The sequence below is a fragment of the Klebsiella sp. K-Nf6 genome (genome assembly GCF_002806655.1).
GTDB lineage: Bacteria > Pseudomonadota > Gammaproteobacteria > Enterobacterales > Enterobacteriaceae > Klebsiella > Klebsiella variicola.
The window spans coordinates 507823-563790 of the sequence record NZ_PIBN01000001.1 but is presented as its reverse complement, the minus strand read 5'-3'; the positions used below and the strand labels follow the sequence as shown (position 1 = coordinate 563790).

The following is a 55968-nucleotide window of genomic DNA, read 5'->3' as shown; positions in this document are numbered from 1 at the left end:
GCAGCTGCTGCATGTTCCCGGGGTGAAAAAAGTGAATATCCTCGGCGAACAGGCGGAGCGCATTTATCTCTCGTTTTCTCATGATCGTCTCGCCACCCTGGGCCTTTCGCCAGAGGCGATTTTTGCCGCGCTGAACAGCCAGAATGTGTTGACCGCCGCCGGGGCTATCGAGACCCGGGGCGGGCAGATCTTTATCCGCCTCGACGGGGCGTTCGACCGCCTGCAGCAGATCCGCGACACGCCGATTATTGCCGGGGGCAAAACGCTGAAACTGGCCGATGTCGCCACGGTTGAGCGGGGATATGAAGATCCCGCGACCTTCCTGATCCGCAATCAGGGCGAACCGTCGCTGCTGTTGGGGGTGGTGATGCGCGAGGGCTGGAATGGTCTGGCGCTGGGGAAAGCGCTGGACACCGAAACGGCCAGCATCAATCAGAGCCTGCCGCTCGGCATGTCGTTGACCAAAGTGACCGATCAGTCGGTGAATATCAGCGCCGCGGTCGATGAGTTCATGATCAAATTCTTTGTCGCCCTGCTGGTGGTGATGGCGGTGTGCTTTGTCAGCATGGGGTGGCGCGTGGGCGTGGTGGTCGCGGCAGCGGTGCCTTTAACCCTGGCCGTGGTGTTTGTGGTGATGGAGGCGACCGGCAAAAACTTCGACCGCATCACTCTCGGTTCGCTGATCCTCGCCCTGGGTCTGCTGGTGGATGATGCCATCATTGCCATCGAAATGATGGTGGTCAAAATGGAGGAGGGGTACGACCGCCTCAAAGCCTCCGCCTATGCCTGGAGCCATACCGCGGCGCCCATGCTGGCCGGTACCCTGGTGACGGCTGTGGGCTTTATGCCCAATGGATTTGCGCAGTCCACCGCCGGGGAGTACGCCAGCAACGTGTTCTGGATCGTCGGTATCGCGCTGATTGCCTCCTGGATTGTGGCGGTGATTTTTACCCCCTGGCTGGGGGTGCACCTGTTGCCGGACAGAAAGCCCGCGGCGGCCGGCCACGCCGCGCTGTATGACACCCCGCGCTATCAGCGCTTCCGTCGGCTGCTGACCCGGGTTATCGCCCGCAAATGGCGCGTGGCCGCCAGCGTGGTGGTGCTGTTTATCGTGGCGATACTGGGAATGAGCGCGGTGAAAAAGCAGTTTTTCCCCACCTCCGATCGCCCGGAAGTGCTGGTTGAAGTGCAGATGCCTTACGGGTCGTCGATTATCCAGACCAGCGCCGCGACGGCGAAAATTGAGCACTGGCTGCAGCAGCAGCCGGAGGCGAAGATGGTCACCAGCTATATCGGCCAGGGCGCGCCGCGCTTTTACCTGGCGATGGCCCCGGAGTTGCCCGACCCCTCCTTTGCCAAGCTGGTGGTATTGACCGACGGTCAGGACGCCCGCGAGGCGCTCAAGCTGCGGCTGCGGGAGGCGGTGGCCAATGGCCTGGCGCCGGAAGCGCGGGTGCGCGTCACTCAGCTGGTCTTTGGCCCTTATTCGCCCTATCCGGTTGCCTGGCGGGTGATGGGGCCCGATCCGTACACCTTGCTCGACATCGCCGAACGGGTTAAATCGGTGCTGCAGGCCAGTCCGCTGATGCGCACCGTCAATACCGACTGGGGTTCGCGGGTGCCGGTGATGCATTTCAGCCTCAATCAGGACCGGCTGCAGGCGAGCGGACTCAGCTCCCAGTCCGTCGCCCAGCAGCTGCAGTTTCTGCTGTCAGGGATCCCCATCACCACCGTTCGGGAAGATATCCGCGCCGTGCAGGTCATCGGCCGCGCGGCGGGCGATATCCGTCTGGATCCGGCGAAAATCGCCGACTTCACCCTGGTGGGCAGCGGCGGGCAGCGGGTTCCCTTATCACAGATTGGCGACGTGTCGATCAGAATGGAGGACCCGCTGCTTCGCCGTCGCGATCGCACGCCGACCATCACCGTTCGCGGAGATGTCGCGGATAACCTGCAGCCGCCGGATGTCTCCAGCGCGCTGATGAAACCGCTGCAACCCATTATCGACTCGCTGCCGCCGGGGTATCGCATCGAGACGGCGGGGTCGATCGAGGAGTCAGGCAAAGCCACCCGGGCGATGATGCCGTTATTTCCGATCATGATCGCCCTCACGCTGCTGATCATTATCCTGCAGGTGCGTTCGCTGTCGGCAATGGTCATGGTTTTCCTGACCGCGCCGCTGGGGTTGATTGGGGTGGTGCCGACGCTGCTGCTGTTCAATCAGCCGTTTGGCATCAATGCCCTTGTGGGCCTGATCGCCCTGTCGGGGATCCTGATGCGGAATACGCTGATCCTGATTGGTCAAATCCATCATAACGAGCAGGCAGGGCTCGATCCGTTCCATGCGGTGGTGGAGGCGACGGTGCAGCGAGCCCGCCCGGTTCTGCTGACGGCACTGGCGGCGATCCTGGCGTTTATTCCGCTCACCCATTCGGTCTTCTGGGGAACGCTTGCCTATACGCTGATTGGCGGGACGCTGGGGGGAACCATCATGACCCTTATCTTCCTGCCGGCCATGTACGCGATCTGGTTCCGCATCCGACCTCAGCACCCGGCTGACGCAGTGCAACAGCCGGCGCTGCACCCGCAGGGGTAATTCCCCCTTGCCGGACCTGGCCGATAAACGCGGTCAGGCCCGGCCCCGGGCAACGTCAGGCGGGTAAGGATACCGGCACCGCATGGGGGCGGTGTTGATCCTGTTCGAGGCGGTCAAGGCAATCGAGGCTGATGGCCGATGGCGAGGTCGCGCCGGTGAGGGTCATGGTGACCTTCATATCCTCGGCAAATAAGCGCAGCAGATGCGCCACGCCCGCTTCGCCCGCCGCGGCCAGGGCATAAATATAAGCCCGACCGAGCAGCACACCCTTCGCGCCGAGGGCGAGCAGGCGAATGACGTCCACGCCGGAGCGCACCCCGGAATCAGCAAGCACCGTCAGATCGTCGCCGACCGCATCCACCACCCTTGGTAGCGCCCGGGCAGTGGGGATGGCGCCATCGAGCTGTCTGCCGCCATGGTTCGACACCACAATGCCATCGGCGCCGAGGCGCACGGCATTGCGCGCATCGTCGGCATCGAGGATCCCTTTGATGATTAATTTCCCTTGCCAGCTGTCGCGGATCCACTCCAGATCGTGCCAGGCGATGGACGGGTCGAAATTGTTGCTGATGAACCCCATATAGTCGTCCATGGTCATTTTGTGTCCGGTGTAGGCTTCGATATTACCAAACGACAGGGGCCTGCCCGCCAGACCGACGTCCATCGCCCAGCGCGGATGGGTGCAGGCCTGGAGGTATTGTCGCAGGGTGGCGTGCGGCCCGGACATGCCTGAGCGATTATCCCGATACCGCGAGCCGGGGATTGGCATATCGACGGTGAATACCAGCGTTTTCATGCCGGCGGCCCACGCGCGCTCCAGCGCGTTACGCATGTAGCCACGATCTTTCAGCACGTACAACTGGGACCAGAGCGCGCCGCTGGCCTGGCTCGCCACCTCTTCAATCGAGCAGACCGACACCGTGGACAGGGTGTACGGGATCCCGGCGCGAGAGGCGGCACGGGCCGCCTGAACTTCGCCGCGGCGGGCGTACATCCCGGTGGCGCCGACGGGCCCCAGCGCCACGGGCATCGCCCATGAGGCATCAAGGATCGTCGTGGCCAGCGTCGGTTCGCCCGCCCCGCACAGCACGCGCTGGCGAAGGGCTACCGAGGCAAGTTCGGTGGCGTTGGCGTTCATGGTATTTTCCGCCACCGCGCCACCGTCAATATAATCGAAAAGGAAGCGGGGCAGACGGCGACGAGCGGCTTCGCGATAATCGCTGGGGGCTGAAACAATCATTATTATGTCCTTATGTCTTTTAACCTAAGTGAATGTTCTGCAGGCAAAAAAACTATAGGCTTCTAAAAACAGGTGGGGAAATGAAATATTAGCATCCCAGCCATTCCCTGATGGAATAATCTGGATTTATCGCTGAGGTTGTTATTTCTTTTTTTACTCTTCGGCGCTCGCGTTATTTTTATTTATTTCCGCGCAATGTGAAGTTGGCAAAATAAAGACCCGGTATGAGGCGACAGCGCTTTGCGCCATCGCCACCAGGGGGAAGGAGAGGTCAGCACGGCGTCTGCGTTTTCCGGGAGGCGTAAAGAAGGTGAATTTGAAATTGAGCTGGTGGTATTTTTTGCTAGCCTTTCTCTGGAGGACAGACGGAGCGATAGCATGAAAGATAAAGATGAACAAACGGCATTGATTGGCATGGCCATCGGCGCGGCGGTCATTAGCTTAGTGGCTACACAGAAGCAGATTAATCAGGGGAGTATCGTGGATGAACTGGTGAGGCTGGGCAGACAGAAGGGGGACGGGGTGGAAGATGAGGTATTTGTTCAGGCCGCCCGCCTGGTCAGAAAAGGCAGCTAGCCCGCCGCTACCCTGACTGGCAATCCCTTTACCCGTTTCATCACGGTTTTCATTCCCCTGATCGCGGCCTGGCGAGCGGCGATTGTCCCTTTCCGAAAGCGTCACGGGCTGGCGCTTTCTCATCCTGAACCAGCGGACCTGCGCCTTCTCCGGCCTTGCTGTCCAGATGAGTGACAATGTCACTTATTCCTCCCGGCTCACGCGATAAACAGGAACCGGGTCATCTGCTATTGCATAAATCGGTATTTTCGATACATCTTTACCATTGCGTGCGGATATAGAACGATTTCAGAATAACATATTATAAATCAAAAGATTAACTTCACCTTGTGCACCCTGATATTCCCCGGGCGAGGGTCTATGCTTATAAAAAGCGCTAAATGGGGCAATACCCCTGCTGCAGATGGGTTGAAGTGATAATCATTATCACTAACATGGCGGTATGCCTTGATGGCGCCAACCAGGAGGTCTATCGATGGAAGTACAAGCAGGAACCTTTAATCCCGCCGATTTTAGCTGGCAGGGACTGACCATGACGCCGGCCGCTGCCGCGCATATTCGCGATCTGATGCGCAAGCAGCCGGACAAAAAAGGGCTGCGGCTGGGGATCAAAACCAGCGGCTGCGCCGGTTTTGGCTATGTGCTCGAAATGATTGCCGAGCCGGCCGCCGACGATCTGCTCTTTGAACATGACGGGGCGAAACTGTGGGCGCCGCTGCAGGCGATGCCGTTCATTGACGGCACGGAGCTCGATTACGTCCGTGAAGGTTTAAATGAAATCTTTAAATTTCATAACCCGAAAGCGCAGCACGAGTGCGGCTGTGGTGAAAGTTTTGGGGTGCAGGCGGAGTAACTATGTCGCGTAATACTGTAGCAACTGACGATGTCAAAACCTGGACCGGCGGCCCGCTCAACTATAAAGAGGGCTTTTTCACCCGGCTGCAGACCGATGAGCTGGCCAAAGGGATTAATGAAGAGGTGGTCCGGGCCATTTCCGCCCGTCGCAATGAGCCGCAGTGGATGCTGGAGTTTCGGCTCAATGCCTTCCGGGCATGGCTGGAGATGGAGGAGCCGCACTGGCTGAAAGCGCATTACGATAAGCTGAATTATCAGGATTACAGCTACTATTCTGCGCCCTCCTGCGGCAACTGCGATGAGACCTGCGCTTCAGAGCCGGGCGCGGTGCAGCAGACCGGGGCCAACACCTTCCTGACCAGCGAGGTGGAAGAAGCCTTTAACCAGCTGGGCGTGCCGGTACGTGAAGGGCGCGAGGTGGCGGTGGACGCCATATTCGACTCGGTGTCGGTGGCGACCACCTACCGCGAAAAGCTGGCGGAGCAGGGGATCATCTTCTGTTCTTTCGGCGAGGCGATCCACGACCACCCGGAACTGGTGAAAAAGTATCTGGGTACTGTGGTGCCAGGCAATGACAACTTCTTCGCCGCGCTGAACGCCGCAGTGGCTTCGGATGGCACCTTTATCTATGTGCCGAAGGGCGTCCGCTGCCCGATGGAGCTGTCGACCTATTTCCGCATCAACGCCGAAAAGACCGGGCAGTTTGAACGCACTATCCTGGTGGCCGATGAAGGCAGCTACGTCAGCTATATTGAGGGCTGCTCGGCGCCCGTGCGCGACAGCTATCAGCTGCATGCGGCGGTCGTTGAAGTCATCATTCATAAAGATGCGGAAGTAAAATACTCCACGGTGCAGAACTGGTTCCCCGGCGATAACAACACCGGCGGCATTCTCAACTTCGTCACCAAGCGTGCGCTGTGCGAAGGGGAGAATAGCAAGATGTCATGGACCCAGTCGGAAACCGGCTCGGCCATCACCTGGAAATACCCCAGCTGCATTCTGCGCGGCGATAACTCGATCGGCGAATTTTTCTCGGTAGCGCTGACCAGCGGTCACCAGCAGGCGGATACCGGCACCAAAATGATCCACATCGGCAAGAACACCCGCTCGACCATCATCTCGAAAGGGATCTCCGCCGGACACAGCCAGAACAGCTATCGCGGGCTGGTCAAAATCATGCCGACCGCCACTAACGCCCGGAACTTCACCCAATGCGATTCGATGCTGATCGGCCCGGACTGCGGGGCGCATACCTTCCCGTATGTGGAATGCCGCAACAACAGCGCCCAGCTGGAGCACGAAGCGACCACTTCGCGGATTGGCGAAGATCAATTGTTCTACTGCCTGCAGCGCGGGATCAGTGAAGACGATGCCATCTCGATGATCGTCAACGGTTTCTGTAAAGACGTCTTCTCCGAACTGCCGCTGGAGTTCGCCGTCGAAGCGCAAAAATTGCTGGCCATTAGCCTTGAACATAGCGTCGGCTGATAATTAAGGAAAAAAGATGTTAAGTATTCAAGATTTACATGTCGCCGTCGAAGATAAAGCGATCCTGCGCGGGCTGAACCTTGAGGTGCGCCCGGGCGAGGTCCACGCCATTATGGGGCCAAACGGCTCGGGGAAAAGTACGCTTTCGGCCACCCTGGCCGGGCGTGAGGATTACGAGGTGACCGGCGGCCGCGTCGAATTTAAGGGTAAAGACCTGCTGGAACTCGCTCCGGAAGATCGCGCCGGGGAAGGCATCTTTATGGCCTTCCAGTATCCGGTGGAAATTCCCGGCGTCAGCAACCAGTTCTTCCTCCAGACCGCGCTGAATGCCGTGCGCAACTATCGCGGCCAGGAGCCGCTGGATCGCTTCGACTTCCAGGATTTGATGGAAGAGAAAATCAGGCTGCTGCAGATGCCGGAAGATCTGCTGACCCGCTCGGTGAATGTCGGCTTCTCCGGCGGTGAGAAAAAGCGTAACGATATTCTGCAGATGGCGGTGCTGGAGCCTGAGCTGTGCATTCTTGATGAATCGGATTCGGGGCTGGATATCGATGCCCTGAAAATCGTCTCCCAGGGGGTAAATGCTCTGCGCGACGGTAAACGCGCTTTCATCATTGTCACCCACTACCAGCGCATTCTTGACTATATCAAGCCGGATTACGTCCATGTGCTGTATCAGGGGCGGATTGTGAAGTCGGGGGATTTCACCCTCGTCAAACAGCTGGAGGAGCAGGGCTATGGCTGGCTTACCGAACAGCAGTAACGCGCTGCAGCAGTGGCACCACCTGTTTGAAGCGCAGGGCGGCCAGCGTACGGCGGAGGCCAGCCAGCATCTGCAGCAGCTGCTGCGCCTGGGGCTGCCGACGCGCAAGCAGGAGGACTGGAAATACACCCCGCTGGACGCGCTACTGAACGGCCACTTTGTCGCCGATGAGGGGGCATCTCTTAGTGCTGAACAGCGTGATGCGCTGGCGCTACCGCTGGACGCCTGGCGGCTGGTGTTTATCGATGGACGCTATCATCCTGAGCTGAGCGACGATCTCGCCGCCAGCGGCGTGGAGGTCAGCGTCGATAACCAACGCCAGCATCTGCCGGATGCTTTGCAGCCGGAGGTGTTTCTCCATCTGACCGAAAGCCTGGCGCAGACGGTGACCCGCATTCGCGTACCGCGCAACCGCCGCCTGGATAAGCCGCTGCTGCTGATGCATATCACCCGCGGCCTGGCCGGCGATGCGCTGAATACCGCCCACTATCGCCATCATCTGGCGCTGGAGAGCGGGGCGGAGGCGACCCTGGTCGAGCATTACCTCAGCTTTAATGAGCAGCCGCACTTCACCGGCGGGCGACTGACCATGACGGTGGCCGATAACGCGCACCTCCAGCATATCAAGCTGGCGTTTGAGAACGCGCTCAGCTACCACTTCGCCCATAACGACCTGCTGCTGGGCCGCGACGCCTCGGCCTTCAGCAGCAGTTTCCTGCTCGGCGGCCAGGTGCTGCGTCATCACACCAGCACGCGCCTGGGCGGTGAAAACAGCAACCTGCGCCTCAATTCGCTGGCGATGCCGGTGAACAATGAGGTCTGCGACAGCCGCACCTGGCTCGACCATCAGGTCGGCTACTGCAACAGCCGTCAGCTGCACAAAACCATCGTCAGCGATAAGGGCCGGGCGGTATTTAACGGGCTGATCAACGTCGCGCCGCACGCGCTGAAAACCGACGGCCAGATGACCAACAACAATCTGCTGCTTGGGCGGCTGGCGGAGGTCGACACCAAACCACAGCTGGAGATTTACGCCGATGACGTGAAATGCAGCCACGGGGCGACCGTCGGACGCATTGATGAAGAACAGCTGTTCTATCTGCGCTCGCGCGGTATCGAACAGCAGGCGGCGCAGCAGATGATCCTCTACGCCTTCGCCGCCGAGCTCACCGAGGCTATCCGCAGCGATGCGCTCAGAGAGCAGGTGCTGGCGCGGATTGGACAGCGTTTGCCGGGAGGCACAGTATGACATTTTCAGTTGAACGCGTTCGCGCCGATTTTCCGGTACTGAACCGGGAGGTCAACGGTCAGCCGCTGGCCTATCTTGACAGCGCCGCCAGTGCTCAGAAACCGGAGGCAGTGATCGGCGCCGAAGCGGAATTCTATCGCCATGGCTACGCGGCGGTGCATCGCGGGATCCACACCCTCAGCGCGGAAGCTACCGCGCGGATGGAAGCGGTGCGCCAGCAGGCGGCGACCTTCCTTAACGCCGGGTCGGCGGAGGAAGTGGTGTTCGTCCGCGGCACCACCGAGGGTATCAACCTGGTGGCCAACAGCTGGGGAAACGCCAACGTCGGCGCCGGGGATAACATCATCATCAGCGAGATGGAGCACCACGCCAACATTGTGCCGTGGCAGATGCTCTGCGCCCGCGTCGGGGCTGAGCTGCGGGTGATCCCCCTGAACCCGGACGGCACCCTGCAGCTGGACGTTATTCCGCGACTGTTTGACCCGCGCACCCGCCTGCTGGCGATTACCGAGGTCTCCAACGTGCTGGGGACGGAAAACCCGCTGGCGGCGCTGATTGCCCTTGCACATCAGCATGGCGCGAAAGTGCTGGTGGATGGCGCCCAGGCGGTGATGCACCACCCGGTAGATGTGCAGGCGCTCGGCTGCGATTTCTACGTCTTCTCCGGACACAAACTGTATGGCCCGACCGGGATTGGCGTGCTCTATGGTCGGTCCGAGCTGCTGCAGGCGATGGCGCCGTGGGAAGGCGGCGGGTCGATGATCGCCACCGTCAGCCTGACGGAAGGCACCACCTGGAACCGGGCGCCGTGGCGCTTTGAGGCCGGTACGCCGAATACCGGGGGGATCATTGGCCTCGGCGCGGCGCTAACCTACGTCAGCCAGCTGGGGCTGACGCAGATCGCGGAGTATGAGCAGACCCTGATGCGCTATGCGCTGGAGGCCCTGCGCGCCGTGCCGGATCTGATCCTCTACGGGCCGGCGCAGCGCAAAGGGGTGATCGCCTTTAACCTCGGCCAGCATCACGCCTATGACGTCGGTAGCTTCCTCGACAACTACGGTATCGCCGTGCGGACCGGGCACCACTGCGCGATGCCGTTGATGGCTTACTACCAGGTACCGGCCATGTGTCGGGCGTCGCTGGCGATGTACAATACCACGGAAGAGGTGGACCGCCTGGTGGCTGGCCTGCAGCGGATCCACAAATTATTAGGGTAAAGGACGTGACGATGGCGGCACTACCGGACAAAGACAAACTGTTGCGCAATTTTAGCCGTTGCGCCAACTGGGAAGAGAAGTATCTCTATATCATTGAGCTGGGCCAGCGGCTGGCGCCGCTAAGCCCGGAAGAACACAGCGTGCAGAACATTATTCAGGGCTGTCAAAGCCAGGTGTGGATCGTGATGGCGCAGGACCCCTCCGGCGTTATCACCCTGCGCGGTGACAGCGATGCGGCGATCGTCAAAGGGCTGATTGCGGTGGTGTTTATCCTTTATGACCGGATGACCGCCCAGGACATCACTGAGTTCGACGTGCGCCCGTGGTTTGAAAAAATGGCGCTCACCCAACACCTGACGCCTTCCCGCTCGCAAGGGCTTGAAGCCATGATCCGTGCGATCCGCGCGAAAGCCGCAAATATTAGCTAGAATAAACAGGTAGATTTCATTCTGTTACGTCCGGTAGGGGTTCTGCTCCTGCCGCCGTTCAGTCTCCTGGCGTTTTATCAGCGAAAGAAGGAATCTCAGTATGAAACGCAAAACGATGATCACTTTAGCCCTTCTCAGCGCGCTTGGCGCCTCCTCGGCCGCCTGGGCCGTCGACTACCCGCTTCCTCCCGCCGACAGCCGACTGATTGGCCAGAACCAGTACTGGACCGTACAGGAGGGAGACCGCAACCTGCAGGCGATCGCCCGCCATTTTGATACCGCGGCGATGCTGATCCTCGAAGCCAACGATACCATTGCGCCGGTGCAGCCGAAGCCCGGTACTCAGGTCCTGATCCCCTCCCAGATGCTGCTCCCCGACGTGCCGCGAGAGGGCATCGTCGTCAACCTTGCAGAACTGCGGCTGTATTACTTCCCACCGGGAGAGAATCAGGTGCAGGTCTATCCGCTGGGTATCGGCCAGTTAGGGCTGGAAACGCCTGAGATGACCACCCGCGTCGGGCAGAAGATCCCCAACCCGACCTGGACGCCCACCGCGGGCATTCGGGCGCGTTCGCTGGAGAAAGGGGTGACGTTACCGGCGGTGGTCCCGGCCGGGCCTTACAATCCGCTGGGGCGCTATGCGCTGCGCCTGGCCTACGGTAACGGCGAGTATCTGATTCATGGCACCAACGCGCCGGACAGCGTCGGTTTGCGCGTCAGCTCAGGCTGTATGCGAATGAACGCTGATGACATCAAAGCGCTGTTCAACCAGGTGAAAACCGGGACGCCGGTACGGATTATCAATCAGCCGGTGAAGTTTGCCGTCGAACCGGATGGTAAACGCTATGTCGAGGTCCACAGGCCGCTTTCGCAGACGGAAGAGGAAAACACCCGGACCATCGCCTACACGCTGCCTGCAGCGTTTCACGCCTTCGCAGAGGATAAGGCGGTCGATGATGTACAGCTGAAAAAAGCGATGTCGAGAAGGGCGGGATATCCGGTGGTGGTGTCCACGGGGACGGGGAGTGCGGCAGCAACGCTGTCGGCGCAGAACACGCCGTCTGACAACAGCCTGCTTACCCAGTAGCCCTCATGCTGAGGGCAAAAAAAATGGCGCACAGAGTGCGCCATTTTTATTACCAGAACTCTTACTTACGGTAAGAGTGAGCCTGGTTGTCCAGACGCTGGTTAGCGCGAGCTGCGTCGTCTTTAGCAGCCTGAACGTCGGAACGCATTGCGTTCACGTCGTTGCTCAGCTGGTCAACTTTAGCGTTCAGAGTCTGAACGTCAGAAGACAGCTGATCGATTTTAGCATTGCTGGAGCAACCAGCCAGCAGAGTAGAACCCAGGATTACCGCGCCCAGTACCAGTTTAGTACGATTCATTATTAATACCCTCTAGATTGAGTTAATCTCCATGTAGCGTTACAAGTATTACACAAAGTTTTTTGGGATGAGAATATTTTTTTTACCTGAACGCACTTATTTTTGATCGTTCGCTCAAAGAAGCATCGAATTGGACAAAATCGCTGAAAAAGGCGAGTGAAAACAGCGCGCTTCCATCGGATTCATCTTAGATAATCTCTTATTAAATAGTAAATTCCGATTTGCATTTTTAATAGGAAGAGCTAATCAATGAATAAAAAAAAGCGCCCCGAGAGGCGCTTTATTAAAAAAAACCAATTAACCTGTAAATTATTACAGCACGTGTACGGAAGCCGTATTAGTGGTACCACTCGGCACTAATGCGCCGGAAACCATCACCACCACGTCGCCTTTACGCGCGAGGCCGCTTTTCAGCGCCAGATCTTTGCCCAGATGATAGAAGTCATCGGTAGAGGCAATCTCTTCGACCAGCTGCGGCACAACGCCTTTGCTCAGCACCAGTTGGCGAGCGGTGGTTTCGTTGGTAGTCAGGGCCAGGATGGTGGCATCCGGGAAGTATTTGCGTACAGCGCGCGCGGATTTACCGCCCTGGGTGGCGACAACGATCAGCGGCGCTTCCAGTTTCTCAGCGGTTTCTACCGCGCCGCGGCACACCGCTTCGGTGATGCGCAGTTTACGGTTGTCGTTGTTGAAGTCCAGACGGCTGGTCATTACGCGGTCAGTACGTTCGCAGATGGTGGCCATGATGGTGACGGCTTCCAGCGGGTATTTACCTTTCGCGGATTCGCCGGACAGCATCACTGCATCGGTACCGTCGAGGATGGCGTTGGCCACGTCGCCGGCTTCAGCGCGGGTCGGACGCGGGTTCTTGATCATGGAGTCCAGCATCTGAGTCGCGGTGATAACCACTTTGCGCGCGCGGATACATTTTTCGATGATCATTTTCTGGGCGAAGATAACTTCTTCAACCGGGATCTCAACACCCATGTCGCCACGAGCAACCATGATGCCGTCAGAGGCTTCGAGGATTTCGTCGAAGTTGTTCAGGCCTTCCTGGTTTTCGATTTTGGAGATGATCTGGATGTTTTCGCCGCCGTGGGCTTTCAGGTGCTCACGGATCTCGACGACGTCGGAACGTTTACGGATGAAGGAGGCCGCGACAAAGTCCACGCCCTGTTCGCAACCGAAGATCAGATCCTGTTTGTCTTTCTCAGCCAGCGCCGGCAGGGCGATGGAGACGCCCGGCAGGTTTACGCCTTTGTTCTCGCCAAGGTCGCCGTTGTTCAGCACTTTACAGATAACTTTGTTGCCTTCGATAGCCGTTACTTCCATGCCGATCAGGCCATCGTCCACCAGAACGGTGTTGCCGACGGTGAGGTCAGACGTGAAGCCTTCGTAGGTCACTGCAACGATTTCGTTGTTGCCGACGATGGATTTATCGGTGGTGAAGGTGAAGGTCTGGCCTGCTTTCAGTGAGACGTCGTTGCCGCCTTCCAGCTTGATGGTACGAATTTCCGGGCCTTTGGTGTCCAGCAGAATAGCGGCTTTCTTACCGGTTTTGCTCATCACATTGCGCAGGTTCTGGATGCGCTGACCGTGTTCCGCATAGTCACCGTGGGAGAAGTTCAGACGCATCACGTTCATGCCGGCTTCCAGCATTTTGGTCAGCATCTCTTCAGATTCGGTTTTCGGACCGATGGTGCAAACAATTTTGGTCTTTTTCATGACAGTTTTAGTCTTTAAGTTGTGAAGGATATGGAATTCTCGCTCCGCGGGCGCACTGCCGGGGAGCCAAACCTGTATTACGAAAGTTGCTAAGCCACGCCCTAAGGATAGGTGACAACCCCGGAGCGTGCAGAAGAATGTGTGCTGGCGGTTCAGCCCATGAAATGTGGCAAGGTGTTATGCGTTTTATCATGCAGTCCAATGCGCTGAAACCATTCAAGAAAGAATCGAAGCGCATTATACGCTGCCGAAATCAAAAAGGAAAATAAAAACCTCGTTTCAAATTATGGACAAAACGCGTAACAAAACCGGCACGTTATGCATAAAAGTACGCAACACATTTTTTCATCACCAGGCAGGCAAAGGGGCAGCAGAACGCGCTTTTTCTCGCATTATGAGCCAGTAAAACGCGCCATTGACCCTTTCTGTCGGGGATGATTTGCGTTGCGGAAAAAATCTATCAATAATGAATTGATTGATAATAATAAAGTGCGAGCAAAACCAGATGGGAAATAAAGCCAAAGACGACGAGCTGTACCAGGAAATGTGCCGCGTGGTGGGTAAAGTGGTGCTGGAAATGCGAGACCTGGGCCAGGAGCCGAAACACATTGTCATTGCCGGCGTACTGCGCACCTCGCTGGCGAACGCCAAAATTCAGCGTTCGGCGCTCACCGTGGAGGCCATGGAGAAAGTCATTCACGCCCTTTCCGGGCATTAACGTCTTTCGCCGGCGGGTCAGGAAATCACGAAGCGGATCACCGCCCGGACGGCAATGTCACAGTGGTGGGCCACCATCGCTTCGTCGTCGATGGCGGGCAACGGATCGTCAAGGTACAGGCTGCTGAAGGTGTAGAAGTTCGACACCTGATAAAAGCTGAAGCTGCTGATTAACCGGTGCACATCGCGTGCTTCGAGCCCCGCCTGAAAGACGCCTTGCTGCTGGCCGCGCTGTAAAATGTCTTCCAGAATCGACAGGGCGGTACGATTCAGCGGTTTCAGTTCACCCGAGGTTTGTAACCACTTGCCGCGCTGCATATTCTCCATGCAAATTACCCGCATATAGTCCGCGTGGGTGGCGTGATAACGCACGCTCCAGCGCACCAGCCGCACCAGCGCCTCCACCGGCGGCACATTCTCCAGCCCCAGCTGCTGCTCGGTTTCGCGGATCCGCGCATACACATACTGCAGCACCTCCTGATAGAGCTGCTCTTTGCTTTTGAAGTAGTAAACCACCATGCGCTTGGTGGTCTGCGCCTCGGTGGCGATCTGCTCCATGCGGGCGCCTGACAGCCCGTGTTCAGCAAAAACAGCGATAGCAGCGCTGAAAATCCGCGCCTTCAGGGATTGTGCTTCATCATGAGCAACGACGGTCATGGCAACTCCTTTTTCTTGGGTGACAAAAAATACACATAATGATCACAATTTAGCAACCTAGTATGGCGCAAATGAACCAAATGATACATATTCAAGGCTCACGTCAGTTGTTGACCCGAGGACCTTATGCTGCGCTCTATCGCCACCGTTTCGATTTCCGGCACCCTGCCTGAGAAGCTGCACGCTATTGCGGCGGCGGGCTATCAGGGTGTGGAAATTTTCGAGAACGATCTGCTCTATTATACGGGGACGCCGGCGGAAATCCGCCAGCTTGCCGCCGATTTAGGGTTAAAAATCACGCTTTTTCAACCCTTTCGCGATTTTGAAGGCGCCAGCCGGGCGCAGTTTGCGGCGAATATGGCCCGCGCTCGGCGCAAGTTTGCCCTGATGCACGAGCTGGGCTGCGACACGCTGCTGCTGTGCAGCAATGTGCAACCGGACTGCTCGGCGGATAGCGAATTGCAGGTCGCGGACCTGCGGGCGCTGGCAATGCTGGCGGAAGAAGAGGGGATCACCATCGGCTATGAGGCCCTGGCCTGGGGAACCCATGTGAACCGCTGGCAGCAGGCCTGGGAGCGGGTGCGGCGGGTGAACAGCCCGGCGCTGGGCCTGGTGCTCGACAGCTTCCATATTCTGGCCCGCGGCGACACCCTGGATGCGCTGTCGTCAGTGCCGGTGGAGAAAATCACCTTTGTTCAGCTCGCCGATGCGCCGTACATGAAAATGGATCTCCTGGAGTGGAGTCGCCACTTCCGCTGCTTCCCCGGGCAGGGCGAGCTGCCGCTGGAGGCGTTTGCCGAGCAGATCACCCGCTGCGGCTATCGCGGCCCCTGGTCGCTGGAGATCTTCAATGACGGTTTTCGCGCCTCGCCGAACGGCGCGACGGCCAAAGATGGTTACCGTTCGCTGCTGTGGCTGGAGGAACAAACCCGCCGTCGGCTCCCGACGTGCGATGCCGATCTGTTTTCACCGCCGCCGTTGCCGGTCTATCACGGGCTGGAGTTTATCGAGTTTGCCGCCAGCGCCGCCGAGGCGCAGCGTCTGGGGCAGCATCTGCAGGCGCTGGGTTTTCAGCACGAGGGAAGCCACCGCTCCAAACAGGTGACGCTGTGGCGCAACGGCGGGGCGCGGATCGTCATCAACCATCAGCCCCACAGCTGGGCCGATCATTTCTATCAACGCCACGGCGTTTCGCTCTGCGCCATGGCGCTGCGGGTCGATCGCAGTGCGCCGATTGTTGCCCGCGCCCGCGCGCTGGGGTATGCCACCTGGCAGGGCGATGCCGGGCCGAACGAAACGCCGATCCCGGCGATCTGCGCCCCGGACGGTAGCCTTATCTATCTCATCGACGCCGGGGAGGCGATCTATGAGCGCGATTTTCATCTGCGCGACGGGCTGATGGTGCGCGAGGATTATCTCGGTATCGACCATCTGGCGCTGGGGATGGAGGCCGACAGCCGCGACAACTGGGTGATGTTCTTCCGCACGGTGTTTGGTTTTACTCTTGAGCATGAGCAGACGCTGCCGGACCCGTATGGACTGGTGCGCAGTCTGGCGGTGCGCAGCCCGCAGGGCGATATCCGTCTGGCGCTGAATATTTCGCAGAGCCGGGCGACGCAGATCGCCCGCTCGGTCGCCTGCTACCAGGGGGCGGGGCTGCAGCATGCGGCCTTTGCCTGCCGCGATCTGCCGGCCACCTGCGACCAGCTTGCCGACGTTGCCCGCCATGCGCTGCCGATCCCGGCCAACTATTATGACGATCTGCTGGCGCGCTTCGGCGGCGAGCTGGACGTTGGGCAACTGCAGCGGCGGCAGCTCCTCTACGACCGCGATCCGCAGGGCGGGGCCTTCCTGCATCTTTATACCCGCCCCTTTACCGCCGGGCGCTTTTTCTTTGAGTTAACCGAACGACGGGCCGGCTACGCGCTCTATGGCGCGGCGAATGCCGCCGTCCGTCTGGCGGCGATGCAGTATTGTTAGCCCGAATCAAATGGTTCATTATGCCTTAAACACAATAACAACATCCTCTGTACCCGAGACAGGAACTGACTATGAGCTCATATAGCCCTAACCCGACGGCTGCCGCCCAGCCTGCCGTCACCGTGCGCCGCTCCCGGCGGCGCATCGGCATCCTTGCGCTGTTGGCCGTTGGTACCATGATCAACTACCTCGATCGCACCGTGCTGGGGATCGCCGCCCCAAAGCTCACCGGTGAGCTGGGGATTGACCCGGCGATCATGGGTATCCTTTTTTCCGCCTTCGCCTGGACCTATGCCCTGGCGCAGATCCCCGGCGGGCTGTTTCTTGACCGCTTTGGCAACAAAGTGACCTATTTTCTGTCGCTGACCCTGTGGTCGCTGTTTACCCTGTTCCACGGCATGGCGGTGGGGCTGAAAACACTGTTGCTGTGCCGCTTCGGGCTCGGCATTAGCGAAGCGCCGTGCTTTCCGGTCAACAGCCGGGTGGTCAGCGCCTGGTTCCCGCAGCATGAGCGAGCGAAAGCCACAGCGGTATACACCGTAGGGGAATACCTCGGGCTGGCCTGCTTTGCGCCGCTGCTGTTCTGGATCATGGACGGCTTTGGCTGGCGGGTGCTGTTCGTCAGCGTCGGCGCGGTCGGCATTCTGTTTGCCCTGGTGTGGTGGCGCTGCTACCGCGAACCGCATGAAGATCCGCGCCTCAGCCAGCAGGAGCGCGAGCATATCGAAAACGGCGGCGGCCTGAGCGCCCCGACGGACCAGCAGGTGGCGTTCAGCTGGCCGCTGGTCCGCCAGCTGCTGAGCAAACGGCAGATCATCGGCGCCAGTATCGGCCAGTTTGCCGGCAATACCGTGCTGGTATTCTTTCTCACCTGGTTCCCGACCTGGCTGGCCACCGAGCGGCATATGCCCTGGCTGAAGGTGGGCTTCTTCTCCATCCTGCCGTTTGTCGCCGCCGCCGGCGGGGTGATGTTTGGCGGCTGGATCTCCGACAAACTGCTCAAGGCCACCGGATCGGCCAACCTTGGTCGTAAGCTGCCGATCGTCGCCGGTCTGCTGATGGCCAGCTGCATTATCACCGCCAACTGGCTGCAGAGCGACCTGGCGGTGATCCTGGTGATGTCGTTTGCCTTTTTTGGTCAGGGGATGGTGGGGCTTGGCTGGACGCTGATCTCCGATATTGCCCCGAAGGGGCTGGGCGGCCTGACCGGCGGCCTGTTTAACTTCTGCGCCAACCTCGCGGGGATCCTCACCCCGCTGGTGATCGGTTTTATCGTTGCCGGGTTCGGCAATTTCTTCTACGCGTTGATCTACATCGGCGGCGCCGCGCTGCTGGGCGTGGTGGCCTATCTGTTTATCCTCGGCGACGTCAAACGTATCGAGTTATCGCAGTAAGCAAAGGAGCAAGGCATGGTGATTAGTGGGAATACGCGGCTGATAGCGCACCTTGGCTATCCGACCGCCAGTTTTAAGGCGCCGATGATCTATAACCCGTGGTTCGTCGACCAGCAGGTGGACGTAAAGGTGGTGCCGATGGGGGTCAGGCCGGAGGACTATGCCGCGTTTATTCCGCCGCTGTTTACGATGACCAACATCATCGGCGCGCTGGTGACGATGCCGCATAAAATCGCCACCTGCGATCTGGTGCAGCGCCTGAGCCCGACGGCGGCTATCGCCGGCGCCTGCAACGCCATCCGTCGCGAGGCCGACGGCAGCCTGAGCGGGGATATGTTCGATGGCGACGGCTTTGTGCTGGGCCTGCGTCGTAAAGGGTTTAATCCGCAGGGGACGCGGGCGCTGGTGGTCGGCAGCGGCGGGGTGGGATCGGCTATCGCCGCCTCCCTCGCGGCGGCGGGAGTCAGCGCCCTGACCCTGTACGATACCCGGCCCGAGGTGGCGCACGCCCTCGCCGGACGGCTGCATCAGCACTATCCGCAGCTCGATATCACCATGATGCAGCACGATCCTGTCGGACACGAGCTGGTGGTCAATGCTACCCCGCTGGGGATGAAGGCCAGCGATCCGCTGCCGCTGAACGTTGACCGTCTGGCGCCAGGCACCTGGGTGGGGGAGGTCGTCATGACCCAGGAGTACACCCCGCTGCTGAGGGCCGCTCAGGCGCGACAGTGCCATATCCAGCGCGGGACCGACATGTTGTTTGAAATGATCCCCGCCTATCTGCGCTTTTTCGACCTGCCGGTAGCCACCCCCGAGCAGCTGCGCACGCTGGCGGAAATTCGCTACTGACGCGACGGCAAACCGGGTAATATAGCGTTATATTATCCGGTTTATAGCGACTGTCTATGATGTCCACTCCTCTCACGCTGCTGGCGGCGGGAAGCCTGAGAAGCGCTTTCCTGCCGCTGGTGGCGCACTTTCAGCAGCACACTGGCCTGGCGGTCGATGCGCAGTTTGGCCCTGCCGGCCTGCTGCGCGAGCGGATCGAGGCCGGGGCGCCGTGCGCGGTTTTTGCGTCCGCCAACGCGGCGCACCCGCAGATGTTGCTGCAGGCCGGTCTGGCGCAGGAATGCCAGGGATTTGCCGGCAACCAGCTGATGCTGACCGCCCGGCGGTCGCCGGAAAACGATGGCCTGGACTGGCTGGCGCTGCTCTGCACGCCCCACCTGCGGCTGGCGACCTCCACGCCGGGATGCGATCCGTCGGGAGATTATACCTGGCAACTGTTTGCCCGAATTGAGGCGCATTATCCTGGGTTGGGCAATGCGATAGCCGGGCGAGCGCAGCCGCGGGTCGGCGGCAGAGACTCACTGAGCGTGCCGCCGGGCGAGATAGCTGGCGCGTGGCTTATTCGCCAGAACCTGGCGGATCTGTTTATCGGCTACGCGCACTATGGCTCCGCGCTGGCCGCCTGCGACGATCTGCGTACCCTGACTATTCCGGCGCCGTGGAATATTCGCTGCGATTACCAGCTGGCGCGCCTCAGGGCGGATCCCGCCGCGTTGGCCCTGTATCGCTTTATCCTCGGCGACGTTGGTCAGAGCTATCTCCGGCAGGCGGGTTTTATGCCGTTCAGCGACGCAGAGTAAACCCTGGCGCCAGAAGAGGGGACGCGGAGGCGGCATGGTGGATCAGACGTACCGGCAGGCCGTACGCTTGCCGGAGGTGCGTTTCGCTCAGCACGTCGGCGGTCTCGCCTGCCAGCCACTGGCCCTCCGGCAGAAGAAGCAGCGTATGGCTGGCCACCTGCAGCGCATGGTTTGGATCATGGGTGGTGAACAGGACGGTGCGCGCCTGGCGGTGAGCGAGGTCGCCGATCAGCTGCAATACCACCTGCTGGTTACCAAGGTCCAGCGCCGAGCAGGGCTCATCCAGCAGGATATTCTGGCTGGCGCTGACCAGCGCGCGGGCAATCAGCACCAGCTGCTGCTGGCCGCCGGAGAGGGCGTCGAAGTCATCTCCGGCCAGGGCGGCAATCCCCAGCTGCGCCAGCGCGTTCTCAACCCGCCGGGCATCCTCCTCGCCCGGCTGGGCAAAGAGATCCACATGACGGGCGCGGCCCATCAGCACGACATCGCTCACGCGCCAGCGAAAAGCGGGACGAAACGACTGCGGGACCAGAGCGACGCCGCCCTCGCACTGCACCTGGCCGCCCAGCGGCGGCAACACGCCGGTCAGGGTATCCAGCAGGGTACTTTTTCCCCGGCCATTGGCGCCCAGCACCGCCCAGATCTCACCGGGCCGGCAGGCCAGCGTGAGCGGGGCGAAGAGCGGCTGACGGTGGCCGTAGCGTAGCGCTTCCAGCGATAATGAGCTGTTCATCGGGCGGTACTCCGGCGCCGGGATTGCACCAGTAAAAAGGTAAACAGCGGCGCGCCGAGCAGGGCAGTGATGATCCCGATCGGGATTTCCGCCTGGGTCAGCGTGCGCGCCAGATCGTCCACCACCAGCATCAGGGCGGCGCCAAGCCAGAAGGCGGTAGGCAGCAGGCGACGATGGTCAGCGCCCACCAGCAGGCGGGCGAGGTGCGGGACCACCAGACCCATCCAGGCGATGCTGCCGCTGACCGCCACCTGGGCTGCCACCAGCACCGCACAGCACACCAGCACGCCGCGACGCAGCGCGGCCACCGGTACGCCAAGACTGCGGGCATCGCGTTCCTCCAGGGCCAGCAGGTTGATTCGCCAGCGCAGCTTCCACAGCACTCCGGCGGCCACCGCCATGGGCAGGAACATAAGCAGTACCTTATGCCAGCTGGCGGTCGCGAAGCTGCCGAGCAGCCAGAAAACAATGTTCGGTAACGTCTCTTCGCTATCGGCGAGGTACTGCATCAGGCTGACCAGCGCGGCGAAGAAGCCGCTGAGAATGATCCCGGACAGAATCAGCCCCAGCGTGCTGTCCCGCCCCTGCAGGGCGGCGAGGGCGTAAATCAGCCCCAGCGCGACGAGGCCGAAGAAAAAGGTCGAGGCCATCATCAGCAGACTGCCGACGCCCAACAGGATCGCCAGCGTACCGCCGAAGGCGGAGCCGGCGGTCACCCCGATGATGTGCGGGTCCACCAGCGGGTTCTGGAACACGCCCTGCAAGGTGGCGCCGCACAGCCCCAGCGCGCCCCCGGCCAGCAGGGCCATGACCACGCGCGGCAGGCGAACCGACCAGACGATCTGCCCGATCACCCCTTCACCTGGCGGCAGATGGACCAGGGTGTGCCCAACGACGCGCAGGCTTAACGGGTACTGGCCGAAACAAAGAGAGGCGACCGCGATCGCCAGCGTCGCCAGCGCCAGGCTACCCTGCAACCGCCAGGGATGGCGGTTAGCGCGCATCTGGCGTCCACGCCACGCGGTAAAAACGCTGATAGTAATCCCGGGCTTTACTGTCCACATCGATGTTCTGATAGCGCGAAGGATAGAGTTTTTTCGCCATCCACAGCTCGCCCAGCGCCAGGGCCTCCGGCATCGGGTAACCCCAGGCTTTGGCGTACTCCGGCATCAGCCACACGCGGTGGTGTTTCACCGCATCGATCGCCTGCCACTGCGGATCGTTCTCTATCTGTTTGACCACCTGCGGATAACGGTCCTGGACGAAGATCACCTGCGGGTTCCACTCCAGCACCTGCTCAAGCGACACCTGACGGGCGCCTTTTACGCTGGCGGCCGCCACGTTCAGCGCCCCGGCGTGCGCCATCATCAGCCCGGTGTATTTACCGGCGCCGTAGGTATTCAGATCGGGGTTGGCCATATACACCCGCACCCGCTGGTTCGGTGGAATATCGGCCACCGGCGCATTGGCTTGTTTACGCGCCTCGAAGGTGTAGTGAATCAGCGCCTCGGCCTCGGGCTGGCGTTCGACGACCTCGCCGATAAGGCGGATCCCCTCCACCAGCCCGGCGTTATAGGCCTGCTCTTCGTCTGCCATGGCGGGGTTCATTTTATTTTTTTCACCCGCGGCGTCCTGGCGCAGCGAGATGGCCACCACCGGGATCCCGGCCTGTTGGATCTGCGCGATCATCGCCGGCGGCGCATAGTTGGCGACAAAAACCACCTGCGGACGCAGCGTCAGCAGGCTTTCAATATTGACCTGGGTGAGATCGCCCGGCGTCGCCAGTTGCCCGATCTCGGGCATAAAGCGGGCGAACTGCGGCCCGAGCTGTTTCTGCCAGCTGCTTAAGACGCCGACGATATCCTCGGCGGCATGCAGTTGCACCAGCAGGTTGAGCGTCTGATGCTGCAGAACCACGACGCGGGTGACGTGGTCGGGGAGGGTGACCTGGCGACCCAGCTGGTCGGTGACGGTGCGGTCGGCAAAGGCCTGGCCGGTGAACAGGCTGGCGCTGAGCAGCGTCAGGCCCAGCAGTAAGGGGTGTTTTGACATGGTGTGGCCCGAATGGCGTGAAAAATTCGCTATGTATTAAATTATATAACGTCGCCGGGCGCAATGGTTGATCGCGTTTACCCTCATCACGATCAAGGCATTTCGTACCACACTTCTTCCTCTTCCATGCGGGCTTCTATCTGGCTCGCCACCCTCTGCAGGGCGGAAAGATGCTTCTGCGCCGCCTGCTCAATGGTCATCGCGCTGGCGATATAGACCAGGTTCAGGCAGCCGATAACCCGCTGCTGGCTGCAGACCGGCACGGCGATGGAGGCGATTTTCTCCTCCTGCTGCCAGCCGCGGAAGTTTTCACCGTAGCCGTTCTGCCGGGTGCGGGCGAGGATCGCCGCCAGCCGTTCCGGTTCGCGGGCCAGCTGATACTCAGCCTCCGGACGGGCGGCCAGCATGCTGACGATGGCGTCGCGTTCCGCGTCGGGGGCAAAGGCCAGCCACGTCAGCCCGGAGGCGGTGAGCAGCAGCGGCAGCCGCCGTCCGACCATCGCGCGGTGAAACGACAGTCGGCTGAAGCGGTGGGTGGTCTCGCGCACCACCATGGCGTCGACGTCGAGGGTGGTGATGTCTGTTGGCCATTGCACCTCGCGTAGCAGCTCGCCGAGCAGCGGCGTGGCGAGGGCAGAAATCCAATGTTCGTCACGAAATCCATCGCTCAGCTGGCGGACGTTAATGGTCAAACGGAAGCTGTCATCGGAGCGGCTGCGGCGGACAAAACCCTCCTCCTGCAGCGTCTCCAGCAGCCGGCGCACGGTGGTGCGATGCAGGCCGCTAAACTCCGCCAGCAGGCCCGGCGTCGCGCCGCCGTCGAATTTATTTAACAATTTTAATAACAATAAACCCCGGCTTAACCCGCGCACCGTTTTGTACGCTGTGGACCCATCGTCATGCATAAATCCTTCCTTAAAATGCTTTATAAACAGCGCTGTGCACCTGGTGCACATTCGGTGATGTTTTGATTGTAGCCGAAAACCCCCGCCCTATACTCAGCCCATTATAAAAATACGTTTACACATGATTAACAAATTGCCTGTCAGTCGGGCAGTTTCCGAGTCGTGAGGTCGCTGAGAATGACAACATCTACACCCGATATTCAACCCGCCGTGCAGCATACCGCTCAGGTCGCCATCGCCGGCGCCGGTCCGGTTGGCCTGATGATGGCCAACTACCTTGGCCAGATGGGCATCAGCGTGCTGCTGGTGGAAAAGCTCGACACACTGATCGATTACCCGCGGGCCATCGGCATTGACGATGAATCCCTGCGGGCGATGCAGGCGGTGGGACTGGTGAATGACGTGCTGCCGCACACCACGCCGTGGCACGCCATGCGCTTTCTGACCCCGAAGGGGCGCTGCTTTGCCGATATCCAGCCGATGACCGATGAGTTTGGCTGGTCGCGGCGCAACGCCTTCATTCAGCCCCAGGTCGATGCGGTGATGTATCACGGTCTGCAGCGTTTCCCGCAGGTCCGCTGCCTCTTCTCCCGCGAAGTAGAAGCCTTTAGCCAGAACGGTGACGGTGTCACGTTAAATCTTAAAGGACCGGACGGCGAGCGGGAGACGGTGCGCGCTGACTGGCTGGTGGCCTGCGACGGCGGCGCCAGCTTTATTCGTCGTACGCTGAACGTCCCCTTCGAAGGCAAGACCGCGCCGAATCAGTGGATCGTCATCGATATCGCCAACGACCCGCTGGCCACCCCGCACGTATACCTGTGCTGCGACCCGGTGCGACCCTACGTTTCCGCCGCGCTGCCCCATGGCGTGCGCCGCTTTGAATTCATGGTGATGCCCGGAGAAACCGAAGCCCAGCTCAGCGAGCCGCACAATATGCGTCGTCTGCTGAGCAAAGTGCTGCCGGACCCGGATCGCGTCGAGCTGATCCGCCAGCGGGTGTATACCCATAACGCCCGCCTTGCCGAACGCTTTCGCATCGACCGCGTGCTGTTGGCCGGCGATGCGGCGCACATCATGCCGGTCTGGCAGGGCCAGGGGTACAACAGCGGCATGCGCGACGCCTTCAACCTGGCGTGGAAGCTGGCGCTGGTGGTCAACGGTAAAGCGGGAGAGGCGCTGCTCGACAGCTACCAGCAGGAGCGCCGCGACCACGCGAAAGCGATGATTGATCTGTCGGTCACCGCCGGCCACGTGCTGGCGCCGCCGAAGCGCTGGCAGGGGGCCGTGCGCGACGGTCTCTCCTGGCTGCTGAACTACCTGCCGCCGGTGAAGCGCTACTTCCTCGAAATGCGCTTTAAGCCGATGCCGCAGTACCGCGAGGGGGCGCTGCTGACCGACGGCGCCGGCAAAACCTCGCCGGTGGGCAAAATGTTTATTCAACCGCAGGTGACGCTGGAGAGCGGCGAGAGCGTGCTACTCGACGACGTCATCGGCGCGAATTTCGCCATTATCGGCTGGGGCTGCAACCCGCAGTGGGGGCTCGACGCCGGGCAGATCGCCCGCTGGCGCGCGGCCGGGGTGCGCTTTATCCAGGTGGTGCCGGCGGTGCAGATCCATCGCGAGCAGGATAACGCCCCCGGCACGTTGCGGGTGGGCGATACGCAAAACCGCCTGAAGAGCTGGTTTGCTCAGCATAACACCGCCATTGCCGTGGTCAGACCGGACCGCTTTGTCGCCGCTCTCGCCATCCCGCAGACCCTCGGCGCGCAGCTGACCGCGCTGGCGGAAAAAATGACTCTCGCGGTCGGAGATACCGCCCACGCTGAAGAGAAGGTGGCCTGATATGCATGCCTATTTGCACTGTCTCTCCCACACTCCGCTGGTGGGATTCGTCGACCCGGAGCAGGCGGTCCTTGATGAAGTGAACGGGGTGATTGCTGACGCCCGGCGGCGGATCGCCGCCTTCGATCCCGAGCTGGTGGTGCTCTTCGCCCCCGATCACTACAACGGTTTTTTCTATGACGTGATGCCGCCGTTCTGCCTCGGCGTCGGCGCCACCGCCATCGGCGACTTCGCCAGCGCCGCCGGCGACCTGCCGGTACCGACCGAGCTGGCCGAAGCCTGCGCCCACGCCGTGATCAACAGCGGTATCGATCTGGCGGTGTCGTACAACATGCAGGTGGACCATGGCTTCGCTCAGCCGCTGGAGTTTCTGCTGGGTGGCCTGGATCGCCTGCCGGTGCTGCCGGTGTTTATTAACGGCGTCGCCGCGCCGCTGCCGGGTTTTCAACGTACCCGGCTGCTGGGCGAGGCGATGGGCCGCTTCCTCAACACCCTCAATAAACGGGTGCTGATCCTCGGCTCTGGCGGACTCTCGCACCAGCCGCCGGTGCCGGAGCTGGCGAAGGCCGACGCCCATCTCCGCGATCGCCTGCTCGGCGGCGGCAAACAGCTGCCGCCGGACGAACGCGAACTGCGCCAGCAGCGGGTGATCAACGCCGCCAGGCGGTTTACTGAAGATCCGCACTCGCTCCATCCCCTCAACCCGGTCTGGGACAACCGCTTTATGAGCCTGCTGGAGCAGGGGCGGCTGGCAGAACTGGATGCGATCGGCAACGACGAGCTGTCGGCGATGGCCGGCAAATCGACGCACGAAATTAAGACCTGGGTGGCCGCCTTTGCCGCGCTATCCGCTTTTGGCCGCTGGCGCAGTGAAGGCCGCTATTATCGGCCGATCCCCGAGTGGATCGCCGGGTTCGGCTCGCTGAGCGCCACCACCGAGATTTGATTAACCGGGAGACTAACATGAGCTATCAACCGCAAACCGAAGCCGCCACCAGCCGATTCCTCAATGTCGACGAGGGGGGCCGCACGCTGCGCATCCATATCAATGACTGCGGCGACGGGAAAGAGACTGTGGTTATGTTGCACGGATCCGGGCCGGGAGCCACCGGCTGGGCCAACTTCAGCCGTAACATTGACCCGCTGGTCGAGGCGGGCTATCGCGTGCTGCTCCTCGACTGTCCGGGGTGGGGCAAAAGCGATGCTATCGTCAACAGCGGCTCACGTTCGGACCTCAACGCCCGCATTCTGAAAAGCGTGGTCGATCAGCTGGGGATCGATAAAGTCCATCTGCTGGGCAACTCGATGGGCGGCCATAGCGCGGTGGCCTTCACCCTGAGCTGGCCGGAGCGGGTGGCTAAGCTGGTGCTGATGGGCGGGGGGACCGGCGGCATGAGCCTGTTTACGCCGATGCCGACGGAGGGCATCAAGCTGCTGAACGCCCTGTACCGCGAGCCGACCATAGAAAACCTGAAGAAGATGATGAGCATCTTCGTCTTCGACACCCGCGACCTCACCGAGGCGCTGTTCGAGGCCCGTCTCAACAATATGCTGTCGCGCCGCGATCATCTGGACAACTTCGTCAAAAGCCTCGAAGCCAACCCGAAGCAGTTTCCTGACTTTGGCCCGCGGCTGGGCGAAATCAGCGCGCCAACCCTGATCGTCTGGGGACGCAACGACCGCTTCGTGCCGATGGACGCCGGGCTGCGCCTGCTCGCCGGGATCGCCGGTTCGGAACTGCATATTTACCGCGACTGCGGCCACTGGGCGCAGTGGGAACATGCCGACAGTTTTAATCAGCTGGTGCTCAATTTCCTCGTACGGGCTTAAGGAGTTAATGATGACTTTTTCTCTTGACGCGCTGGCCCGGCAGCTGCGCGACGCGGAACAGACCGGCCAGGCGATCGCCCCACTGCGCGATATCCTCGGCGTCGACAATGCCGACGCCGCCTATGCCATCCAGCGTCTGAACGTCCAGCACCACGTCGCCCATGGCCGGCGGGTGGTGGGCCGCAAGGTGGGCCTGACCCATCCCAAAGTGCAGCAGCAGCTGGGCGTCAATCAGCCGGACTTCGGCACTCTGTTTGCCGACATGTGCTACGGCGACAACGCCGAGGTGCCGTTTGGTCGCGTGCTGCAGCCCAAAGTGGAAGCCGAGATCGCCCTGGTGCTGAAGCAGGATCTGCCGCATGCCGATACCACCTTTGATGAACTGTATAACGCCATCGAATGGGTGCTGCCGGCGCTGGAGGTGGTGGGCAGCCGCATTCGCGACTGGTCAATCGGCTTTGTCGACACCGTCGCCGATAACGCCTCCTGCGGCCTGTACGTCATTGGCGGCCCGGCGCAGCGCCCGGCGGGACTGGATCTGAAGCAGTGCGCCATGCACATGACCCGCAACCAGGAGCTGGTCTCCAGCGGTCGCGGCAGCGAGTGCCTGGGACATCCGTTGAATGCCGCAGTCTGGCTGGCGCGCAAGCTGGCCAGCCTTGGCGAACCGCTGCGGGCGGGAGATATCGTGCTGACCGGGGCGTTAGGTCCGATGGTGGCGATTAACGAAGGGGACAGCTTTGTCGCCCATATCGAAGGTATTGGCTCAGTCGCGGCACGCTTCGTCGCCGCCGGAGAAGGACATCGTAATGCGTAAACGTAAAGTCGCCATTATCGGCTCCGGGAATATCGGCACCGATTTAATGATTAAAATCCTGCGCCACGGCCAGCATCTGGAGATGGCGGTGATGGTCGGCATCGACCCGCAGTCGGATGGCCTGGCCCGCGCCCGGCGCATGGGCGTCGCGACCACCCACGAAGGGGTGGGCGGCCTGATGCAGATGGCGGAATTTGCCGACATCGATTTTGTTTTTGACGCCACCAGCGCCGGGGCGCACATCAAAAACGATGCCGCGTTGCGCGAAGCGAAGCCGGGGATCCGCGTCATCGACCTGACGCCGGCGGCGATTGGCCCTTACTGCGTACCGGTGGTCAACCTCGCGGCCAATCTCCATCAGGGCAACGTCAATATGGTGACCTGCGGCGGGCAGGCGACCATCCCGATGGTCGCCGCGGTCTCGCGAGTGGCGAAGGTGCATTACGCGGAGATTGTGGCCTCGATCGCCAGCCAATCCGCCGGGCCGGGCACGCGGGCCAATATTGACGAATTCACCGAAACCACCTCGCAGGCGATTGAAAAAGTCGGCGGCGCGGGCAAGGGCAAAGCGATTATTGTGCTGAACCCGGCGGAGCCGCCGCTGATGATGCGCGATACCGTCTACGTCCTGAGCGAGCTGGCGTCGCAGGAGGCCATTGCCGCCTCGATCGCCGAAATGGCGGCGGCAGTGCAGGCTTACGTCCCGGGCTACCGGCTGAAGCAGCAGGTGCAGTTTGAGGTTATCCCCGAGGATAAGCCGGTCAACCTGCCCGGCGTCGGCTGTTTTTCCGGCCTGAAAACCGCGGTTTACCTCGAAGTGGAAGGGGCGGCGCACTATCTGCCGGCGTACGCGGGCAACCTCGATATTATGACCTCGGCGGCGCTGGCGACGGCGGAGCAAATGGCCGGGGCAATGCACAGCGCGGCGGGAGCGACAGCATGAACGGTAAAAAACTTTATATCTCGGACGTGACGCTGCGCGATGGCATGCACGCCATTCGTCACCAGTATTCCCTGGCGCAGGTGCAGCAGATCGCCGGCGCGCTGGATAAGGCTGGGGTCGACTCCATCGAAGTGGCCCATGGCGATGGCCTGCAGGGATCCAGCTTCAACTACGGCTTTGGCGCACACAGCGACATCGCCTGGATTGAAGCGGCGGCGGAGGCGGTCAGCCAGGCGAAAATCGCCACCTTACTGCTGCCGGGCATCGGCACGCTGCACGATCTAAAAGCGGCGTATCAGGCCGGAGCGCGGGTGGTGCGGGTCGCCACCCACTGCAGCGAAGCGGACGTCGCGGCGCAACATATTGCCTTTGCCCGCGAGCTGGGAATGGACACCGTCGGTTTTCTGATGATGAGCCATATGATCTCCCCGCAGGCACTGGCGCAGCAGGCGCTGAAGATGGAATCTTATGGCGCGACCTGTATCTATGTGGTGGATTCCGGCGGGGCGATGAACATGAACGACATTCGCGACCGTTTCCGTGCCCTGAAGGCGGTGCTGAAGCCGGAGACCGCCACCGGGATGCATGCCCACCATAACCTGAGCCTCGGGGTGGCGAACTCTATCGCCGCGGTGGAAGAGGGGTGCGATCGCATTGACGCCAGCCTGGCCGGGATGGGCGCGGGGGCGGGCAATGCGCCTCTGGAAGTGTTTATTGCCGCCGCCGACAAGCTCGGCTGGCAGCATGGCACCGATCTCTACGCCCTGATGAACGCGGCCGATGATCTGGTGCGGCCGCTGCAGGACCGCCCGGTGCGTGTCGACCGCGAAACGCTGGCGCTGGGCTACGCCGGGGTCTACTCCAGCTTCCTGCGCCACAGCGAAGCGGCGGCCGAGCGCTATGGCCTCAGCGCGGTGGATATTCTCGTCGAGCTGGGCAAGCGGCGGATGGTCGGCGGTCAGGAGGATATGATCGTCGACGTCGCGCTGGATCTGCTTAACCGCAATAAATAACGAAAAACGTGCGGCTGACAAAGCATCAGCCGCCAGTCACCTGCTCCGTTTGTCCGGCTATCGCCAAGGTACCCTATGACCAAGATAACGACTGCAACCCCCTCGCGCCTGGTGGTCACCATCGGGCTCTGTTTTATGGTGGCCCTGATGGAAGGGCTGGATCTGCAGGCGGCGGGGATTGCCGCCGTCGGCATGGCACAGGCCTTTGCGCTGGATAAAATGCAGATGGGCTGGATCTTCAGCGCCGGGATCCTCGGCCTGCTGCCCGGCGCGCTGGTAGGCGGCATGCTGGCGGACCGCCACGGGCGCAAGCGCATTCTGCTGGGGTCGGTGCTGCTGTTTGGCCTGTTCTCGCTGGCCACCGCGGTGGCATGGAGCTTCCCGACGCTGCTGCTGGCGCGCCTGCTCACCGGCGTCGGGCTCGGGGCGGCATTGCCGAACCTGATTGCCTTAACCTCGGAAGCCGCTGGCTCACGCTTCCGCGGCCGGGCGGTAAGCCTGATGTACTGCGGCGTGCCCATTGGCGCCGCGCTGGCGGCGGCGCTGGGCTTTTCCGGTCTCGCCGCGGCCTGGCAGACTATTTTCTGGATTGGCGGCGTGGTCCCGTTACTGCTGATCCCGCTGCTGATGCGCTGGCTACCGGAGTCGCAGGCGTTTCAGCGCGCGGAGGCCAGCGTGCCGCTGCGTACCCTGTTTGCCCCGGGCCAGGCCGCCGCCACCCTGCTGCTGTGGCTGGGTTATTTTTTCACCCTGCTGGTGGTCTATATGCTGATCAACTGGCTGCCGATGCTGCTGGTGGGCCAGGGATTCCGCGCCAGCCAGGCGGCGGGGGTGATGTTCTCTCTACAGATCGGCGCTGCCTGCGGCACGCTGCTGCTGGGAGCGCTAATGGATAAGCTCACCCCGCTGCGGATGTCGCTCCTGATCTACTGCGGGATTCTGGCTTCCCTGCTGGCGCTGGGCAGCGCGTCGTCGCTGAACGGAATGCTGCTGGCGGGGTTTGTCGCCGGGCTGTTTGCCACCGGCGGCCAGAGCGTACTCTATGCCCTGGCGCCGCTTTTTTACCCCGCAGCGATCCGCGCCACCGGGGTCGGCACCGCCGTGGCGGTGGGCCGTCTTGGCGCGATGAGCGGCCCGCTGCTGGCCGGCAAGATGCTGGCTCTCGGCACCGGCACCGTCGGGGTGATGGCGGCCTCGGCGCCCGGCATTGTGCTGGCCGGCGTGGCGGTGTTCTGGCTGATGCATCGCCAGCAGCGCGCCGCGATTGTCTGAGACGCATCCGGCGGTCTGGCAAAAAAATGCCGGGCCGCCGCCTTGCCTGTCCGCGTCACCTGGCCTATGGTAAGACATCATTCCCTGACGCTTATCGTCCCTATGGCTTACACCTCCCGTTTGCTCAATGCTATCCCTGGCATCCGCCACGCTTTTCTCGATGTCCACGAAACCGCCGCCTTTCCCTATGCCGAGCTGGCTCCGGTGAAGCTGGTGCATGGTAATGAGGTTCATCATTATCAGCAGCCGCTGCCGACGCGCCCGCACGCCGACGCGGTGTTTACCGCGGTAGCCGGGCAAAAGGTGGGGGTGGTGACCGCCGACTGTCTGCCGATGCTGATCGCCTCGCGCGACGGTCGCTTCGTCTGCAGCGTGCATGCCGGCTGGCAGGGGCTGGTCAGCGGCATTGTCGACAACAGTCTGGCCTGTTTTCGCCAGCAGGGGGTGGCATTGGCCGATCTGGTCATCGCCGTGGGGCCGCATATTCACCCTTGCTGTTACGAAGTCTCCGCCGCATTTTATCAGCAACTGCTGGACCAGCCCGGCGGTGATCGGGTGGCCCGCCATCGCCAGCGGCTGTTTCATTCCCGTTCGGGCCCGGTCAGCGATGCGCTCAAAGCCGCCGCACGCGGCAGCGATAATCTGTGGTTTGATCTGCGCGCCTTTGCCGAAGCGATCTTCGCAGAGGCGGGAGTGTCGCCGGCGAGCGTTGAATGGCTGGGGAGTTGCACCTACTGCACCCCGCAGTCGCTGGGCTCCTACCGACGCCGGACCCATTTTCCGGCGCCGAAGAGCTTTCAGTATTCGTGGATCCTGCGCGAGGCCTGAGGCGCGCTCGCGCTAGAGCACCCGAAAACCGTGGGTGCCGTCGCGGGCCAGCTGATCCACCAGGCCATACTCCCACTCCAGATAGGCCTGCATGGCCTCGGCGGAATTATCGGTTCCTTCGTACGGACGACGATAGCGGTCACGGCGCTCGACGGCGAGGCCGCTGTCGCCATGCGCCAGCGGTAGACCGGCGGCGATCCACGCCAGCGTCCCGCCGGTAAGCAACTGCACCGGTTTACCGGTCAAGGCCGCCACCTCCGGCACCGCGTAGCGGGCCAGCAGACTGCTGCCGCAGGTCACCACGTATCGCTGTGCGGGAGGGATCACATCCAGGGCCTGGCGCAGCTGCGAGCGCGTTAGCCACCACGCGCCGGGGATATGGCGAGCGACAAAGTTGGCGCTGGTGGTGAAATCGAGCACCACCGTACCGGGTTCGTCCAGCTGTTGCGCCAGCTGCGCCGGGCTTATCTCCTCCGCCTGCGGGCCGGGCGGCACCTCGGCGGCCGGCACCCCGCGTTCGCTCAACTGGCTGGCCGACAGCGCGCTCAGCCGCGCCGTCTCCCAGCCCATCTGCGCCAGCCACGAGCCGGTTATCGCCGCCCGGATGCCATCGTCATCCAGCAGCACAATTCGCGCCCCTCGTACGCTGGCGAAGTGATCGGTCTCCTGCACCAGCTGGCCGCCTGGCGCGCTCAGGCTGCCGGGATAGTGACCCGCCGCGTACTCCTCGGGGCTGCGGACATCAAACAGGAAGGTAGTGCGGTCGTTCTGCTGCAGCCAGCGTTGCAGCGTGGCCTCATCGATGACCACCACCCCGGCCCGTTCGGCAAGATGCGCCACCTCAGCGGCCCGGGCGCCGGAGGCGCGGGCGGAGGGATCGTATTGCCGCTGCTGCTGGTGCGCCAGCGTCTGGCCGGCCAGCGTCCAGCCGATAGTGCCATTGCGCAGGGCATGGACCGGGTTTGGCACGCCGGCGTTGATCAGCGACTGGGTGCCGATGATGCTGCGGGTGCGTCCGGCACAGTTGACGATAACCGGCGTCTGCGGGGAGGGCGTCAGGCTCTCTACCCGCAGGGCCAGCTCGCCGCCGGGCACGCTGATGCTGCCGGGGATGCTCATGGTCTGGTACTCATCGAAGCGCCGGGCGTCGACGATCACCACCTCCTGCTGGCTGTCGATGAGCGCCTGAACCTCCTGGGCGCTGAGCGACGGCGTGTGACGCACGCTTTCCACCAGTTCACCAAAGGCTTTACTGGCGGAGTTAACGTCCTGAAACAGCTCGCCGCCGCTGCGGCGCCAGCCGGCGAGCCCCTCTGTCAGCAGGGCCACATCCTGATAGCCCCAGGCCCGCAGTCGTTCGACGGCGATCTCCGCCAGACCTTCGCCGTTGTCGTAAACGGTGAGCGGGGTGGTGAAGCGCGGTATTCGCCGGCGGACCTCCAGCTCCAGTTTGCTGAGCGGCAGATTGACGGCAAACAGCGGATGATCGGTGGCGAAATCGGCCTCTTCGCGGACGTCGATCAGCGCCAGTTCACGACGATCGAGCAGTGCCTGGCGGATCTCGGCGGCCTGGCGATAAGCGTAGGTGGACATAGTGGTTATCCTTGATGTTCGCGGGAGGAATCCCAGATATTGGGTAAATGGCGGTTGGAGTAGCCGGAGATAAACGGTTTCTGCTGTCCTTCCGGGGTATACACGGCGCGCTTCACCGCGCCGATATTGCCGCCGTAGATGTGAATGCTGATGGAGACGCGATCCGCCAGCGCATTGCTGACGCGATGAATATCGCCATCGTCAGCGGAGACTTTCTCCACCTGGCCTGCTTCCAGAAGCGTGGCGGCGCCCAGCGCGCGCGGTATGCCATCGGCATCCAGCTGGTAGCGTTGATTCTCTTCCGCGCCTCGCAGCATACCAATGGCCCCCCACACCCGGTGGTCATGGATCGGCGTCGCTTGCCCCGGTCCCCAGACGAAGCTGACAATCGAGAAGCGCTCCCCGGAGTCGGCATGCAGCAGATACTGCTGGTAATGGTGCGGATGCGGCAGGGTGTACTCTTCCGGCAGCCAGTCGTCGTAACGCACCAGCGCCGCCAGTCGCTGCGCCACGGCGTCAAGCAGCGGGGCGGTCTGGTGGTGCTCACGGTGCAGGCGGTCTACCTCATGAATGAAATGGCGTAATTTTTCCAGTCGTGGTGCAGTCATGTGCGGTTCCTGTCAGAGGGACTGGTCAAAACGCTAACAGAGGCGTTAATATTATTTAAATGCAATTTACGCATATATTAATATGCAAATTTCACATAAGGATCCTATGCGCATTGACGATATCGACGCTTTGCTGGCCACGGTGCAGTTTTCGTCCCTCAATCAGGCCGCGGAATATCTGGGGATCACCCAGTCGGCCATCACCCGGCGCCTGCAACGCCTGGAGCAGGAGCTGAACGTGACGCTGTTGGAGCGCCAGACCCGCCCGCTGACCCTGACTGCCGCCGGACATCGGGTGTACGAGCAGTGTCTGAGCATTAAGCGTGAGACGAAAAAACTCTACAGCCTATTGGATCCGGAAGGCGAGCCGCGCGGCGCGCTGCGTCTCGGCGTGCCGCAGAGTCTCAGCGAGATTGCCCTGCCGGCTGCGCTGTCAGCGCTGAGCCAGCAGTTTCCCGGACTGTCGCCGCAGATCACCTGCGGCTGGAGCGGACAGCTGCAGCGTAGGCTGGAAAACGGCGAGCTGGACGGCATGCTGGCGATGGGGCCGGCCCAGCAAAGCTTCGCCGAGGGCTATAGCGGACGGCTGCTGTGTCCCCTGGAGGTGGTGCCGATCGTCGGCCGGCGTTTGAATTTACGCGCGTCATCCCTGCGGGAGTGCGCCGAACAGGGCTGGATCCTTAACCCCGACGGCTGTGGCCTGCGCGCCGGGCTCATTCGCGAGCTGCAGAGTCAGGGATTGCGGTTGAAGCTTAATGTCGAGAGCGCGGGCGCGCAGCTGCAGATAGCGCTGGTGGCGCAGGGACAGGGGCTGGGTCTGGTGCCGCGGGCGGCGCTGGCCAGCAGCCCGTGGCGGGACGAGATCGCGGTCCTCAACCTCAGCGATTTTCAGCCTGCGGTCTCACTGTGGCTGATCCACGCCCAGTATCTGGCAAACCTGCAGCCGCCGCTGACCTTTTTCGCCAGCAAAGTGGTACAGCAGCTGACAGTATCCGACTGAAAGCACTATGCATTTTTGTTTAATGCTAATTCAGCATATTAAGATATGATAAAAATGCATTTTGCTCATTAACACACTCTGTATAGGGTAATGACCAGCGCCGCTGTCGCGGCCACTCCATTACCCTGACGCAAGGAGTTGTTCATGAGCATTCAGTTTCTCGGCATGATTGGCCACCGCCTCTCTTCCGAAACGATTGCCCCGGTGGGGCCGATCTTTGACCGCGACTATATCGTTCGCTTTGCGCAAACCCATGAAGCCGCTGGGTTTGATCGTCTGCTGGTCGGCCACTGGTCCGATCAACCCGACGGCTTTCTGGTGACGGCCCTGGCGGGGCTGTCGACGCAGAAAATCCATTACCTGCTGGCTCATCGCCCCGGTTTTGTTTCGCCAACCCTCGCCGCGCGCAAATTCGCCACCCTTGAGCACCTGTTGGGGGGCCGGCTGGCGGTGCATATCATCAGCGGCGGCAACGATGCCGAGCAGCGCCGGGATGGCGATTATCTCGACCACGACCAGCGCTACGCCCGCACCGACGCCTTCCTCGACACCGTGCGCCAGGTGTGGACCAGCGAGCAGCCGGTGGATATTCACAACGATTTCTATCAGGCCGAGCAGGCCTGGTCCGCCATTCGCCCGCTGCAAAAACCGCATCTTCCCATCTACTTCGGCGGCTCGTCGGAAGCGGCCATCGCCGTCGCCGGCAAACATGCCGACGTCTTCGCCCTGTGGGGCGAGTCGCTGGCGCAAACCGGCGAGACCATCCAGCGTGTGCGCGCCGAAGCGGCGAAACACCAGCGTGATATTGGCTTCAGCGTCTCGTTCCGGCCGATTATCGCCGACAGCGAAGCCGAAGCCTGGGAGAAAGCCGAGCATATCCTGCACGTCGCCACCGAGCAGGCGGCGCAGCGCGGAGGGGGTTTCAAAGCCAAACCGGACAGCATCGGCGCCCAGCGGCTGCGGGCCACCGCAGCGCAGGGCAGGGTGGTGGACAAACGTCTGTGGACCGGCATCGCCCAACTGGTGGGCGGCGGACATAACTCCACCGCCCTGGTGGGCACCCCGGAGCAGGTGGCGGATGCGCTGCTCGATTACTACGACCTCGGCGTGCGTAACTTCCTGATCCGCGGATTTGATCCGCTGAACGACGCGGCCGACTATGGCCGGGCGCTGCTGCCGATCGCCCGGGAAAAAGCCGCGCGGCGTGCGGTGGCGGAGCGCGCATCGTGATCCATCCTGAGCGCGACGACTGGGCCCGGCAGCTGACGGCGCTCCGCCAGCAGATGGCGGAGCAGGCGGCCAGCCTTGATGCCAGCGGCGAGTTTCCCCGGCGTAATATCGACCTTCTGCGCGCGGGAGGCTGGTTAAGTCTCGCCGTGCCGCCATCCTGCGGCGGCGCGGGCGCCACTCTGGCCCAGCTTCAGCAGGCCATCGCCGCCATCGCCTGGGGAGAGCCGGCGACAGCGCTGATCGTCTGCATGCAGTATCTGCACCATTTGCGGCTGGCGGAAAACGACGCCTGGCACGCGCCGCTGCGCCAGCAGGTTTTTCACGATGCTGTCGAACACGGTGGCCTGATCAACAGCCTGCGCGTCGAGCCGGAGCTGGGCTCCCCGGCGCGGGGCGGCTTGCAGGACACCGTGGCGACCCGTCGCGCGGAGGGCTGGGACATCAGCGGCCATAAAATTTATACCACCGGCATTGAAGGGCTGCGCTGGCTGGCGGTGTGGGCCAGAAGCGATGATAACCCGCCGCTGGTGGGCACCTGGCTGGTGCCTGGCGACAGCCCGGGTATCAGCGTGGTGAAAAGCTGGGATCACGCCGGGATGAGGGCCACCGGCAGCCATGAAGTTATTTTTAACCACGTGCGGGTGGCGGCAGAGCACGCGGTGGATGTCTGGCCGGCCGATGCGCCACCCGCCGCGGAGGCCGAACCGTTTCGCCTGTTCGCCAACCGGCAGACGGCGCTGCTGGCGGCGATCTATGACAGCATTGCCCACGCCGCTCACGACTGGCTGGTGAGGTGGCTGGCGGGGCGGGTACCCGCCGGTCTCGGGTATCCCCTCTCTCGTCTGCCACGGGTGCAGGAGAAAGTCGGGCAGATCGCCGGGCTGCTGCTGGTCAACCGCAGCCTGCTGGAGCAGGCCGCCGCGCTGCGCTTTTCCGCCATCGAGGCCAATCTGGCGAAAGTCACCATCACCGACAACGCCATTCAGGCGGTGAATATTGCGCTCGAGCTGACCGGCAATCATGGCCTGAGCCGACAGAACCCGCTGGAACGCCACTACCGCAATGTGCTCTGCGGACGGGTACATACCCCACAGAGCGACAGCGCCTGGCTGGCAGCCGGCAACTTCGTCTTTCAATCACAAGGATAATCACGATGCGTCTATCATTTTCAGGCCGGGTGGCGGCAGCGCTGATGCTGCTGGCGCTGGGCGGCTACGCGACAGCGCAGGAGCGGATCACCCTGCGTATCGCCGATCAAAAAGGCGGCATGCGTTCGCAGCTGGAGGCGGCCAACGCCCTGCAAAATCTCCCTTACGACATTAAGTGGGCCGAGTTCCCGGCCGCCGCGCCGCTGGCGGAAGCCCTCAACGCGGGCGCTGTGGACGCGGGGATTATCGGCGATGCGCCGTTGCTCTTTGCCCTGGCCAACGGTGCGCCGGTGAAAGCCATTGCCGTGGATAAAAGCAACCCGGCGGGGACCGCGGTGCTGGTTTCCCCCGGCAGCACGTTAAAAAGCGGCGCCGATTTAAAAGGCAAACGCATCGCCACCGGTAAAGGATCGATTGGTCATTTCGTGGCGCTGAAAGCGCTGGAGCAGGCGGGGATTTCACCGAAGGAGGTGCAGTGGGTGTTCCTCGGCCCGGTGGACGCCAAAGTGGCGCTGCTTAACGGTTCGGTGGACGCCTGGGCGACCTGGGAGCCCTACACCACCCAAATGGTGAAGACCAATGAGGGGCAGATTCTGGTGAGCGGCAAAGGGCTGCTGCCGGGGAATACCTTCCTCGCGGCAACGGATTCCGCGCTGAACGATCCGCAAAAACGCGCCGCGCTGCAGGATTATCTCCAGCGCCTGGCCGGCGCCGAGCGCTGGGCCTACGCCAATCTCGACAGCTACGGTAAAACGCTGGGGGAGATCATCCGTTTCCCGGCGGAGATCGCCCGCGCGCAATTTGCCAACCGCCAGTCGCAGTGGCAGCCGCTGGCAGAGGAAACCGTGACCCAGCAGCAGGCAACGGCGGACTTTTATCTCGCCAACGGCCTGATCCGCACCCGGCTGGACGTGAAGCCGACCTTTGACCCCAGCTTTAGCGTGCCCGCCGCCGAGGTGACACCATGACCAGAACCCCTTTTTCCCGCCGCCGTTTTTTACAGCTCAGCGGCGGCCTGGCGCTGGCCGGGGTCTCTCTGCCGCTGTGGGCTCACGATATGGCGGACATGGCCAGCGGCGATGCCCATCCGGCGCTGCGCCTGCCACAGCCCTACAAGATCAAGCTGGCGATCAATAAAAGCGCGGTATGCCTCGCGCCGGTCGCCGTCGCCGAGCAGCAGAAGATTTTCAGTAAATATAACCTCGACGTTGAGTTTGTTAACTTCGGCAACTCCACCGATGTGCTGCTGGAGGCAATCGCCACCGGTAAGGCCGACGCCGGGGTGGGAATGGCGCTGCGCTGGCTGAAGGCGCTGGAGCAGGGCTTTGACGTCAAGCTCACCGCCGGGACTCACGGCGGCTGTCTGAATCTGCTGACGGCCAAAGACTCGCCGTTCGGCGGCCTCGAGAGCCTGAAGGGACAAACCATCGGCGTCACCGACATGGCCGGGCCCGATAAAAACTTCTTCGCCATTCTGCTTAAGCGCCACGGTATCGACCCGATCAGCGACGTGCAGTGGAAAGTCTACCCGGCGGATCTGCTCAGCGTGGCGCTGGACAAGCGCGAAATCGCCGCCATCAGCGGCAGCGAGCCGTTCAGCTATCGTCTGCTGGAGACCGGCAAGTATCAGCTGATCGCCAGCAATATGACCGGGGATTATGCCAACCTCAGCTGCTGCGTGCTGGGGGTGAGCGGGAGCCTGGCGCGGGACCATAAACCGGCGGCCGCCGCGCTCACTCAGGCGATCCTTGAGGCGCACAGCTATGCCGCAGCGCATCCGGAAAGCGTGGCGCAATCCTTCCTCGCCCATGCCCTGAACACCAGTGAAGCGGAGGTGAGCGGCATCCTGCACGGGCAGGGCCACGGCCATCACGCGGTGGGCGAAGCATTCGTGAAAGAGCTGACGCAGTACGCGGTTGACCTGCAGCGAGTGCAGGTGATCAAACCGGGTACCGATCCCCATCAGTTCGCGGAGAGTATCTATGCCAACGTATTCGCCTGAGCAGGCTCTGGCGCGCTCCACCGGCCGCGCGCCGCTGTGGGGAGAAGGGCTGCTGGCCGCCGCGCTGTGGCTGCTGGGCGGTCTGTTTACCCTGGCCTGGCCCGATGCCGGGCGGCGCTGGCCGTTTAGCGAAGGGTGGGCGCTGGCGCAATTCACCCTCGGCGGCGGATTACTGCTGCTGGCGCTGAGCTATCGCTACTGGCGAGCGCGCGGCGCGCGTGTGCTGCATGCCGGCAAGTGGCTGGCGCTGTTGCCGGTGCTGTTTGCTGTCTGGGAAGGGCTGACCGCCAAGAGTGCCGTGCTGCCGGTGCCGTTTTTCGCGCCGCCGCAGGCGCTGATCGAAGTCCTGCACGACGACTGGCCGCGCCTGCTCGACAGCCTGCTGCACTCGCTGGGGCTGCTGGGGCTCGGCGTGCTGCTGGGCACCAGCAGCGGGTTCATCACCGGTCTGGCCATTGGCTGGTCGCAACGGATTGGCTACTGGGTTCATCCGGTGTTACGTCTGCTGGGGCCGGTGCCGTCCACCGCGCTGCTGCCGCTGTGCCTGTTTATTTTTCCCTCGAGCTTCGGCGCCAGCGTGTTTTTGATCGCGCTGAGCACCTGGTTCCCGGTCACGGTGCTGACCTGGTCCGGAGTGATGGGCATTGATAAGGCGTGGTACGACGTGGCGCGGACCCTCGGCGCCAGCCAGCGTTTCCTGATCCTGCGGGTGGCGATCCCCGCCGCGCTACCGAACGTCTTTGTCGGCCTGTTTATGGGGCTCGGCGCGTCGTTTTCGGTGCTGATTGTCGCCGAAATGGTCGGGGTGAAGTCGGGGATCGGCTTTTACCTCCAGTGGGCCCAGGGTTGGGCGGCCTATCCGAATATGTACGCCGCGCTGCTGGTGATGGCGTTGTTATGCTCCGGCCTGATAAGCGGATTATTTATGCTGCGTGACCGGCTGCTGAGCTGGCAGCGAGGAGGAATGCAATGGTAACAGCGACGCCAGATTCGCCGGCGAAAGCGCGCGGCGCGGCGGTCTCCATCAGCCATCTTCATCATGCGTTTACGCTTGGCAAACAGACGGTACCGGTGCTGGAGAATATCAGTCTGCAGCTGCGGCCGGGGGAAAGCGTGGCGCTGCTGGGCCCTTCCGGCTGCGGTAAATCAACCCTGCTGCGGCTGCTGGCGGGGCTGGAAGCGCCGCAGAATGGACAGATGCAGATCGACGGCGCGGCGCTCGGCGCCCCGGGGCCGGAGCGGATCCTTGTGTTTCAGGATCCGACGCTCTACCCATGGCTGACGGTACGGCAGAACGTGCTGCTGGGCCCGCAGGCGCAGGGCAAAAAGGGGCTGGAGGAGAAGGCCGACGCGCTGATTGACCGCATCGGGCTGCAGGCCTTCAGCGAGGCGTGGCCGCGGCAGCTGTCCGGGGGGATGGCGCAGCGTGCGGCGCTGGCGCGCGCCTTATTGAACGAGCCGCGCCTGCTGCTGCTCGACGAGCCGTTGGGCAAACTCGATTCACTGACCCGCATTAGCATGCAGCGGGAGCTGATCGCCCTCTGGCAGCAGCAGGGGTATACCAGCCTGCTGGTGACCCACGATATCGAAGAGGCGCTGCTGCTGTGCGAGCGGGTGCTGGTGATGTCGCCGCGTCCAGGGCGGATTATCGCCGAGTTCGCGCTGCCGCTGGATTTTCCCCGTCATCGCGATAACCCGCAGCTGCTGCAGCATCGTCAGGATATATTGCGCATCCTCGGCCAGGAGGAGGACTGGTAAGCTGAACGCATTGCCCGGTGGCGGCTGCGCCTTACCGGGCCTACAAACTCGACAGGAAGGGGAAGGGCCAGAGGCCAATGCTGTCGTAGGCCGGTGCAAGCGCAGCGCCGCCCGGCAATGAACATCCGGCACCAGGCGCCACATTTTTGCCCGGTGGCGGCTGCGCCTTACCGGGCCTACGAACTCGACAGGAAGGGCCAGAGGCCAATGCTGTTGTAGGCCGGTGCAAGCGCAGCGCCGCCCGGCAATGAACATCCGGCGCGACGCCATGGTCCGGCTTAAAAATCCATCTTCACCGTGAACTGTACCTCGCGCGGGTCGCCAATCTGGTTGCCGAGGTTATTGGTGCCGATCGAGGAAGTGTAATAGGTCTTATCAAACAGGTTCTTCACATTCACCTGCAGCGTCACCGGATACTGCAGCTTCATCTTATAGGCGGCAAACACATCCGCCACCGCATAGCCCTGCAGATAATAATCCGCGCCGTTGGTGCCGGAGCGCTTGCTGACCGCATGACCGCCGCCGCCGACGGTCAGGGTGTTGCTGTTATAGACGTTATGAATGTCATAGGTCAGGAACAGCGAGCCGGTATGTTTCGGCACGTTTGGCAGCGGTTTCCCGGCGTAATCCGGATCTTCCAGCACTTTGGCGTCGGTGTAGCCGTAGCTGGCGATCACGCTGAGGTTATCGGTGATGGACCCGGCCAGGTCCACTTCCACGCCCTGGGAACGCACCTTGCCCGCTGTTTTGGCCACCGTCTCATCGCCAATGCTCTCGGTGTACAGCACGTTACGCTTATGAATATCAAACAGCGCGATATTGGCGGTAATGCCGTTTAACAGGTCGAATTTGGCGCCGACTTCGTAGGAGGTGGACTCTTCCGGCGGCAGCTCGCCGATATAGCTGGCGATCGACGACTGCGGCATAAACGACTGGGCGACGTTGGCGAACAGGGAGACGTTCGGCGTCACTTTGTAGACCAGGCCGGCTTTCGGCGTCCATTTCTCATCGCGGCTGTCGGTATTGACGTTAAACGGTCGGCCTTTACCGGCGTACTGGGTGTAGTACTGGTAGCGCACGCCAGCGACGGCGATCCAGTTGTCAGTCAGGTACAGCGCGTCCTGCACGTAAGCGGCATAGCTCTCCTGCTGGATACGCTGATCGCTGTCGGATGCGGAGACGGTATTACAGGTGTCGAGGGTGCCGTAGACCGGATGATAGATGTTAAAGCCTTTCACGTTCTTGCAGCGCAGCATATCGGTGCGCAGCAGATCGTAATTCTCATAGGCGACGCCGGTCAGCAGTTCGTTATAAAAGCCGCCCACCACCACGTTGCCCTGCAGGTCAGCGCGGGTGGAGTGCATCTTCTGCGTTGAACCGTGGGTACCGTCGACCCGGCGGGTGAGGTTGCCGGTCGCCGAATCATAGGCCATCACCCGCGCCTGGTTATCGTTGTAATTATCCTGGCTGTAGCTGTAGTCGAAGCGCGCGGTCCAGGCGTCGTTAAGGCGATACTCGGCGTTGAGCTGAGCGAGATCGGAATAGCCATCGGTAATATTAAACGCTTCATCGAAGCGGGTTTTGCGATCGACGTTCACCGCATGGCCGGTATTCAGATCGAAAATAGTGCCGCGGTCAAAGGGCGCGCTGTAGTCGCGGTGCGAATAGGACGCGGTCACCGTCGCCCGTTCACCAAACCAGGTCAGGGAAGGGGCGATAAAGCTGCTTTTGTTTTTACCAAAATTGCGCCAGTAATCCTCATTCTGATATTCCCCAATCAACCGGTACGCCAGATTTGTACCTTCGATGGGACCGGTGACGTCGAAGCTGCCGGTACCGCCGCCAAAGCTGGTAGACGTCGCGGAAACCGAACCAGAGAACTGCCGCTCCGGCCGTTTGGTGATGACGTTGATCAGCCCGCCGGGGTCGAGGATACCGTACAGCGTCGAGGCTGGCCCCTTCAGGACTTCCACCCGTTCGGTGGCGGCGTTAAAACTGCGCGGCAGCACGGTGCGCAGACCGTTGGTCATGATCGAGCCGTCGCGGTTGGCGCCGAAGCCGCGGCGGGTAAAGGCGTCCTGGGTACCGCCGAGGGTGTTGGTCTGCACCACGTTAGCGACGTTATATAGCGCCTCGTCGAGTGAGGTGGCGTGCTGATCTTCCAGTACCCGATCGCTGACGGTATTGACCACCTGCGGAATATCCAGCAGCGGCATCGAGGTCAGCGTCGCGGTGGCGGAGCTGAGTGGCTGATAGCCGCTGGTGGCGCTCTGCTGCGCGCCGTCGGCCACCACGGTGATGGTCTCTTCCGCGTCGTTGTTACTTTTCGCCGCGCTATTGTCGGCGGCCATTAATCCCGGTGAGGCTAAAAAAAGAAGCGAAAAAAGCGCGCGCCCTTGCAACGCTCTGCAGGCGACATGGGGTTGAGTCATTATCTGTTTCTCGTGAACGAATCTGCCTTTGCGGTCAGATTAAGCCAATAAAATCATTGCCCTGAATAATAAAAGCACTCTGTTTAGCGTCTGAATGCGCCTTCAGATGTGTAATTGAGAATCATTCAATCATGAAGAGATGTAGTAGTAAACGTTATGTAAGATAAAAAATTGGCGATGGTCAATGGCGGGGTTATCACGTTTTCTTGATATGGGGTTTTGTTGTTATTTTATTGATATTAGATGATTTTATTGGTTTTTATTTAGCACGACCTCGCTGTAGTTATCGTGACAAACTGAAGACGGTGGCGAGTATTGACTACTACATCTATCCCCGTCATGATCAAAAGAGAATGAGATTTATTTTTGTTTGACTGCAGAATGTCCAGCGATGACCTGGAACGCTGCGGCGCAGGAGCGAGTTATGCCACAGCGGGTGAAACCTGCAGAGCAGGGGATCGTACTGGATGCCCTGTCGGCCGGATACGGCCAGACCCTGATCGTTAACGACATCAACCTGACCATCCCTACCGGCAAAATGACGGTGCTGGCCGGGGCGAACGGCTCCGGCAAATCCACGCTGCTCTCGACCATCGCCAGAATGCTGAAACCGCTCGGCGGTTGCGTGCGTCTGGACGGGCAAGCCATTCACCAGATGCCGACGAAGGCCGTCTCGCGCCAACTGGGCATCCTCCCGCAATCGCCGCTGACCCCGGAAGGGTTAACGGTTTTCGAGCTGGTCTCGCGCGGGCGCTACCCGTGGCAGGGGCTGATGCGCCAGTGGTCTGAGGCCGATGAGCTGGCGGTGGAGGAGGCGCTGCGCTTAACCGGTACCGCCGAATTCGCCCATCTGCCGGTGGACAGCCTCTCCGGCGGCCAGCGTCAGCGCTGCTGGATCGCCATGGCGCTGGCCCAGCAAACGGCCACCATTCTGCTCGATGAGCCGACCACCTGGCTCGATCTGCGCTATCAGGTCGATATCCTCGAACTGCTCCAGACCCTCACCCGCGAACATGGCCGCACGGTGGTGACGGTACTCCATGACCTCAACTTTGCCGTGAACTACGCCGATCTGCTGGTGTTCCTCAAACAGGGGCGCATCGCCGGCACGATTAGCGACAACGACGTCTGTAGCCCTGAGCTGATTAAACGCGTGTTTGACGTTGACGTGCAGATGTCGATTAACCCGCAAACCGGCAAACCGTTCTTTATGCCGTTTCGCGCCCGCCAGGCCGTTGACGCATGAGCGCCGCCGTTCTGTACGCCGCGCGGCGTCATGCCCGCCCCCGACTGGCGCTCTTGCTGCTAACGCTGCTGCTTATCGCCGCCTCGCTGGTGCATCTTGGTTTGGGTGCCCGCTGGATCGCCCCGCAGACGGTGCTGCAGGCGCTGCTGGAGTACAATCCGCGCAATTTCGACCAGCGGATTATCGTCGATCTGCGCCTGGTGCGGCTGGCGGCAGCGCTGCTGACCGGCGCGGCGCTCGGCGTCGCCGGGCTGCTGCTGCAGACGGTGATCCGTAACCCACTTGGCGAGCCGCATATTCTCGGCCTTAACGCCGGCGCCTCGCTGGCGGTGGTGGCGACCTCTGCGCTGGGCCTGTCTTTCGGCGCTTTCCCCGCCGCGCGTCCGCTGACCGCCGCCTGCGGCGCGGCGCTGCTGTTCGGCGGCGTGATGGCGCTGGCCTCTGCCGGGCGCGGCGGGGCGACGCCGCTGCGCATCACGTTGTGCGGGGTAGCGCTGTCAGCGTTTGCGTCGGCGGTGACGGCGGCGATATTGATTCTCGATGAACAGACGCTACTGGCGATGCGCACCTGGCTGGCCGGCGACCTGGCCGGACTGAACTGGAGCATGCTGCAGACGGCGCTGGTCCCGGCGCTGTGCGGCCTTGGCGTCGCGCTGCTCATTGCCCCACGGCTCAATGTGCTGGCGCTGGGAGATAAGGTGGCGCTGGGCCTTGGCGTTAATCTCGTCCAGACGCGGCTGCTGGGCCTGCTGGCGATTGCGCTGCTGTGCGGCGCGGCGGTGGCGGTGGCCGGGCCGATCGGCTTTGTCGGGCTGGTGGTGCCGCACGTGGTGCGCCGTCTGGTGACGGAAGATATCCGTCTGGCGCTGCCCCTGGCGGCGCCGGTGGGGGCGCTGGTGCTGGTGCTGGCTGACATCGCCGCCCGGACGCTGGTCGCACCGCAGGAGCTGGCGACCGGAGCGATGACCGCCCTGGTGGGGGCGCCGCTGTTTATCTTTATCGCCGCGAGGTTTTTTAAATGAAGCGCGCCGTTCACCGGGCCGGTTTTCGGCCGCTGGTTATCGCCTCCCGCCAGCTGCTGCTGCGCCCGGCGGCGCTAAAAGTTGCCGCCATCATGATGCTGATGCTGCTGGCGCTCGGGCTGTACAGCCTCAGCCGCGGCAGCTATCCGTTGCCCGCGTCGACGCTGCTGACGCCGCAGCGGTTGGGCGAGCAGCCGCGCTTTATTCTGTTTGATATCCGCCTGCCGCGGATCCTGATGGCGCTGCTGTGCGGGGCCATGCTGGGGCTGGCCGGCGCGGCGATGCAGAGCATCACCCGTAACGGGCTGGCCGACCCGGGGCTGATTGGCGTCAAAGAGGGGGCCAGCATCGTGGTGCTGGCGCTGGTGCTGTTTTTCCCGGCGGTAGGCCTGGTCTGGCGGCCGCTGGCGGGGATGGTCGGCGGCGTGGCGGTGGCCCTGCTGGTCCTGACGCTGGCGCGCGACTGCTCGCGGCCGCGCTTTATTTTAATTGGCATCGGCGTCTCCTGGACTCTGGCGGCAGCGGTCGGCATCTTTATGACCACCGCCGACGTTCGCGACGTGCAGACGGCGATGATCTGGCTGGCGGGCAGCCTGCAGGCCGCCACCTGGCCGCTGCTGGTGGTGGCCTTTTGCTGGGCGCTGCCCGGGGCTGTCATCCTGTTCTGTACCGCCCGGGCGGCGGACGTGGCGCTGCTGGGCGACCGGACCGCCATCGGCCTCGGCGTACGTCTGCAGCAGCTGACGGTGCTGCGCTTTTTCGCGCCGGTGCTGCTGACCTCGGCCAGCGTCTCCTGCGTCGGCAGCCTTGGATTTGTGGGCCTGATGGCGCCGCATATGGCGCGTTTCGTGCTGCGCGGCGGCCAGGTATCGCTGCTGTGCGGCAGCGCGCTGATTGGCGCCTTGCTGGTGCTGGTGACCGACACCTTTGGCCGGCTGGCGTTTGCGCCGCTGCAGATCCCGGCGGGGATTGTTATTGCCCTGGTGGGCTGCCCATTCTTTGTTGTCTTGCTCTGGCGTCGCCGTGATGCCCTTTAACCAGGAAGGTATTATGCGTTGGTTCGTCTCATTGCTGCTGTTGCTGACGGGGGCCGTCAGCGCCGCCGCCCCACAAACTCAAACTTTCACCGATGATTTAGGCCGCACGGTCACCGTGCCGCTGCATCCGCAACGCATTGTTTCGATGCACGATCTCGATATTACCATTCCGCTGATTGAGCTCGGGGTGCCGCCGATCGCCAGCCACGGCCGGACGCGCCCGGACGGCAGCCACTATCTGCGCGCCAGCGCCCAGCTTACCGGTGTCGATTTCGACAACAGCGATATCCGCTTTATTGGCACCGCCGATATCGATCTGGAAGCGGTAGCCGCCGCAAAGCCGGATCTGATTATCACCGAGCCCAGCCGCCACGTGTCGGTAGAGCAGCTGGAGAAGATTGCCCCGACGGTGAGCATCGACCATCTGCAGGGTAGCGCCCCGGAGATTTACCGCAAGCTGGCGCAGCTGACCGGCACCCGGCCGCGGCTGGCGATCCTTGAGCGCCGCTATCAGGAACAAATCAAACAGCTGAAAGCGATGGTCAACCCACCGCAGTACAGCGTCTCCGTGATCCAGGCGAACAACGGCAAGGTCACCGTGCATCATTCGTATCATGCGCTGGGCCGGGTGCTGCGCGATGCCGGGTTCCGCTTTCCGCCGCTGATTGAGCGGATCCCCGACGGCCAGCGAATTGACGTCAGCGCAGAACAGCTGCCGGAGCTGGATGCCGATTTTGTCTTCGCCACCTGGCGGTCGGATACCGGCGGTAAGCCGCAGGATGAGCTGCAGGCGATGGAAGGCGTGATGCCCGGCTGGTGTGACTTTTTGCGTGCCTGCCGCACCGGGCACTATATTTTGCTGCCGCGGGAAGAGGTGATCTCTAACTCCTACGCCGCGCTGTCTCTGATGGTGGCCCAGGTGCAGTCGCATATTGCCGGCCGGCCGATCCCGGCGGAGGCCAAATGAAAAGCGCGGTAAAAAAAGAGAAGGGCAAAGTCGACCTGTTCGGCGAACGCTATCGCGCCCGGGCGCACCAGCTTTCCCCCCGGCTGCGGGCCGTGGTCAGCTATATCAACGACAACCGCGAGGTGGTGCTGGAGCATACGGCGATGGAGATCGCCACGGCGACCCAGACCTCCGACGCCACGGTGGTGCGCGCCATCCAGGCGCTTGGCTTCGCCGGGCTGCGCGAACTTAAGCAGACCATGGAGCGCTGGTTCGGCACCTCGGTCACCTCGGCGGAAAAGATGCGCTCGACGGTCACGGCGCTCTCCAGCGACGTCAACTCCAGTATTGATTTTGTGCTTGAAGGCCATCAGCGGGTCTGCGAGGTCCTGTCGCGCGCCGACAACCGCGCGGCGGTGGCTCAGGCGGTGGCATTGCTCAGCGACGCGCGACAGGTAGGGATCTTCGGCATCGGCGCCTCGGGGATCCTCGCCGAGTACACCGCCCGGCTGTTCAGCCGCATTGGCTTGCCGGCGTATGTGATGAACCGCACGGGCTTCAGCCTCGCCGAGCAGCTTATCGGCCTGCAGCGCGGTGATGTGCTGATCATGATGGGGCAAAAATCCCCCCATCGCGAAGGGATGACCACCCTGCGCGAGGCGAAGCGGCTGGGTATCCCGACCATCCTGCTGACCCAGGCGGTGGACTCGCGCTTCAGCCAGGAGGCGCAGGTAGTGATTGACGTCCCGCGCGGCGGGGACAGCACCAGAATGCCGCTGCACGGCACGGTGCTGGTATGCCTGGAGATGATTGTCCTGTCGGTGGCCTCCACCACGCCACAAAAAACGGTGAAATCCCTGAAGCGAATCAACGACCTGCACCGGGCTATTGGTAAATCCGGCGGTAAACGCGGCAGTTAATACGATAATTCACCAGCGGGAAGGTTTCCGGTTGCATATAAAAGTCAGTGTGTGTATTTTTATGCAAAATAAATGCATAAAAAGGAAATATCATGGTCAAGAATTTGCTCAAAGCGTGTTTCATGATGGCCGCGCTGACGGCAGCCGGACAGGCGGCTGCGGAAACCTATACCGTCGGCTCCGGCGGCACCTACCGGCCGTTTGAATTTGAAAATAGCCAGAAACAGCTGGAAGGTTTCGACATCGACATCATCAAAGCCATCGCCAAAGCCGAAGGCTTTGACGTCAAGCTGGTCAATACCCCATGGGAAGGCATCTTCGCCACGCTGAACACCGGCGACCGCGACATCATCATCTCCGGGATCACCATCACCGATAAACGCAAACAGATGGTCGATTTCTCCGCGCCTTACTTCCCGGCCGAGCAGTCTATCGTCGTCGCCCAGGACTCGAAGGTGGATTCGCTGGCGGCCCTGAAAAACGAGAAGGTCGGGGTGGTGAACTCCAGCACCGGCGATATCGTGGTTTCTGAGGTGCTGGGTAAAAACAGCACCGCGATCAAGCGTTTCGACAATACCCCGCTGATGCTCCAGGAGCTGTTTGAGGACGGTGTCAGCGCCGCGGTGGGCGACGTCGGGGTGGTGAAGTACTACATCAAACAGCACCCGGAGAAGCAGTTCAAACTGGTGCCGGATGCCAAATTTGAGCGTCAGTATTTCGGTATTGCGGTAGCGAAAGGCAACAGCGAACTGCTGGGCAAAATCAACGCCGGGCTGCAAAAGATCGTTGCTGACGGGACTTACGCCAAAATCTATAAAACCTGGTTCGACGACAACGTGCCGACGCTGCCAGCGCAATAATCCACTTTTTTCAGTGACCACGGCTATCGCCCAGGCGATAGCCGTATTTTTTAGGGAAGGACTATGACGGGATTCCGTTGGGAGATCATCGAGGAGTACGGCCCGCTGTTTGTGGACGGCGCCCTGATGACGATTAAATGTACCATTATCTGCGTGATCCTCGGGACGCTGTGGGGGTTAACTCTCGGTCTCGGGCGGATGGCGAAGGCCGAGCACGGGCCGTGGAAATATATTCTCCGCTACCTGGTGCAGTTTCCGGTGCGTTTTTACGTCAGCGCCTTCCGCGGTACGCCGCTGTTCGTGCAGATCATGGTGGTGCACTTTGCGCTGGTGCCACTGTTTATCAACCCGCGCGACGGCCTGCTGGTGACCAGCGGCCTGATGAGCGCCGACTTTGCCCGCGAGCTGCGCGCGAGCTACGGGGCGTTCCTCTCCTGCATCGTGGCGATCACCCTTAACGCCGGAGCCTATGTGTCGGAGATTTTCCGCGCCGGCATCCAGTCGATCGACAAAGGGCAGATGGAGGCCTCCCGCGCGCTGGGCATGCCGTGGTGGAAAACCATGCGCAAGGTGATCCTGCCGCAGGCGTTTCGCCGCATTCTGCCGCCGCTGGGCAACAACGCCATCGCCATTGTCAAAGACTCGTCGCTGGCTTCGGCGATTGGCCTGGCCGATCTGGCCTACGCCGCGCGCACCGTCTCCGGCGCCTACGCCACCTACTGGGAACCCTACCTGACTATCTCTCTGGTCTATTGGGTGATCACCTTCCTGCTGGCGCAGCTGGTTAACCGTCTGGAAAAGAGGTTTGGCAAAAGTGATTCACATTAATAACTTACATAAGCGCTTCGGCGACAGCCACGTGCTGCGCGGCATCAGCTGCGATATTAAACCGCAGGAAGTGGTGTGCATCATCGGCCCGTCCGGCTCGGGTAAAAGTACCTTCCTGCGCTGCATGAATGCCCTGGAGACGGTCAGCGAAGGCGAGGTGGTGGTTAACGGCTTTGCCGCCCACGACCGGACCACCGACCTCAACAAGATGCGCGAAAGCGTCGGCATGGTGTTCCAGCGCTTTAACCTGTTCCCGCACATGACGGTGCTGGAAAACCTGATTATGGCGCCGATGAATCTGCGCAATATGCCGCGCCAGCAGGCGATCGACCTGGCGGACGCCTTGCTGGCGAAGGTGGGCTTAAGCGATAAGCGCGACGCCTGGCCCTCGAGCCTGTCCGGCGGCCAGCAGCAGCGGGTAGCCATCGCCCGCGCGCTGGCGATGAAGCCGTCGATTATGCTGTTCGATGAGCCCACTTCGGCGCTGGATCCTGAGCTGGTGGGCGACGTGCTGGAGGTGATGAAAAACCTCGCCAGCGAGGGGATGACCATGGTGATCGTGACCCACGAAATGGGCTTTGCCCGCGAAGTAGCCGACCGGGTGATCTTCATTGACCAGGGCGTGATTCAGGAAGAGGGCAAGCCGGGACAGATCTTTAGCGCGCCGACCAACCCTCGCACCGCCGCCTTCCTCAGCAAGGTGCTGTAAACCGAGCGGGCTGGCGCCAGGCCAGCCCGCTGAGCGCTGATCAGAAATGCATCACCATTATCGAGTTACTGAACCTCCATTTTTGCCACAATCCGCATTTCCACAAGGGCATTTTCGGGAATGAACTCTGATACACCGATGGCGGTCCATGCCGGGTATGGCGCTTTTATATACCTATCTTTCACTTTAGAAAAAAGGTCTATATGTTTTTTTAGATCAATATGAAAAGTCGTCATTTCAAGTATGTTTTCATAAGTTAATCCGGCAGCTTCTAAATAAACCCCCAGCTTATAAAAAGCATCATGGAATTGTTCTTCAGGATGTTGACTAATCGGTTTGTCTTTACGCGCGGCGGTGACACCTGAAAGGTACACTGTGCCATCTGACTCGATGATGGGGGAGAAGTGCCAGTCATTAAAATAATGTTGAAACTCTTCAGGAACTATCGACTTTTTCATGATTTTTCTCAAATGGATGACTTAAAAATGACAGCGTGCTCGAAGCGGTGATGTCCAAAAATACGGTTAAACAAGCTTAAACTATCTCTGCGGTCAGGGGGGCTGTTTGAGCATCGCGTATTCAATCAGCCACCTGCCTGTTGCTTTTGCTGCCAGCAAGACGGGCCTCAGTTGAAAATAAACCGGTGGAGCGCCTGATAAGCCGGATACTTAGCCCGGCGCCCGTGGCGAGACATACCGCCATCGTTAGCAGGGCGACGATAAAGGCATGCGTGATGTGTGCGCCACTTCTTCCGTTTTCCAACATGCTGTAAAAAATGCCGCCGATAATGGCGACGCTTAGCGCCGTGCTGATCTGGAGCGTTGAGCTGGTCACGCCGGCTATCATCCCTGAAAACTCTGGCGCAACGCGGCCTGTTACCATCCGCACCAGCGTAGGCATCGCCAGTCCCTGGCCAAGACCGGTGACAAAGAGCAGTAGCGCGAGAGGCAGCATGGGCGGAGGCGTGCCCGTCATCGTGTTGGCAATCAACCCTGCAAGGCCTGCTAGCCCGAAAGTCTCGCATCCCATCCCTATTGCACTCAGATAATTTCCGACAAAACGTCTCAGGAAAGGGGTCAGCAACGGACCGATAAGAAAGCCGACGCCAAAAGGCAGAAAAATCAGGCCCGCGTTCAGGGCGTTTAAATGTAGCGCGTCCTGGAGATAGACAGAAAACAACAGGAAAAAGGCGCCGATGGAATAAAACAGCAAAACGATCGCCAGTCCCTGGCCCAGGCCTGGGGCACGTAACACCGTCGGATCAAGCAGCGGAGAACCGCCATGCTGGCTAAGGCGACGTTCATAACGCCATAACAATGAGACCAGTAACGGGAAGGCCAAAAATGACAGCCATGTCCACCAGGGCCATCCCGCCTCACGGCCTTCAATCAGTGGCACAATCAGCGTGCTCAGCATGACGGTTGCCAGCAGCATACCGACGGGGTCGAGTTTCTGAGCAGATTGCGCCCGTGTCTCTTTTACCAGCGGCAGACCACAGAGAATGACCAGCAGCGCCACCGGCAGGTTAACGAGAAAAATAGCTCGCCATCCCAGGTGAAACAGGTTCACTGAAATGAGAATGCCGCCCAACACCTGCCCGATAACCGACGCCAGGCCAAATACTGCGCCATAGAGGCTCAGTGCTAGCGGTTTTTCCGCCTCCGGGAAAATAGCCTGTACGGAAGCCAGCGCCTGGGGTGCCATAATCGCGGCCGTGGCTCCCTGTAACACCCGTCCGGTAATCAGTACCCATGGTGACCAGGCTAAACCGCACAGCAGCGATGCGGCAGCAAAACCGACCAGCCCAAGAAAGAACATCTTTCCACGGCCATATATATCACCCAGGCGGCCGCCGGTAATTAATGTGACCGCGTACACGGCAGCATAGGATGAAATGACCAGTTGTTCAGCGGAGGATGAGGCACCCAGCTCACCCTGAATGGCAGGCAGCGCAACATTGACTATAAAAAAATCGAGCGGCGGCAAAAACGCGCCGACCAGCAGGATGACAAACATTGCCCAGCGACGCGGCTCGGCTTGCATGATGGTAGGTGTCGACATTGTACACTCCATAGTGAATGGCCGCCGTCCTCGGTAAGAAACGGCTGTCGTGAGGGTGGGGTCAGCGCATGCCGCCAGAGGCCAGAATCACCTCGCCGGTGACCCACCCCGCGTCGTCTGATGCAAGAAATGAGACAATTGGAGCAACATCCTGCACCTGGCCGATGCGTCCAAGCGGCGTCTGCTTTTCATTCCATATCTGAAAATCCGAGTTCATCGCGCCCGAAATATGGCTACCTTCCGTTTCGATAAGCCCTGGGTTGACCGCGTTGACGCGGATTCCTCGTGGGCCGAGTTCTCGTGAGAGTACGCTGGTGATGGCGTCAATTGCGCCTTTGGTGCCGCTGTAGATGGCGCTCTCGGGGATAGCGACGCGAGTGACGAACGAACTGATGTTGATTATGCTGCTGCCCTTACCCAGATGCGGGGTGGCGGCGCCAACCAACAGCAGCGGGCCGAGAACATTGATGTCAAACTGCCTGCGATAGAGTGCTTCCGTACTATCTTCAATCCTGGCGAACTGATAGATACCGGCGTTGTTCACTACAATGTCGAGGCGCCCGAAGTTGCCAATGGTTGAGTTAACCAGCGCCTCGACCTCTGATGGGTTGGTGACATCTGCCGCTACCGCCACGGCCCGTCCACCGGCAGCTTCAATATCTGCAACAACCTTATCTGCACTGCTTCTGTTTGACGCGTAGTTGACGATGACCCTCGCGCCGTCAGCCGCCAGCTGACGGGCAATACCTGCTCCGATCCCACTGGATCCACCGGTTACAATGGCCACTTTGTCTTTTAATTTGTTCATATCTAAGCTTCCTCGAATTGCCGTCCTGAGCGGTATGGTTGAGGAGGCTATAGTGATATCGACAAAGTTGTTTTAGAACTGACGATTTTGTATATTCGATGTTCATTTTTGAACGGCGAGGCAATGGCATGGAATGGGGCGACGTCCGGGTGTTTCTTGCTGTCATGCGTAAGGGGTCTTTCGGGGAGGCGGCCCGTAGCCTTGGCGTAAGCCATCCGACGGTGGGTCGGCGGATAAAGGCGCTTGAGGCTGAGGCGCAGCAGGCACTGTTTCGCCGGACAAAGGAAGGGCTGGTGCTGACGGATGCTGGTGATAGAGTGTTGAAGCTGGCAGAGGCGGTCGAAAACTCCGCACTGGCGATGGAGCGACGCCTGGCAGGGAATCACGAACGTCTCGAAGGGATACTGCGGATATCTTGCGCTGAATGGTTTGCTAACTACGTTCTGGCGCCGGTTCTGAGCGAGTTGACGCGCCGCCATCCCGCGATTGTACCGGAGATAATCGCGAGTTACCGCTTGCTTAATCTGTCGCGCCGTGATGCCGACATCGCGTTTCGCATCGTGCCCTTTACCGAACCGGATATTGTCCAGCGCCGCCTGATGACCATTCCCTATGCGCTGTATGGAACGCCGGATATGGCCGGGATCGCGCAACACGACCCGGCTGCAGTGGGGCTTATTCTGATGAATACGGCACAATCCCATTTCTCTGACGTCGCCTGGCTGCTCGACAGGTTCCCTCAGTCACGGCGTGTGTTTACCAGTACCAGCCGGGCCGTACAGGCACAGATGTGCCAGCGGGGGATGGGGATTGCTGTGCTGCCGCGGCCGCTTGGCGATGCCATCACCGGTTTGCAACCCATCAGCATGCCAGAGCCACCGCCATCCAAAAATATATGGGTGGGTTATCACTCTGACCTCCGGCATATGGACCGCCTGCGTGTCATGCTGGATATTGCCGATGTGTTGCTTGCGGATCCCGGGACGGCCGCAACGTGAGCTTATGGTTTACGGATGCCAGTCATGCTGTTGAACACGCCGTCACGTAGCACGAAAGCATGTAGCAACGCCGCCGCCAGGTGAAGCATCACTGTCGCGAATAATGCCAGAGCCACCCAGGTGTGAAGAGGCCGTAGTTCCGCATACCAGTCATTATTAACTCCCATGATGGGGGGCAGGACGATCCCGTAGCCAAGGGTGACGGGATATCCTGCAGCTGAAAGCATGGCCCAACCTATTAGTGGTTGGGCCAACATCATCAGATAGAGTACCCAGTGCGAAAGGTGGGCAATGCCACGCTGCCAGGCAGGGATGGTGGCGGGCAAAGAGGGAGTAGGTGTGGTGAATCGCACCCACAAGCGAACGATAACCAGAAGCAATATCATCACCCCCAGAGGCTTGTGGATCGACACCAACAGACTGTGCAAGGAGGATACGGTCGAGACCATCGCCACTCCGATAAATAACATACTGAGGATCGCAGCGGCCATCAGCCAGTGAAGGACGCGCAGAGCCGGATGAAAGTAAGCAACCTGTTTCATAAATGCTCTCCTGCTTGTTGTGCCTGTTCATGAGTACGTAGATTGTAAGATTTGGCATAAGCC

53 protein-coding genes and 2 pseudogenes (2 of these 55 cut by a window edge) are annotated in these 55968 nt (G+C 61.2%); 39 read left to right on the top strand and 16 right to left on the bottom strand.

The annotated features are described in order from the left end of the window. Positions 1-2596, top strand: the 3' portion of a protein-coding gene (locus CWM61_RS02800) for an efflux RND transporter permease subunit (RefSeq protein WP_100630668.1). Its footprint begins 506 nt before the window's first position; 2596 of the gene's 3102 nt are visible here — the last part of the coding sequence; the start codon falls outside the window, past its left edge; the stop codon is at positions 2594-2596. A gap of 55 nt (positions 2597-2651) precedes the next feature. Here the strand turns inward: CWM61_RS02800 and lldD are convergent, their stop codons facing one another. Beyond that, positions 2652-3836 (bottom strand): FMN-dependent L-lactate dehydrogenase LldD, encoded by a 1185-nt coding sequence (gene lldD / locus CWM61_RS02795; RefSeq protein ID WP_100630667.1) that lies wholly within the window; start codon positions 3834-3836, stop codon positions 2652-2654. Positions 3837-4214: 378 nt separating this feature from the next. Between lldD and CWM61_RS02785 the strand changes: the two genes are divergently transcribed. From CWM61_RS02785 to ldtE, 8 genes are all read left to right on the top strand, one after another. Further along, the gene (locus tag CWM61_RS02785) at positions 4215-4412 is read left to right on the top strand and encodes a hypothetical protein (RefSeq protein ID WP_074386168.1); all 198 of its coding nucleotides are present in this window, start codon (positions 4215-4217) and stop codon (positions 4410-4412) included. A 475-nt stretch (positions 4413-4887) separates the two neighbouring features. After that, positions 4888-5265, top strand: a complete 378-nt coding sequence (sufA, locus tag CWM61_RS02780) for a Fe-S cluster assembly scaffold SufA (protein ID WP_008804464.1) — start codon at positions 4888-4890, stop codon at positions 5263-5265. A 2-nt stretch (positions 5266-5267) separates the two neighbouring features. Continuing rightward, the gene (sufB, locus tag CWM61_RS02775; protein ID WP_100630665.1) at positions 5268-6755 is read left to right on the top strand and encodes a Fe-S cluster assembly protein SufB; all 1488 of its coding nucleotides are present in this window, start codon (positions 5268-5270) and stop codon (positions 6753-6755) included. A gap of 16 nt (positions 6756-6771) precedes the next feature. Further along, positions 6772-7518 carry a Fe-S cluster assembly ATPase SufC gene (gene sufC / locus CWM61_RS02770; RefSeq protein WP_061154248.1) on the top strand — a complete coding sequence of 249 codons (747 nt, stop codon included), beginning with the start codon at positions 6772-6774 and terminating at the stop codon, positions 7516-7518. Continuing rightward, positions 7493-8767: a Fe-S cluster assembly protein SufD gene (gene sufD / locus CWM61_RS02765; protein WP_100630664.1), complete on the top strand. Its 1275-nt coding sequence runs from the start codon at positions 7493-7495 to the stop codon at positions 8765-8767. The genes sufC and sufD overlap by 26 nt, the downstream gene beginning before the upstream one ends. Beyond that, on the top strand, positions 8764-9984 hold the full coding sequence (sufS, locus tag CWM61_RS02760; protein WP_100630663.1) for a cysteine desulfurase SufS: 1221 nt from the start codon (positions 8764-8766) through the stop codon (positions 9982-9984). Before sufD ends, sufS begins: the two co-directional genes overlap by 4 nt. Before the next feature lie 11 nt (positions 9985-9995). Then, positions 9996-10412 carry a cysteine desulfuration protein SufE gene (sufE, locus tag CWM61_RS02755; RefSeq protein WP_039103818.1) on the top strand — a complete coding sequence of 139 codons (417 nt, stop codon included), beginning with the start codon at positions 9996-9998 and terminating at the stop codon, positions 10410-10412. A gap of 100 nt (positions 10413-10512) precedes the next feature. Further along, positions 10513-11499, top strand: coding sequence for a L,D-transpeptidase LdtE (gene ldtE / locus CWM61_RS02750; protein WP_100630662.1), 987 nt, complete (start codon positions 10513-10515; stop codon positions 11497-11499). A gap of 61 nt (positions 11500-11560) precedes the next feature. Here the strand turns inward: ldtE and CWM61_RS02745 are convergent, their stop codons facing one another. Then, a complete protein-coding gene (locus CWM61_RS02745; RefSeq protein ID WP_002908860.1) occupies positions 11561-11797 on the bottom strand; it encodes a major outer membrane lipoprotein in 237 nt (78 codons plus the stop codon). Between the two features lie 312 nt (positions 11798-12109). Further along, positions 12110-13522 (bottom strand): pyruvate kinase PykF, encoded by a 1413-nt coding sequence (gene pykF, locus CWM61_RS02740; RefSeq protein WP_100630661.1) that lies wholly within the window; start codon positions 13520-13522, stop codon positions 12110-12112. A gap of 137 nt (positions 13523-13659) precedes the next feature. Between pykF and CWM61_RS28990 the strand changes: the two genes are divergently transcribed. Further along, positions 13660-13791 carry a hypothetical protein gene (locus tag CWM61_RS28990; protein WP_004217210.1) on the top strand — a complete coding sequence of 44 codons (132 nt, stop codon included), beginning with the start codon at positions 13660-13662 and terminating at the stop codon, positions 13789-13791. A gap of 236 nt (positions 13792-14027) precedes the next feature. Beyond that, a complete protein-coding gene (gene fumD, locus CWM61_RS02730; protein ID WP_012541399.1) occupies positions 14028-14240 on the top strand; it encodes a fumarate hydratase FumD in 213 nt (70 codons plus the stop codon). Between the two features lie 17 nt (positions 14241-14257). Here the strand turns inward: fumD and CWM61_RS02725 are convergent, their stop codons facing one another. Beyond that, entirely contained in the window at positions 14258-14896 is a 639-nt protein-coding gene (locus CWM61_RS02725) for a TetR/AcrR family transcriptional regulator (protein WP_008804472.1), read from the bottom strand. Positions 14897-15022: 126 nt separating this feature from the next. Between CWM61_RS02725 and CWM61_RS02720 the strand changes: the two genes are divergently transcribed. From CWM61_RS02720 to CWM61_RS02705, 4 genes are all read left to right on the top strand, one after another. After that, a complete protein-coding gene (locus CWM61_RS02720; protein ID WP_100630660.1) occupies positions 15023-16876 on the top strand; it encodes a bifunctional sugar phosphate isomerase/epimerase/4-hydroxyphenylpyruvate dioxygenase family protein in 1854 nt (617 codons plus the stop codon). Between the two features lie 71 nt (positions 16877-16947). Continuing rightward, complete coding sequence (locus CWM61_RS02715; protein WP_023322833.1) at positions 16948-18270, top strand: MFS transporter; 1323 nt, start codon at positions 16948-16950, stop codon at positions 18268-18270. Between the two features lie 15 nt (positions 18271-18285). Continuing rightward, a complete protein-coding gene (locus tag CWM61_RS02710) occupies positions 18286-19122 on the top strand; it encodes a shikimate dehydrogenase family protein (protein ID WP_100630659.1) in 837 nt (278 codons plus the stop codon). Between the two features lie 56 nt (positions 19123-19178). Continuing rightward, a complete protein-coding gene (locus CWM61_RS02705; protein WP_100630658.1) occupies positions 19179-19922 on the top strand; it encodes a substrate-binding domain-containing protein in 744 nt (247 codons plus the stop codon). Here the strand turns inward: CWM61_RS02705 and CWM61_RS02700 are convergent. From CWM61_RS02700 to CWM61_RS02685, 4 genes are all read right to left on the bottom strand, one after another. Beyond that, complete coding sequence (locus CWM61_RS02700) at positions 19906-20655, bottom strand: ABC transporter ATP-binding protein (RefSeq protein ID WP_100630657.1); 750 nt, start codon at positions 20653-20655, stop codon at positions 19906-19908. The two genes, CWM61_RS02705 and CWM61_RS02700, sit on opposite strands and share 17 nt — an antisense overlap. Next, positions 20652-21659, bottom strand: coding sequence for a FecCD family ABC transporter permease (locus CWM61_RS02695; RefSeq protein WP_074385572.1), 1008 nt, complete (start codon positions 21657-21659; stop codon positions 20652-20654). The genes CWM61_RS02700 and CWM61_RS02695 overlap by 4 nt, the downstream gene beginning before the upstream one ends. Next, complete coding sequence (locus CWM61_RS02690; RefSeq protein WP_100630656.1) at positions 21649-22707, bottom strand: ABC transporter substrate-binding protein; 1059 nt, start codon at positions 22705-22707, stop codon at positions 21649-21651. Before CWM61_RS02690 ends, CWM61_RS02695 begins: the two co-directional genes overlap by 11 nt. Before the next feature lie 92 nt (positions 22708-22799). Further along, positions 22800-23612, bottom strand: coding sequence for a DNA-binding transcriptional regulator (locus tag CWM61_RS02685; RefSeq protein ID WP_074385574.1), 813 nt, complete (start codon positions 23610-23612; stop codon positions 22800-22802). 177 nt (positions 23613-23789) lie between these two features. Between CWM61_RS02685 and CWM61_RS02680 the strand changes: the two genes are divergently transcribed. The 8 genes from CWM61_RS02680 (at position 23790) to CWM61_RS02645 (ending at position 32157) form a co-directional block, all read left to right on the top strand. Continuing rightward, complete coding sequence (locus tag CWM61_RS02680) at positions 23790-25454, top strand: bifunctional 3-(3-hydroxy-phenyl)propionate/3-hydroxycinnamic acid hydroxylase (RefSeq protein ID WP_074385575.1); 1665 nt, start codon at positions 23790-23792, stop codon at positions 25452-25454. A 1-nt stretch (position 25455) separates the two neighbouring features. After that, complete coding sequence (mhpB, locus tag CWM61_RS02675; protein WP_074385576.1) at positions 25456-26400, top strand: 2,3-dihydroxyphenylpropionate/2,3-dihydroxicinnamic acid 1,2-dioxygenase; 945 nt, start codon at positions 25456-25458, stop codon at positions 26398-26400. Positions 26401-26417: 17 nt separating this feature from the next. Beyond that, complete coding sequence (gene mhpC / locus CWM61_RS02670) at positions 26418-27284, top strand: 2-hydroxy-6-oxonona-2,4-dienedioate hydrolase (RefSeq protein WP_100630655.1); 867 nt, start codon at positions 26418-26420, stop codon at positions 27282-27284. A 10-nt stretch (positions 27285-27294) separates the two neighbouring features. Next, positions 27295-28101 (top strand): 2-keto-4-pentenoate hydratase, encoded by an 807-nt coding sequence (mhpD, locus tag CWM61_RS02665; RefSeq protein WP_100630654.1) that lies wholly within the window; start codon positions 27295-27297, stop codon positions 28099-28101. Then, positions 28094-29044, top strand: a complete 951-nt coding sequence (gene mhpF, locus CWM61_RS02660; RefSeq protein ID WP_023297812.1) for an acetaldehyde dehydrogenase — start codon at positions 28094-28096, stop codon at positions 29042-29044. Before mhpD ends, mhpF begins: the two co-directional genes overlap by 8 nt. Continuing rightward, positions 29041-30057, top strand: a complete 1017-nt coding sequence (gene mhpE / locus CWM61_RS02655; protein WP_012541412.1) for a 4-hydroxy-2-oxovalerate aldolase — start codon at positions 29041-29043, stop codon at positions 30055-30057. Before mhpF ends, mhpE begins: the two co-directional genes overlap by 4 nt. Before the next feature lie 75 nt (positions 30058-30132). Continuing rightward, a complete protein-coding gene (mhpT, locus tag CWM61_RS02650; RefSeq protein ID WP_100630653.1) occupies positions 30133-31329 on the top strand; it encodes a 3-(3-hydroxy-phenyl)propionate transporter MhpT in 1197 nt (398 codons plus the stop codon). A 102-nt stretch (positions 31330-31431) separates the two neighbouring features. Beyond that, on the top strand, positions 31432-32157 hold the full coding sequence (locus CWM61_RS02645) for a polyphenol oxidase family protein (RefSeq protein ID WP_032730631.1): 726 nt from the start codon (positions 31432-31434) through the stop codon (positions 32155-32157). Between the two features lie 12 nt (positions 32158-32169). Here CWM61_RS02645 and CWM61_RS02640 read toward each other — a convergent pair whose 3' ends face one another. Next, the gene (locus CWM61_RS02640) at positions 32170-33750 is read right to left on the bottom strand and encodes a rhodanese homology domain-containing protein (RefSeq protein ID WP_100630652.1); all 1581 of its coding nucleotides are present in this window, start codon (positions 33748-33750) and stop codon (positions 32170-32172) included. 5 nt (positions 33751-33755) lie between these two features. Next, positions 33756-34358 (bottom strand): cysteine dioxygenase, encoded by a 603-nt coding sequence (locus CWM61_RS02635; RefSeq protein WP_012541416.1) that lies wholly within the window; start codon positions 34356-34358, stop codon positions 33756-33758. A 106-nt stretch (positions 34359-34464) separates the two neighbouring features. Here CWM61_RS02635 and CWM61_RS02630 point away from each other — a divergent pair, with 106 nt between their 5' ends. From CWM61_RS02630 to CWM61_RS02600, 7 genes and pseudogenes are all read left to right on the top strand, one after another. After that, entirely contained in the window at positions 34465-35358 is an 894-nt protein-coding gene (locus CWM61_RS02630; RefSeq protein WP_100630651.1) for a LysR family transcriptional regulator, read from the top strand. Between the two features lie 144 nt (positions 35359-35502). Continuing rightward, positions 35503-36598: pseudogene (locus CWM61_RS02625) on the top strand (LLM class flavin-dependent oxidoreductase). Then, positions 36585-37736 (top strand): acyl-CoA dehydrogenase family protein, encoded by a 1152-nt coding sequence (locus tag CWM61_RS02620; protein ID WP_165785232.1) that lies wholly within the window; start codon positions 36585-36587, stop codon positions 37734-37736. Before CWM61_RS02625 ends, CWM61_RS02620 begins: the two are co-directional and overlap by 14 nt. Positions 37737-37741: 5 nt before the next feature. After that, complete coding sequence (locus CWM61_RS02615) at positions 37742-38704, top strand: ABC transporter substrate-binding protein (RefSeq protein WP_008804495.1); 963 nt, start codon at positions 37742-37744, stop codon at positions 38702-38704. Further along, positions 38701-39738, top strand: a complete 1038-nt coding sequence (locus CWM61_RS02610; RefSeq protein WP_100630650.1) for an ABC transporter substrate-binding protein — start codon at positions 38701-38703, stop codon at positions 39736-39738. The genes CWM61_RS02615 and CWM61_RS02610 overlap by 4 nt, the downstream gene beginning before the upstream one ends. Next, positions 39719-40714, top strand: coding sequence for an ABC transporter permease (locus tag CWM61_RS02605; RefSeq protein ID WP_061154271.1), 996 nt, complete (start codon positions 39719-39721; stop codon positions 40712-40714). The genes CWM61_RS02610 and CWM61_RS02605 overlap by 20 nt, the downstream gene beginning before the upstream one ends. Next, positions 40708-41496 (top strand): ABC transporter ATP-binding protein, encoded by a 789-nt coding sequence (locus CWM61_RS02600; protein ID WP_074385581.1) that lies wholly within the window; start codon positions 40708-40710, stop codon positions 41494-41496. The genes CWM61_RS02605 and CWM61_RS02600 overlap by 7 nt, the downstream gene beginning before the upstream one ends. A 278-nt stretch (positions 41497-41774) precedes the next feature. Here CWM61_RS02600 and CWM61_RS02595 read toward each other — a convergent pair whose 3' ends face one another. After that, entirely contained in the window at positions 41775-43847 is a 2073-nt protein-coding gene (locus CWM61_RS02595; RefSeq protein WP_072122350.1) for a TonB-dependent siderophore receptor, read from the bottom strand. A 505-nt stretch (positions 43848-44352) separates the two neighbouring features. On the opposite strand from CWM61_RS02595, the gene CWM61_RS02590 reads away from it, so the two are divergent. The 8 genes and pseudogenes from CWM61_RS02590 (at position 44353) to CWM61_RS02555 (ending at position 51496) form a co-directional block, all read left to right on the top strand. Next, positions 44353-45174 (top strand): ABC transporter ATP-binding protein, encoded by an 822-nt coding sequence (locus CWM61_RS02590; protein ID WP_061154275.1) that lies wholly within the window; start codon positions 44353-44355, stop codon positions 45172-45174. Continuing rightward, positions 45171-46196, top strand: a complete 1026-nt coding sequence (locus CWM61_RS02585; protein WP_100630649.1) for a FecCD family ABC transporter permease — start codon at positions 45171-45173, stop codon at positions 46194-46196. The genes CWM61_RS02590 and CWM61_RS02585 overlap by 4 nt, the downstream gene beginning before the upstream one ends. Further along, positions 46193-47233, top strand: a complete 1041-nt coding sequence (locus tag CWM61_RS02580) for a FecCD family ABC transporter permease (RefSeq protein ID WP_074385583.1) — start codon at positions 46193-46195, stop codon at positions 47231-47233. Before CWM61_RS02585 ends, CWM61_RS02580 begins: the two co-directional genes overlap by 4 nt. Continuing rightward, positions 47223-48200, top strand: coding sequence for an ABC transporter substrate-binding protein (locus tag CWM61_RS02575; protein WP_165785242.1), 978 nt, complete (start codon positions 47223-47225; stop codon positions 48198-48200). The genes CWM61_RS02580 and CWM61_RS02575 overlap by 11 nt, the downstream gene beginning before the upstream one ends. Then, positions 48166-49099: pseudogene (locus CWM61_RS02570) on the top strand (MurR/RpiR family transcriptional regulator). Before CWM61_RS02575 ends, CWM61_RS02570 begins: the two are co-directional and overlap by 35 nt. 92 nt (positions 49100-49191) lie before the next feature. Beyond that, positions 49192-49959: a basic amino acid ABC transporter substrate-binding protein gene (locus CWM61_RS02565; RefSeq protein WP_004203029.1), complete on the top strand. Its 768-nt coding sequence runs from the start codon at positions 49192-49194 to the stop codon at positions 49957-49959. Positions 49960-50022: 63 nt separating this feature from the next. Then, positions 50023-50787 carry an amino acid ABC transporter permease gene (locus tag CWM61_RS02560; RefSeq protein ID WP_004151161.1) on the top strand — a complete coding sequence of 255 codons (765 nt, stop codon included), beginning with the start codon at positions 50023-50025 and terminating at the stop codon, positions 50785-50787. Further along, positions 50774-51496: an amino acid ABC transporter ATP-binding protein gene (locus CWM61_RS02555; protein ID WP_061156356.1), complete on the top strand. Its 723-nt coding sequence runs from the start codon at positions 50774-50776 to the stop codon at positions 51494-51496. The genes CWM61_RS02560 and CWM61_RS02555 overlap by 14 nt, the downstream gene beginning before the upstream one ends. Before the next feature lie 65 nt (positions 51497-51561). On the opposite strand, the gene CWM61_RS02550 is transcribed toward CWM61_RS02555, so the two are convergent. The 3 genes from CWM61_RS02550 to CWM61_RS02540 all read right to left on the bottom strand — a co-directional run bounded on the left by CWM61_RS02550 (position 51562) and on the right by CWM61_RS02540 (position 54365). Next, on the bottom strand, positions 51562-51954 hold the full coding sequence (locus tag CWM61_RS02550) for a RidA family protein (RefSeq protein WP_100630648.1): 393 nt from the start codon (positions 51952-51954) through the stop codon (positions 51562-51564). A gap of 121 nt (positions 51955-52075) precedes the next feature. Next, on the bottom strand, positions 52076-53557 hold the full coding sequence (locus CWM61_RS02545) for an MFS transporter (protein WP_100630647.1): 1482 nt from the start codon (positions 53555-53557) through the stop codon (positions 52076-52078). Positions 53558-53618: 61 nt separating this feature from the next. Further along, positions 53619-54365 carry a glucose 1-dehydrogenase gene (locus tag CWM61_RS02540; RefSeq protein ID WP_100630646.1) on the bottom strand — a complete coding sequence of 249 codons (747 nt, stop codon included), beginning with the start codon at positions 54363-54365 and terminating at the stop codon, positions 53619-53621. Positions 54366-54493: 128 nt separating this feature from the next. Here CWM61_RS02540 and CWM61_RS02535 point away from each other — a divergent pair, with 128 nt between their 5' ends. Beyond that, positions 54494-55363: a LysR family transcriptional regulator gene (locus CWM61_RS02535; protein WP_008804510.1), complete on the top strand. Its 870-nt coding sequence runs from the start codon at positions 54494-54496 to the stop codon at positions 55361-55363. Between the two features lie 2 nt (positions 55364-55365). Here CWM61_RS02535 and CWM61_RS02530 read toward each other — a convergent pair whose 3' ends face one another. Together CWM61_RS02530 and CWM61_RS02525 are read right to left on the bottom strand one after the other, a co-directional pair. Further along, on the bottom strand, positions 55366-55905 hold the full coding sequence (locus CWM61_RS02530) for a cytochrome b (protein WP_100630645.1): 540 nt from the start codon (positions 55903-55905) through the stop codon (positions 55366-55368). After that, positions 55902-55968 carry the 3' end of a catalase family peroxidase gene (locus tag CWM61_RS02525; protein ID WP_100630644.1) on the bottom strand. Its footprint extends 989 nt past the window's final position, so the window shows 67 of its 1056 coding nt (coding positions 990-1056); the start codon falls outside the window, past its right edge; it ends in the stop codon at positions 55902-55904. The genes CWM61_RS02530 and CWM61_RS02525 overlap by 4 nt, the downstream gene beginning before the upstream one ends.

What these genes read in the sequence shown, in the direction of transcription:
- lldD (WP_100630667.1), bottom strand. Translation starts at nt 3,836, where the DNA reads ATGATTGTTTCAGCCCCCAGCGATTATCGCGAAGCCGCTCGTCGCCGT.
- CWM61_RS02785 (WP_074386168.1), top strand. Translation starts at nt 4,215, where the DNA reads ATGAAAGATAAAGATGAACAAACGGCATTGATTGGCATGGCCATCGGC.
- sufA (WP_008804464.1), top strand. Translation starts at nt 4,888, where the DNA reads ATGGAAGTACAAGCAGGAACCTTTAATCCCGCCGATTTTAGCTGGCAG.
- sufB (WP_100630665.1), top strand. Translation starts at nt 5,268, where the DNA reads ATGTCGCGTAATACTGTAGCAACTGACGATGTCAAAACCTGGACCGGC.
- sufC (WP_061154248.1), top strand. Translation starts at nt 6,772, where the DNA reads ATGTTAAGTATTCAAGATTTACATGTCGCCGTCGAAGATAAAGCGATC.
- sufD (WP_100630664.1), top strand. Translation starts at nt 7,493, where the DNA reads ATGGCTGGCTTACCGAACAGCAGTAACGCGCTGCAGCAGTGGCACCAC.
- sufS (WP_100630663.1), top strand. Translation starts at nt 8,764, where the DNA reads ATGACATTTTCAGTTGAACGCGTTCGCGCCGATTTTCCGGTACTGAAC.
- sufE (WP_039103818.1), top strand. Translation starts at nt 9,996, where the DNA reads ATGGCGGCACTACCGGACAAAGACAAACTGTTGCGCAATTTTAGCCGT.
- ldtE (WP_100630662.1), top strand. Translation starts at nt 10,513, where the DNA reads ATGAAACGCAAAACGATGATCACTTTAGCCCTTCTCAGCGCGCTTGGC.
- CWM61_RS02745 (WP_002908860.1), bottom strand. Translation starts at nt 11,797, where the DNA reads ATGAATCGTACTAAACTGGTACTGGGCGCGGTAATCCTGGGTTCTACT.
- pykF (WP_100630661.1), bottom strand. Translation starts at nt 13,522, where the DNA reads ATGAAAAAGACCAAAATTGTTTGCACCATCGGTCCGAAAACCGAATCT.
- CWM61_RS28990 (WP_004217210.1), top strand. Translation starts at nt 13,660, where the DNA reads ATGTGTGCTGGCGGTTCAGCCCATGAAATGTGGCAAGGTGTTATGCGT.
- fumD (WP_012541399.1), top strand. Translation starts at nt 14,028, where the DNA reads ATGGGAAATAAAGCCAAAGACGACGAGCTGTACCAGGAAATGTGCCGC.
- CWM61_RS02725 (WP_008804472.1), bottom strand. Translation starts at nt 14,896, where the DNA reads ATGACCGTCGTTGCTCATGATGAAGCACAATCCCTGAAGGCGCGGATT.
- CWM61_RS02720 (WP_100630660.1), top strand. Translation starts at nt 15,023, where the DNA reads ATGCTGCGCTCTATCGCCACCGTTTCGATTTCCGGCACCCTGCCTGAG.
- CWM61_RS02715 (WP_023322833.1), top strand. Translation starts at nt 16,948, where the DNA reads ATGAGCTCATATAGCCCTAACCCGACGGCTGCCGCCCAGCCTGCCGTC.
- CWM61_RS02710 (WP_100630659.1), top strand. Translation starts at nt 18,286, where the DNA reads ATGGTGATTAGTGGGAATACGCGGCTGATAGCGCACCTTGGCTATCCG.
- CWM61_RS02705 (WP_100630658.1), top strand. Translation starts at nt 19,179, where the DNA reads ATGATGTCCACTCCTCTCACGCTGCTGGCGGCGGGAAGCCTGAGAAGC.
- CWM61_RS02700 (WP_100630657.1), bottom strand. Translation starts at nt 20,655, where the DNA reads ATGAACAGCTCATTATCGCTGGAAGCGCTACGCTACGGCCACCGTCAG.
- CWM61_RS02695 (WP_074385572.1), bottom strand. Translation starts at nt 21,659, where the DNA reads ATGCGCGCTAACCGCCATCCCTGGCGGTTGCAGGGTAGCCTGGCGCTG.
- CWM61_RS02690 (WP_100630656.1), bottom strand. Translation starts at nt 22,707, where the DNA reads ATGTCAAAACACCCCTTACTGCTGGGCCTGACGCTGCTCAGCGCCAGC.
- CWM61_RS02685 (WP_074385574.1), bottom strand. Translation starts at nt 23,612, where the DNA reads ATGCATGACGATGGGTCCACAGCGTACAAAACGGTGCGCGGGTTAAGC.
- CWM61_RS02680 (WP_074385575.1), top strand. Translation starts at nt 23,790, where the DNA reads ATGACAACATCTACACCCGATATTCAACCCGCCGTGCAGCATACCGCT.
- mhpB (WP_074385576.1), top strand. Translation starts at nt 25,456, where the DNA reads ATGCATGCCTATTTGCACTGTCTCTCCCACACTCCGCTGGTGGGATTC.
- mhpC (WP_100630655.1), top strand. Translation starts at nt 26,418, where the DNA reads ATGAGCTATCAACCGCAAACCGAAGCCGCCACCAGCCGATTCCTCAAT.
- mhpD (WP_100630654.1), top strand. Translation starts at nt 27,295, where the DNA reads ATGACTTTTTCTCTTGACGCGCTGGCCCGGCAGCTGCGCGACGCGGAA.
- mhpF (WP_023297812.1), top strand. Translation starts at nt 28,094, where the DNA reads ATGCGTAAACGTAAAGTCGCCATTATCGGCTCCGGGAATATCGGCACC.
- mhpE (WP_012541412.1), top strand. Translation starts at nt 29,041, where the DNA reads ATGAACGGTAAAAAACTTTATATCTCGGACGTGACGCTGCGCGATGGC.
- mhpT (WP_100630653.1), top strand. Translation starts at nt 30,133, where the DNA reads ATGACCAAGATAACGACTGCAACCCCCTCGCGCCTGGTGGTCACCATC.
- CWM61_RS02645 (WP_032730631.1), top strand. Translation starts at nt 31,432, where the DNA reads ATGGCTTACACCTCCCGTTTGCTCAATGCTATCCCTGGCATCCGCCAC.
- CWM61_RS02640 (WP_100630652.1), bottom strand. Translation starts at nt 33,750, where the DNA reads ATGTCCACCTACGCTTATCGCCAGGCCGCCGAGATCCGCCAGGCACTG.
- CWM61_RS02635 (WP_012541416.1), bottom strand. Translation starts at nt 34,358, where the DNA reads ATGACTGCACCACGACTGGAAAAATTACGCCATTTCATTCATGAGGTA.
- CWM61_RS02630 (WP_100630651.1), top strand. Translation starts at nt 34,465, where the DNA reads ATGCGCATTGACGATATCGACGCTTTGCTGGCCACGGTGCAGTTTTCG.
- CWM61_RS02615 (WP_008804495.1), top strand. Translation starts at nt 37,742, where the DNA reads ATGCGTCTATCATTTTCAGGCCGGGTGGCGGCAGCGCTGATGCTGCTG.
- CWM61_RS02610 (WP_100630650.1), top strand. Translation starts at nt 38,701, where the DNA reads ATGACCAGAACCCCTTTTTCCCGCCGCCGTTTTTTACAGCTCAGCGGC.
- CWM61_RS02605 (WP_061154271.1), top strand. Translation starts at nt 39,719, where the DNA reads ATGCCAACGTATTCGCCTGAGCAGGCTCTGGCGCGCTCCACCGGCCGC.
- CWM61_RS02600 (WP_074385581.1), top strand. Translation starts at nt 40,708, where the DNA reads ATGGTAACAGCGACGCCAGATTCGCCGGCGAAAGCGCGCGGCGCGGCG.
- CWM61_RS02595 (WP_072122350.1), bottom strand. Translation starts at nt 43,847, where the DNA reads ATGGCCGCCGACAATAGCGCGGCGAAAAGTAACAACGACGCGGAAGAG.
- CWM61_RS02590 (WP_061154275.1), top strand. Translation starts at nt 44,353, where the DNA reads ATGCCACAGCGGGTGAAACCTGCAGAGCAGGGGATCGTACTGGATGCC.
- CWM61_RS02585 (WP_100630649.1), top strand. Translation starts at nt 45,171, where the DNA reads ATGAGCGCCGCCGTTCTGTACGCCGCGCGGCGTCATGCCCGCCCCCGA.
- CWM61_RS02580 (WP_074385583.1), top strand. Translation starts at nt 46,193, where the DNA reads ATGAAGCGCGCCGTTCACCGGGCCGGTTTTCGGCCGCTGGTTATCGCC.
- CWM61_RS02575 (WP_165785242.1), top strand. Translation starts at nt 47,223, where the DNA reads ATGCCCTTTAACCAGGAAGGTATTATGCGTTGGTTCGTCTCATTGCTG.
- CWM61_RS02565 (WP_004203029.1), top strand. Translation starts at nt 49,192, where the DNA reads ATGGTCAAGAATTTGCTCAAAGCGTGTTTCATGATGGCCGCGCTGACG.
- CWM61_RS02560 (WP_004151161.1), top strand. Translation starts at nt 50,023, where the DNA reads ATGACGGGATTCCGTTGGGAGATCATCGAGGAGTACGGCCCGCTGTTT.
- CWM61_RS02550 (WP_100630648.1), bottom strand. Translation starts at nt 51,954, where the DNA reads ATGAAAAAGTCGATAGTTCCTGAAGAGTTTCAACATTATTTTAATGAC.
- CWM61_RS02545 (WP_100630647.1), bottom strand. Translation starts at nt 53,557, where the DNA reads ATGTCGACACCTACCATCATGCAAGCCGAGCCGCGTCGCTGGGCAATG.
- CWM61_RS02540 (WP_100630646.1), bottom strand. Translation starts at nt 54,365, where the DNA reads ATGAACAAATTAAAAGACAAAGTGGCCATTGTAACCGGTGGATCCAGT.
- CWM61_RS02535 (WP_008804510.1), top strand. Translation starts at nt 54,494, where the DNA reads ATGGAATGGGGCGACGTCCGGGTGTTTCTTGCTGTCATGCGTAAGGGG.
- CWM61_RS02530 (WP_100630645.1), bottom strand. Translation starts at nt 55,905, where the DNA reads ATGAAACAGGTTGCTTACTTTCATCCGGCTCTGCGCGTCCTTCACTGG.